53 protein-coding genes (2 of these 53 running past the window's edge) are annotated in these 57206 nt (G+C 66.5%); 9 read left to right on the top strand and 44 right to left on the bottom strand.

The annotated features are described in order from the left end of the window. Positions 1-476 carry the final stretch of a glycosyltransferase family 4 protein gene (locus tag AC5RWA_RS19240; protein ID WP_115525758.1) on the top strand. It extends 598 nt beyond the left edge of the window, so only the last 476 of its 1074 coding nucleotides appear in the window; its start codon lies off the left edge, out of view; its stop codon occupies positions 474-476. Here AC5RWA_RS19240 and AC5RWA_RS19235 read toward each other — a convergent pair. The 13 genes from AC5RWA_RS19235 to pyrR form a co-directional block, all read right to left on the bottom strand. After that, positions 473-2623 (bottom strand): primosomal protein N', encoded by a 2151-nt coding sequence (locus AC5RWA_RS19235; protein ID WP_494058693.1) that lies wholly within the window; start codon positions 2621-2623, stop codon positions 473-475. The two genes, AC5RWA_RS19240 and AC5RWA_RS19235, sit on opposite strands and share 4 nt — an antisense overlap. 89 nt (positions 2624-2712) lie before the next feature. After that, positions 2713-3948, bottom strand: a complete 1236-nt coding sequence (gene metK / locus AC5RWA_RS19230; RefSeq protein ID WP_079596195.1) for a methionine adenosyltransferase — start codon at positions 3946-3948, stop codon at positions 2713-2715. 76 nt (positions 3949-4024) lie between these two features. After that, a complete protein-coding gene (gene coaBC / locus AC5RWA_RS19225) occupies positions 4025-5281 on the bottom strand; it encodes a bifunctional phosphopantothenoylcysteine decarboxylase/phosphopantothenate--cysteine ligase CoaBC (RefSeq protein WP_494058692.1) in 1257 nt (418 codons plus the stop codon). A gap of 38 nt (positions 5282-5319) precedes the next feature. Then, complete coding sequence (rpoZ, locus tag AC5RWA_RS19220; protein WP_003800778.1) at positions 5320-5580, bottom strand: DNA-directed RNA polymerase subunit omega; 261 nt, start codon at positions 5578-5580, stop codon at positions 5320-5322. Positions 5581-5595: 15 nt separating this feature from the next. After that, the gene (gene gmk / locus AC5RWA_RS19215; protein WP_115525755.1) at positions 5596-6189 is read right to left on the bottom strand and encodes a guanylate kinase; all 594 of its coding nucleotides are present in this window, start codon (positions 6187-6189) and stop codon (positions 5596-5598) included. Between the two features lie 44 nt (positions 6190-6233). Then, complete coding sequence (gene mihF / locus AC5RWA_RS19210) at positions 6234-6551, bottom strand: integration host factor, actinobacterial type (protein WP_176156798.1); 318 nt, start codon at positions 6549-6551, stop codon at positions 6234-6236. A gap of 111 nt (positions 6552-6662) precedes the next feature. Continuing rightward, the gene (pyrF, locus tag AC5RWA_RS19205) at positions 6663-7523 is read right to left on the bottom strand and encodes an orotidine-5'-phosphate decarboxylase (RefSeq protein WP_494058691.1); all 861 of its coding nucleotides are present in this window, start codon (positions 7521-7523) and stop codon (positions 6663-6665) included. Continuing rightward, entirely contained in the window at positions 7516-10830 is a 3315-nt protein-coding gene (gene carB / locus AC5RWA_RS19200) for a carbamoyl-phosphate synthase large subunit (RefSeq protein WP_494058690.1), read from the bottom strand. Before carB ends, pyrF begins: the two co-directional genes overlap by 8 nt. Continuing rightward, the gene (gene carA, locus AC5RWA_RS19195; protein WP_275725654.1) at positions 10830-12080 is read right to left on the bottom strand and encodes a glutamine-hydrolyzing carbamoyl-phosphate synthase small subunit; all 1251 of its coding nucleotides are present in this window, start codon (positions 12078-12080) and stop codon (positions 10830-10832) included. The genes carB and carA overlap by 1 nt, the downstream gene beginning before the upstream one ends. Before the next feature lie 79 nt (positions 12081-12159). Further along, on the bottom strand, positions 12160-12681 hold the full coding sequence (locus AC5RWA_RS19190; RefSeq protein ID WP_494058689.1) for a PH-like domain-containing protein: 522 nt from the start codon (positions 12679-12681) through the stop codon (positions 12160-12162). Continuing rightward, a complete protein-coding gene (locus tag AC5RWA_RS19185; protein ID WP_494058688.1) occupies positions 12681-14015 on the bottom strand; it encodes a dihydroorotase in 1335 nt (444 codons plus the stop codon). Before AC5RWA_RS19185 ends, AC5RWA_RS19190 begins: the two co-directional genes overlap by 1 nt. Beyond that, positions 14015-15040 carry an aspartate carbamoyltransferase catalytic subunit gene (locus tag AC5RWA_RS19180; RefSeq protein ID WP_115525750.1) on the bottom strand — a complete coding sequence of 342 codons (1026 nt, stop codon included), beginning with the start codon at positions 15038-15040 and terminating at the stop codon, positions 14015-14017. Before AC5RWA_RS19180 ends, AC5RWA_RS19185 begins: the two co-directional genes overlap by 1 nt. Beyond that, complete coding sequence (pyrR, locus tag AC5RWA_RS19175) at positions 15037-15624, bottom strand: bifunctional pyr operon transcriptional regulator/uracil phosphoribosyltransferase PyrR (RefSeq protein WP_494058687.1); 588 nt, start codon at positions 15622-15624, stop codon at positions 15037-15039. Before pyrR ends, AC5RWA_RS19180 begins: the two co-directional genes overlap by 4 nt. A 179-nt stretch (positions 15625-15803) precedes the next feature. On the opposite strand from pyrR, the gene AC5RWA_RS19170 reads away from it, so the two are divergent. Further along, positions 15804-17081 carry a PrsW family intramembrane metalloprotease gene (locus AC5RWA_RS19170; protein ID WP_494058686.1) on the top strand — a complete coding sequence of 426 codons (1278 nt, stop codon included), beginning with the start codon at positions 15804-15806 and terminating at the stop codon, positions 17079-17081. A 98-nt stretch (positions 17082-17179) separates the two neighbouring features. On the opposite strand, the gene nusB is transcribed toward AC5RWA_RS19170, so the two are convergent. The 14 genes from nusB to AC5RWA_RS19100 all read right to left on the bottom strand — a co-directional run bounded on the left by nusB (position 17180) and on the right by AC5RWA_RS19100 (position 30587). Then, complete coding sequence (gene nusB, locus AC5RWA_RS19165; RefSeq protein WP_079596206.1) at positions 17180-17590, bottom strand: transcription antitermination factor NusB; 411 nt, start codon at positions 17588-17590, stop codon at positions 17180-17182. Continuing rightward, complete coding sequence (gene efp / locus AC5RWA_RS19160) at positions 17590-18153, bottom strand: elongation factor P (RefSeq protein ID WP_050054941.1); 564 nt, start codon at positions 18151-18153, stop codon at positions 17590-17592. Before efp ends, nusB begins: the two co-directional genes overlap by 1 nt. A gap of 172 nt (positions 18154-18325) precedes the next feature. Then, entirely contained in the window at positions 18326-18844 is a 519-nt protein-coding gene (locus tag AC5RWA_RS19155; RefSeq protein ID WP_079596207.1) for a hypothetical protein, read from the bottom strand. Next, positions 18844-19935, bottom strand: a complete 1092-nt coding sequence (aroB, locus tag AC5RWA_RS19150; RefSeq protein ID WP_079596208.1) for a 3-dehydroquinate synthase — start codon at positions 19933-19935, stop codon at positions 18844-18846. Before aroB ends, AC5RWA_RS19155 begins: the two co-directional genes overlap by 1 nt. Then, positions 19932-20501, bottom strand: coding sequence for a shikimate kinase (locus AC5RWA_RS19145; protein WP_079596209.1), 570 nt, complete (start codon positions 20499-20501; stop codon positions 19932-19934). Before AC5RWA_RS19145 ends, aroB begins: the two co-directional genes overlap by 4 nt. Beyond that, a complete protein-coding gene (aroC, locus tag AC5RWA_RS19140; RefSeq protein ID WP_079596210.1) occupies positions 20501-21700 on the bottom strand; it encodes a chorismate synthase in 1200 nt (399 codons plus the stop codon). Before aroC ends, AC5RWA_RS19145 begins: the two co-directional genes overlap by 1 nt. Before the next feature lie 25 nt (positions 21701-21725). Further along, the gene (locus tag AC5RWA_RS19135; RefSeq protein WP_275725641.1) at positions 21726-22586 is read right to left on the bottom strand and encodes a shikimate dehydrogenase; all 861 of its coding nucleotides are present in this window, start codon (positions 22584-22586) and stop codon (positions 21726-21728) included. Next, on the bottom strand, positions 22583-24193 hold the full coding sequence (gene mltG / locus AC5RWA_RS19130; RefSeq protein ID WP_494058685.1) for an endolytic transglycosylase MltG: 1611 nt from the start codon (positions 24191-24193) through the stop codon (positions 22583-22585). The genes AC5RWA_RS19135 and mltG overlap by 4 nt, the downstream gene beginning before the upstream one ends. Beyond that, positions 24190-24789: a Holliday junction resolvase RuvX gene (gene ruvX / locus AC5RWA_RS19125; protein WP_275725638.1), complete on the bottom strand. Its 600-nt coding sequence runs from the start codon at positions 24787-24789 to the stop codon at positions 24190-24192. Before ruvX ends, mltG begins: the two co-directional genes overlap by 4 nt. A gap of 7 nt (positions 24790-24796) precedes the next feature. Further along, positions 24797-27475 (bottom strand): alanine--tRNA ligase, encoded by a 2679-nt coding sequence (alaS, locus tag AC5RWA_RS19120; protein WP_494058713.1) that lies wholly within the window; start codon positions 27473-27475, stop codon positions 24797-24799. Between the two features lie 125 nt (positions 27476-27600). Then, the gene (locus AC5RWA_RS19115) at positions 27601-27831 is read right to left on the bottom strand and encodes a DUF6167 family protein (protein WP_181884855.1); all 231 of its coding nucleotides are present in this window, start codon (positions 27829-27831) and stop codon (positions 27601-27603) included. Positions 27832-27848: 17 nt separating this feature from the next. Further along, complete coding sequence (locus AC5RWA_RS19110; RefSeq protein WP_079596215.1) at positions 27849-28223, bottom strand: DUF948 domain-containing protein; 375 nt, start codon at positions 28221-28223, stop codon at positions 27849-27851. A gap of 145 nt (positions 28224-28368) precedes the next feature. Further along, the gene (rpsD, locus tag AC5RWA_RS19105; protein ID WP_043454433.1) at positions 28369-28995 is read right to left on the bottom strand and encodes a 30S ribosomal protein S4; all 627 of its coding nucleotides are present in this window, start codon (positions 28993-28995) and stop codon (positions 28369-28371) included. A 170-nt stretch (positions 28996-29165) separates the two neighbouring features. Further along, positions 29166-30587, bottom strand: coding sequence for a replication-associated recombination protein A (locus AC5RWA_RS19100; protein ID WP_494058684.1), 1422 nt, complete (start codon positions 30585-30587; stop codon positions 29166-29168). Positions 30588-30655: 68 nt separating this feature from the next. Between AC5RWA_RS19100 and AC5RWA_RS19095 the strand changes: the two genes are divergently transcribed. Then, on the top strand, positions 30656-31330 hold the full coding sequence (locus tag AC5RWA_RS19095; protein WP_115525742.1) for an acVLRF1 family peptidyl-tRNA hydrolase: 675 nt from the start codon (positions 30656-30658) through the stop codon (positions 31328-31330). On the opposite strand, the gene AC5RWA_RS19090 is transcribed toward AC5RWA_RS19095, so the two are convergent. The 3 genes from AC5RWA_RS19090 to hisS all read right to left on the bottom strand — a co-directional run bounded on the left by AC5RWA_RS19090 (position 31331) and on the right by hisS (position 35508). Next, positions 31331-32140: a GNAT family N-acetyltransferase gene (locus AC5RWA_RS19090; protein WP_494058683.1), complete on the bottom strand. Its 810-nt coding sequence runs from the start codon at positions 32138-32140 to the stop codon at positions 31331-31333. It abuts the gene before it with no gap. A 59-nt stretch (positions 32141-32199) separates the two neighbouring features. Then, positions 32200-34002 (bottom strand): aspartate--tRNA ligase, encoded by a 1803-nt coding sequence (gene aspS / locus AC5RWA_RS19085; protein WP_079596219.1) that lies wholly within the window; start codon positions 34000-34002, stop codon positions 32200-32202. 135 nt (positions 34003-34137) lie between these two features. Further along, positions 34138-35508, bottom strand: a complete 1371-nt coding sequence (gene hisS / locus AC5RWA_RS19080; RefSeq protein WP_494058682.1) for a histidine--tRNA ligase — start codon at positions 35506-35508, stop codon at positions 34138-34140. Positions 35509-35753: 245 nt separating this feature from the next. On the opposite strand from hisS, the gene AC5RWA_RS19075 reads away from it, so the two are divergent. From AC5RWA_RS19075 to AC5RWA_RS19065, 3 genes are all read left to right on the top strand, one after another. Continuing rightward, positions 35754-36572, top strand: coding sequence for a peptidylprolyl isomerase (locus tag AC5RWA_RS19075; protein WP_079596221.1), 819 nt, complete (start codon positions 35754-35756; stop codon positions 36570-36572). A 67-nt stretch (positions 36573-36639) separates the two neighbouring features. Further along, the gene (locus AC5RWA_RS19070; protein WP_494058681.1) at positions 36640-38274 is read left to right on the top strand and encodes a DUF349 domain-containing protein; all 1635 of its coding nucleotides are present in this window, start codon (positions 36640-36642) and stop codon (positions 38272-38274) included. A gap of 100 nt (positions 38275-38374) precedes the next feature. Then, positions 38375-39115 carry a type IV toxin-antitoxin system AbiEi family antitoxin gene (locus AC5RWA_RS19065; RefSeq protein WP_494058680.1) on the top strand — a complete coding sequence of 247 codons (741 nt, stop codon included), beginning with the start codon at positions 38375-38377 and terminating at the stop codon, positions 39113-39115. Here the strand turns inward: AC5RWA_RS19065 and AC5RWA_RS19060 are convergent. From AC5RWA_RS19060 to pdxT, 9 genes are all read right to left on the bottom strand, one after another. Continuing rightward, positions 38996-41386: a RelA/SpoT family protein gene (locus AC5RWA_RS19060; RefSeq protein WP_079596223.1), complete on the bottom strand. Its 2391-nt coding sequence runs from the start codon at positions 41384-41386 to the stop codon at positions 38996-38998. The two genes, AC5RWA_RS19065 and AC5RWA_RS19060, sit on opposite strands and share 120 nt — an antisense overlap. 184 nt (positions 41387-41570) lie before the next feature. Then, positions 41571-42587, bottom strand: coding sequence for a protein translocase subunit SecF (gene secF, locus AC5RWA_RS19055; RefSeq protein WP_494058679.1), 1017 nt, complete (start codon positions 42585-42587; stop codon positions 41571-41573). After that, positions 42587-44344, bottom strand: a complete 1758-nt coding sequence (secD, locus tag AC5RWA_RS19050) for a protein translocase subunit SecD (protein ID WP_494058678.1) — start codon at positions 44342-44344, stop codon at positions 42587-42589. The genes secF and secD overlap by 1 nt, the downstream gene beginning before the upstream one ends. A gap of 97 nt (positions 44345-44441) precedes the next feature. Next, the gene (yajC, locus tag AC5RWA_RS19045; protein WP_079596226.1) at positions 44442-44843 is read right to left on the bottom strand and encodes a preprotein translocase subunit YajC; all 402 of its coding nucleotides are present in this window, start codon (positions 44841-44843) and stop codon (positions 44442-44444) included. Between the two features lie 211 nt (positions 44844-45054). Then, positions 45055-46143, bottom strand: a complete 1089-nt coding sequence (ruvB, locus tag AC5RWA_RS19040) for a Holliday junction branch migration DNA helicase RuvB (RefSeq protein WP_079596227.1) — start codon at positions 46141-46143, stop codon at positions 45055-45057. After that, a complete protein-coding gene (ruvA, locus tag AC5RWA_RS19035; RefSeq protein ID WP_494058677.1) occupies positions 46136-46780 on the bottom strand; it encodes a Holliday junction branch migration protein RuvA in 645 nt (214 codons plus the stop codon). The genes ruvB and ruvA overlap by 8 nt, the downstream gene beginning before the upstream one ends. An 88-nt stretch (positions 46781-46868) precedes the next feature. After that, complete coding sequence (gene ruvC, locus AC5RWA_RS19030) at positions 46869-47447, bottom strand: crossover junction endodeoxyribonuclease RuvC (protein ID WP_079596229.1); 579 nt, start codon at positions 47445-47447, stop codon at positions 46869-46871. A 32-nt stretch (positions 47448-47479) separates the two neighbouring features. Next, positions 47480-48235 carry a YebC/PmpR family DNA-binding transcriptional regulator gene (locus AC5RWA_RS19025; RefSeq protein ID WP_079596230.1) on the bottom strand — a complete coding sequence of 252 codons (756 nt, stop codon included), beginning with the start codon at positions 48233-48235 and terminating at the stop codon, positions 47480-47482. A 3-nt stretch (positions 48236-48238) separates the two neighbouring features. Then, complete coding sequence (gene pdxT / locus AC5RWA_RS19020) at positions 48239-48949, bottom strand: pyridoxal 5'-phosphate synthase glutaminase subunit PdxT (protein ID WP_494058676.1); 711 nt, start codon at positions 48947-48949, stop codon at positions 48239-48241. An 89-nt stretch (positions 48950-49038) separates the two neighbouring features. On the opposite strand from pdxT, the gene AC5RWA_RS19015 reads away from it, so the two are divergent. After that, positions 49039-50331 carry a MurT ligase domain-containing protein gene (locus AC5RWA_RS19015; protein WP_494058675.1) on the top strand — a complete coding sequence of 431 codons (1293 nt, stop codon included), beginning with the start codon at positions 49039-49041 and terminating at the stop codon, positions 50329-50331. A 68-nt stretch (positions 50332-50399) separates the two neighbouring features. Continuing rightward, positions 50400-51077, top strand: a complete 678-nt coding sequence (locus tag AC5RWA_RS19010) for a type 1 glutamine amidotransferase (protein WP_494058712.1) — start codon at positions 50400-50402, stop codon at positions 51075-51077. 4 nt (positions 51078-51081) lie between these two features. On the opposite strand, the gene AC5RWA_RS19005 is transcribed toward AC5RWA_RS19010, so the two are convergent. Beyond that, on the bottom strand, positions 51082-52368 hold the full coding sequence (locus AC5RWA_RS19005) for a CapA family protein (protein WP_494058674.1): 1287 nt from the start codon (positions 52366-52368) through the stop codon (positions 51082-51084). A gap of 85 nt (positions 52369-52453) precedes the next feature. Here AC5RWA_RS19005 and AC5RWA_RS19000 point away from each other — a divergent pair, with 85 nt between their 5' ends. Further along, positions 52454-54469 carry a M3 family metallopeptidase gene (locus AC5RWA_RS19000; protein ID WP_494058673.1) on the top strand — a complete coding sequence of 672 codons (2016 nt, stop codon included), beginning with the start codon at positions 52454-52456 and terminating at the stop codon, positions 54467-54469. Positions 54470-54627: 158 nt separating this feature from the next. Here AC5RWA_RS19000 and pdxS read toward each other — a convergent pair whose 3' ends face one another. The 4 genes from pdxS to thrS form a co-directional block, all read right to left on the bottom strand. Beyond that, positions 54628-55554, bottom strand: coding sequence for a pyridoxal 5'-phosphate synthase lyase subunit PdxS (pdxS, locus tag AC5RWA_RS18995; RefSeq protein WP_115525730.1), 927 nt, complete (start codon positions 55552-55554; stop codon positions 54628-54630). Between the two features lie 141 nt (positions 55555-55695). Continuing rightward, positions 55696-56319: a phosphatidylinositol phosphate synthase gene (gene pgsA, locus AC5RWA_RS18990; protein ID WP_494058672.1), complete on the bottom strand. Its 624-nt coding sequence runs from the start codon at positions 56317-56319 to the stop codon at positions 55696-55698. Beyond that, entirely contained in the window at positions 56309-56896 is a 588-nt protein-coding gene (locus AC5RWA_RS18985) for an HIT family protein (protein WP_079596238.1), read from the bottom strand. The genes pgsA and AC5RWA_RS18985 overlap by 11 nt, the downstream gene beginning before the upstream one ends. A gap of 16 nt (positions 56897-56912) precedes the next feature. Beyond that, positions 56913-57206, bottom strand: partial view of a threonine--tRNA ligase gene (gene thrS / locus AC5RWA_RS18980; RefSeq protein ID WP_494058671.1) — the final stretch only. It continues 1716 nt past the right edge of the window; 294 of the gene's 2010 nt are visible here — the last part of the coding sequence; the start codon falls outside the window, past its right edge — the gene reads right to left on this strand; it ends in the stop codon at positions 56913-56915.

The following is a 57206-nucleotide window of genomic DNA, read 5'->3' as shown; positions in this document are numbered from 1 at the left end:
AAACCATGGTGGCCGGCATGGCAGAGCTTCCCGGCTACACCCTCCACCTGCTGAGCAGGATCACGCCGCAGCGGCGGGCAGAGCTGGAGTCCCTGGTTCCACCGGGCGCCTCGGTGGTCTTCCACAACGGCGTGACGGACGAGGAGTATGCCGCACTGCTGAGGACGGCAACGGCGCTGGTGAGCCTTTCCCGGGCCGAAGGGTACGGCCTTCCGCTGGTGGAGGCCATGGCGATCGGCACGCCCGTCATCGCCAGTGACATTCCCATCTTCCGTGAAGTGGGCGGTGACGCGGCAACATACGTGGACCCGGCATCCCCGCAGCAGTTCGCCGAAGCGGTGGCAAAGCTTCAGGATGGCGAACGGTGGCAGGAGGCGTCGCGCCGGGCCGTCAGCCGCGCACGTGAGTTCAGCTGGGAGGAGTCCGCCCGCCAACTGGTGGACGTCGCGGCAGAGATTGTGAAGCGGCGCCGCTAAAGGACATCGACCCCGTCCAGCCGGACCTGGACGGGTTCCATGGTGCGCTTGGCCGCCGCCGCTGCCCGTGTCACCCGCAGCACGCGGACGACGGCGGCCGCCTGGCTGTACGGGAAGAACAGCAGGGTGCGGACGTCCTCGGCCGGGCGCCGGGGTGAGGGCTGGCTGGTGAGCAGCACGGGTGCCGGGCCTGCGGTCCGCAGGATGATGCCCGCCGTCCCGAGTTCTGCTTCCACGGCTCCGGTGTAGTGTTCGACGGCGGAGCGGGGCCCGGTAACGGACGCAATGCGCACCGCCGGCGGAAGCTGCAGTTCGGTCCGCAGGGACAGTTCCCGCTGTGCATAGCCGGCCGGGTCCCAGCGCAGCAGGGCTCCCACAGCGGCGGTCTCTGTGGCGGTCACCACCACCAGGCCGCCCTCGGGTGCCGGGCGGACCAGGGCTGCGGCGTTGAACCAGCGGCGCACGGTGTCTTCTCCGGCACGGAGCGTTTCGCGGCGCAGCAGCGAATCACCGTCCAGCAGCAGGGCCGCCGCATAACCGCCGTCGGCCACCGGTTCGGCGCCCACCGTGGCCACCACCAGGGCCTTGCCCCCGCCCACCGAGGCCTTCACCTGGTCGCCGGAGGAGGTGATGACGGTTTTTCCGGGGAACGCACGGCCGAGTTCTTCTGCCGTTCGCAGGACCCCGGTGGCACCCTTGCGGAGCCGGCGGCCACCGCAATGCGGGCACTGCCAGTCCGGGGCCGGCGTGGAACACCAACGGCACTGGGGCATGGCGGACGTACCGGCAAGCGCGAGCGGCCCCTGGCAGGCTCCGCACCGGGCGGGCTCGCGGCAGGTCTCGCAGGCGAGGGACGGCGCGTAGCCGGCGCGAGCCACCTGGACCAGGACGGGGCCGCGTTCGAGGCCCTCCTTGGCAGCACGCCAGGCGGCACCGGGAAGGCGGGCAATCGTGGCCAGCGGATCGCGTTCCTGCTCGAAGCTGTCCGCGGTGTTGACGACCCGCGGCACAGTCCGGCGGGTGGCGGCACGCTCCGACTCGACGGGCAGTGCCCAGCCGGCATCCACAAGCCGCTGGACCTCGGTGCTGCGGGCATGCCCTGCCAGCAGGCACGCGGCGCCTTCCTGCCCGGCGCGCAGGAGCAGGACCTCCCGGGCATGGGCATAAGGTGCGCGCTGCTCGATATGGAGGTCGTCGCCGTCGTCCCAGCACGCCACCAGGCCAAGCTCTTTGACGGGGGCGAAAGCGGCGGACCTGGTGCCGATGGCCACCCGGGCGGTCCCTGCCAGCAGGCGCAGGAAGTTCCGGTACCGGGGGGTGGGGCCATCATCTGCGGCGAGCCTGGCCACGGCTTCCTCCGGCAGCACTTCCTTGAGAGCGTCCTCGAGCCGGTCAAGGTCGCGGTAGTCCGGCACCACAAGCACGGCACCGCGTCCTGCAGCGTACGCAGCGGCGGCCGCCTCGGCCAGCAGGCGGGGCCAGCCGGCCGGGCCGTATCCCTGCAGCGGGTTGAGAGCGGCACGGGGGGCACCGCCGTCGGCAAGATGCCTGAGGAAAGCGGGGCCGTTCCGGTAAGCGGCCCAGGCGGAGGCAGGGGCAGACGGCAGGCCGTCGTCGTCTTCCTGGCCTGTGCCCTCCGGCTCCGCAACCGTTCCGGCCTCCGCGCCTGCGCCGGGAAACTCCTTTTCCAGCCGGGCCACCCTGGGCGGTACGGCAACGCGAAGGACATCACTCACGGTCCCCGCATAACGGGCGGCAACGGCGGTGGCCAGGTCACGTACGGCCGGCGTCAGGACCGGGACCGGGGACACCACCTTCGACAACGGCACCAGGGTGTGCCCGGCGTCCGATTCGGCAACCCGTTCCAGGACAAAACCGCTGAGGTCCTGGCCGTTGAAGCTGACCTTGACCCGGACGCCCGGCTGGGCGGCGTGATCGAGGGCGGCAGGAACTGCATAGTCGAAGGGGCGGTCCAGGTGCGGCAGGGACGACTCAACCAGTACCCGGGCCACGGGGAGATGGCCGGCCAGGGTGATCCCCGCAGGCAGCTTCCGCGACGGAAAGCCCTGCAGCAGGGAGGGCTGAACGGTATGTCCGGACCCGGCGGGAAAGTCCAGCCCGGGCTGGACTGGGTTGTCAGCAACCATTGCGGCTACCTCCATTCAGCTCCCGGGTGGACATGCCAAGCCAAGCACCGGGCACTGACATTTGCGCCAGGGGACCGGATGCAATGTTCCTAGGCGTTGAAGAAAGCCTTCAGCTCGTCTACGCGGTCCAGGCGCTCCCAGGTGAAGTCGGGTTCGTCGCGGCCGAAGTGGCCATGCGCTGCAGTCTTGGCGTAGATGGGGCGCTTCAGGTCCAGGGCGTCGATGATGGCACGCGGGCGCAGGTCGAAGATTTCGGCGATGGCAGCGCTGATCCGGGCAGGATCGACGGTTTCGGTGCCGAAGGTTTCCACGTAGGTGCCCACCGGGCGGGCCTGACCGATGGCGTAGGCAATCTGGATTTCCGCCCGCTTGGCCAGCCCGGCCGCCACCACGTTCTTGGCAACCCAGCGCATGGCATAGGCCGCGGACCGGTCCACCTTGGACGGGTCCTTGCCGGAGAAGGCTCCGCCGCCGTGGCGGGCCATGCCGCCGTAGGTGTCAACGATGATCTTGCGGCCGGTCAGGCCGGCATCGCCAACGGGGCCGCCAATGACGAATTCGCCGGCGGGGTTGAGGATGTTCTTGGTCCGCGAAATATCCAGGTTGGCGCCTGCCAGGACCGGGTCGATCACGATGGCGGCCAGGTCTGCCCGGAGCTGCTCCAGGCTTGCGCCTTCCGCGTGCTGGCTGGAGATGACCACGGTTTCCACCGAGACGGGTACGTCCCGGTCGTAGCCCACGGTCACCTGGGTTTTGCCGTCCGGGCGGAGGTAGGCCAGTTCACCGGATTTCCGGACTTCGGTGAGCCGTTCCGACAAGCGGTGTGCCAGCCAGATGGGCGTGGGCATGTAGGAGGGTGTTTCGTCGCTGGCGTAGCCGAACATCAGGCCCTGGTCGCCGGCGCCCTGCAGGTCGTAGTCGTCCTCCTGGCGTCCCTCGCGGGCTTCCAGCGAATTGAAGACGCCGCCGGCGATGTCGTTGGACTGCTGGCCGATGGATACCGAGACGCCGCACCGGGCGCCGTCGAACCCGTTGGCCGAGGAGTCGTAGCCGATCCCCAGGATGGTCTCGCGGACGATCTGCGGGATTTCAACGTAGGCGTCGGTGGTGACCTCACCTGCCACGTGCACCAGCCCGGTGGTGGCCATGGTTTCCACGGCTACCCTGGATTCCGGATCTGCCGCCAGCAGGGCGTCCAGGATAGCGTCACTGATCTGGTCGCAGATCTTGTCCGGGTGGCCTTCGGTGACCGACTCGGAGGTGAACAGCCGGAGCGCGGTGGGCGCGGCGCCGGAGGTCTGGGGAAGGTGCAGGGGTAAAGTCACTCAACTACCTTACTGGTTGGAGTCCGTACGCCCCGCTGGAGATGTCCCCGTGCTAAGCGAACGTGGCGGGGAACACTCAGGCCCGGGGCGAAACGTGGTTCAGTTCAAAGCCGATCCGGCTGATGATGGCAGCGGCAACCTCTGTCTTGGTTCCGGCCGCCTCCTGTGGTTCGGAGCCTGACCGCGCCAGGATGACCACGGAATTGGTGTCCTGGCCAAACACCTTGTCGGAGCCGACGTGGTTCACCACCAGCAGGTCGCATCCCTTGCGCTGGAGCTTCGCCTGCGCGTAGGCCAGGACATCGCCGTGGCTGTCGCCGGTTTCGGCGGCGAATCCGACGATCAGCTGGTGATCGCCTGCCGGGCCGGCAGTGTTTGGAAGTGCACTGTTACGCAGTTCCACCAGTTCATGGAGGATGTCCGGGTTGCGGACCAGGGTGATGACGGGGTCGGCGCTGTCATCGCGTTTCTTGATTTTGGTGTCCGACACCTCAGCGGGACGGAAATCTGCCACGGCAGCGGACATGATGATGACGTCGGAGTCAGCGGCGGCTGCCAGTGCCGCCTCGCGAAGCTGCAGGGCTGTTTCCACGGGCACCACGTCGACGCCGGCAGGCACAGGAACTTCCATGTGGGCGGCGAGCAGCCGGACCGTGGCCCCTGCGTTGCGCGCGGCAACGGCCAGCGCTACCCCCTGTTTCCCGGAGGAACGGTTGCCGAGGAACCGCACGGGGTCGAGGGGTTCGCGGGTTCCGCCGGCGCTGATGGTGACGGTGCGGCCGGCCAGCGGCAGCTGGTAGTCGGTCTGCCCCTGCACCAGGGCCATTGCGGCGTCAAAAATGACCTGCGGCTCGGGCAGCCGCCCGGGACCGGAGTCGGCGCCGGTGAGCCTGCCGGTGGCGGGCTCGAGGACTGCGGCACCGCGGGTACGAAGCATCTCCACGTTGGCGCGGGTGGCGGCGTGCTGCCACATTTCCGTATGCATGGCGGGCGCGAACAGCACCGGCCCGCGGGCCATGAGGAGGGTATTGGTGAGAAGGTCTCCGGCTTGTCCGGTGGCAGCCTTGGCGAGCAGGTCGGCCGTGGCCGGTGCGATGACCACGAGGTCGGCCTCGTGGCCGAGCCTGACGTGGTTGACCTGGTGGACGTCGTCGAAAACGCTGTTGCTGACCGGGTTCCCGGACAGCGCCTCCCAGGTGGCGGTGCCGACAAAGCGCGTGGACGCCTCCGTGGGAATCACCGTGACGTTATGGCCGGCTTCAGTAAAAAGCCGGAGGAGCGATGCCACCTTGTAGGCGGCAATCCCTCCCCCGACTCCGAGGACTATGCGCACGTGACCTCCGTCAACAGCAAGTCAGATAAGCGGCAGGATTACTCTGCGGCTTCGATCGGTGTGGAAACCAGCTTGCCTTCGTTGATCTCGCGCAGTGCGATCGAGAGCGACTTTTCGTTCAGCTTGGTGTCTACTAGCGGCCCGACGTACTCGAAGAGGCCCTCGTGCAGCTGCGCGTAGTAGGCGTTGATCTGACGAGCACGCTTGGCACCGAAGATCACCAGGCCGTACTTGGAGTCGGCTGCTTCAAGCAGCGAGTCGATCGGCGGGTTGATGATGCCTTCAAGGTTCGTGGACACGAATTCTCCAAATTTCTAGCGGGCTGACGGTTCCGGCAGGTGTGGGTGCGGCGTCAGCCCCATGAGTGAAACAAGCTCGTCCGCTGCCCGGCGGACGTCGTCATTGATGACGGTGTGGTCGAACTCCGGTTCAGCAGCAAGTTCCAGTTTAGCGGTTTCCAGCCGCCGCTGCTGTTCCTCGGGTGTTTCGGTGCCGCGGCCCACCAGGCGGCGCACCATTTCGTCCCAGGTGGGCGGGGCCAGGAACACGAACTGTGCGTCAGGGACGGCCGCCTTGACCTGCCGGGCGCCCTGCAGGTCGATCTCCAGGAGCACCGACCGGCCCTCGGAGATGGCCTGGTTCACCGTGCTCTTCAGGGTGCCGTAGGTGTTCTGGCCATGCACCACGGCCCATTCCAGGAGTTCCCCGGCAGCAATGAGCTGCTCGAACTCCTCCTTGGTTTTGAAGAAGTAGTGGACTCCGTCCACTTCGCCGGGCCGGGGAGCCCTGGTGGTGGCCGAGACGGACAGCCAGACCTCGGGGTAGTTGTCGCGGATGTAGGTGGACACGGTGCCTTTGCCAACAGCCGTCGGACCTGCGAGGACTGTCAGTCCAGGATTCTTGCTCACGTATTCCTTTGCCGGAGTTCGGGGATGGCCGGCCGCAGGCCGCCCTAATGCTCGTCTATAAAATCTACCAGCGCCCGGCGCTGGTGCACGCCCAGGCCGCGGACCCTGCGGGACGTCGCAATGCCCAGCTGGTCCATAATTGCCGCTGCCCGGACCTTGCCGATCCCCGGCAGTGCCTCAAGGAGCTCTGAAACCCGCATCCGCGCCAGGGCGTCATCCTCCATGGCGGAGTTGATGATGTCCGCCGCGGACCTCTCGCCGTTTTTCAGGCTTTCCTTGGCAGCGGCCCGGGTAGCCCTGGCCGCGGCTGCCTTGTTCAGGGCGTCAGCCCGTTCCGTCGCGGATAGCGGTCGCAGCACCATGAAGGACACCCCCGGATTCGGCGGATTATGTCCAAGGGCGGCCGCCCTTGGACCTGTCCTGAAACTACCCTTTGGTGCTGCCTGAATCAATGCAAAACGCGAAACGGAGCGCTATTCGGCGCGCAGCCCGTCCAGCGTCCGCAGGGCAGCTTCGCGAAGTCCGCGCAGGTCAGGCCCGGCCGAGAGGATGTCCCTGCTGGAGGTGCCCAGAACGTACCGGTAAGCAGCCCCGAATGTGGCCCGAAGGTCCGCCGGCGTTGCCCCTTGGGCTCCCAGTCCCGGGGCCAGGATGGGGCCGCGCAGGGCCGCCAGGTCCAGGTTTAGTTCGGTCAGGGCGGACCCGACGGTTGCGCCGACCACCAGCCCGACGGAGCCGAGGCTCCCCTGATAGCGGGCGTTTTCCGCGGCTGCTGCCTCCGTGATCCGGCGCGCCACGGAGTCAGCTCCCCCGACGTGCTGGACCGAGGCACCCTCGGGGTTGGAGGTCAGGGCGAGGACGAACACTCCCCGCCCGGTCTCCGCTGCCAGGTCCAGGGCGGGACGCAGCGACTCGAACCCCAGGTAGGGGCTGAGGGTGACAGAATCTGCGGCCAGCGGGGATCCGTCGCGGAGCCAGGCGTCGGCGTAGGCGGCCATGGTGGACCCGATGTCGCCGCGCTTGGCATCGGCGATGGTGAGCACCGATTCATCCCTGGCAGCGGCAAGAAGCTCTTCCAGCACAGAAATCCCGGCAGAGCCGTGGCGTTCGTACAGGGCCACCTGCGGCTTGACCGCGGCAGCGAGCGAAGCCACCGCCTCCAGGACTGTCAGCGAAAAGCGCCTCAGCCCGGCGGCGTCGTCGTCCAGCCCCCAGCCCTTCAACAGCGCAGGGTGCGGATCGATGCCCACGCACAGCGGGCCGCGGGCGGCCATGGCCGCGCCGAGCCGGGAGCCGAAAGACTCCCGGCCGGCTGCGGATACCTGCTCAGGCATGCTGGAGGGCCGCCTTCTGCGAGGCCGCCAACGCCGCGGCGTGCTCCTGCAGGCTGGTGACGGACCACTCGTAGGTACGCATGGCTTCGATGGCCTGGACCGCGGCGTTGAACTCGGCCACCGTGGTGATGCAGGGGATGCCGATGGACGTTGCGGCGGCACGGAGCTCATAGCCGTCGCTGCGGGCTTCGCCGCCGGACGGGGTGTTGAAGACCATGTCGATCTCGCCGGCGATGACGAGATCGGCAATGGTGCCTTCGCCTTCGGCGCTGCTGCCCTCGGCCACCTTGCGGACGGGTGTCGCCTGGATGCCGTTGCGGCGCAGGACGTCCGCCGTACCCCCGGTGGAGACGATCTCGAAGCCGAGGTCCGAGAGCCGCTTGACACCCATGATCACCGAGCGCTTGTCCCGGTTGGCCACGGAGACAAAGATCTTGCCTTCGGTGGGGAGGGCGTTGTTGGCGCCGGCCTGGCTCTTGGCGAAGGCGGTGTCGAAGTGCTTGTCGATGCCCATGACCTCGCCGGTGGAGCGCATTTCCGGGCCGAGCAGGGAGTCGACGACCTTGCCTTCCAGGGTACGGAAGCGACTGAACGGCAGGACTGCTTCCTTGACCGAGACGGGGGCGTCCAGGGGCAGGGTGGAGCCGTCGCCGGTTTCCGGCAGCATCTTGTAGGCAGTGCGCAGCTGGTTGATGGTCACGCCGGTGCCGATCAGGGCTGCGGCCTTGGCCATCTGGACGCCGGTGGCCTTGGACACGAAGGGCACGGTGCGGGACGCGCGCGGGTTGGCTTCCAGGACGTACAGGACGTCGGAGGCCAGCGCGAACTGGATGTTGATCAGGCCGCGCACGCCCACGCCTTCGGCGATGGCGCGGGTTGCGGTGCGGACCCGCTCCAGGACGTTGCTGCCCAGGGTGATGGGCGGCAGGACGCAGGCGGAGTCGCCGGAGTGGATGCCGGCTTCCTCGATGTGCTCCATGATGCCGCCCAGGTACATGTCCGTGCCGTCAAAGAGCGCATCGACGTCGATTTCGACGGCGTCCTCAAGGAACCGGTCAATCAGCACCGGGTGGTCCGGGGTGATTTCCGTGGCGTTGGCGATGTAGCGGGAGAGGTTGGGCTCGTCGTAGACAATTTCCATGCCGCGGCCGCCCAGGACGTAGGACGGGCGCACCAGCACGGGATAGCCGATCTCATCCGCGATCTTCTTGGCGTCCTCGAAGGAAACGGCGGTGCCGTTCTTCGGAGAGATGAGTCCGGCCTTGTCCAGCACGCGGGAGAACATTCCGCGGTGCTCGGCGAGGTCGATGGCCTCCGGGGACGTGCCAAGGATGGGAACACCGGCGTCAGCCAGCTGCTGGGCCAGCTTCAGGGGTGTCTGGCCGCCGAGCTGCACGAACACGCCCATGACGCCGCCGGTGCGTTCCTCCGCAGCGATGACCTCCAGCACGTCCTCGAGCGTGAGCGGCTCGAAGTACAGGCGGGTGGAGATGTCGTAGTCGGTGGAGACGGTTTCCGGGTTGCAGTTGACCATCACGGTCTCGTAGCCGGCCTTGCGCAGTGCGATGGAGGCGTGGACGCAGGAGTAGTCGAACTCAATACCCTGGCCGATGCGGTTGGGGCCGGAACCCAGGATGAGGATGGACGGCTTGGAGTGCAGCGCCACCTCGTCCTCCTCGTCATAGGCCGAGTAGTGGTACGGGGTGTACGCGGCGAACTCGGCGGCGCAGGTGTCCACGGTCTTGTAGACGGGACGGATGCCCAGTGCCTGGCGGACACCGCGGACCACGGCCTCCGGGTTGTGGGTGAGCGCACCAATCTGTTCGTCGGAGAAGCCGTGGCGCTTGGCGCGCTGGAGCATCTCCTTGGTGAGGGCGCCGGCCTGGCGGATCTCGTGGGAGATCTCGTTCAGCAGCTGGAGCTGGTCGAGGAACCAGGGGTCGATCTTGGTCGCCTCGAATAGCTGCTCTACGGTGGCGCCGCCCAGGAGGGCGCGCTGGACCTGGTGCAGGCGCTCGGTGGTGGGGCGCTTGGCCTTTTCGATCAGCTCTGCCACTTCCCATTCCGGGACGCTGCTGAAGTCCAGCTGCGAGCCCTTCTGCTCGAGTGAGCGCAGGGCCTTCTGCAGGGCTTCGGTGAAGTTGCGGCCCATGGCCATGGCTTCGCCCACCGACTTCATGGTGGTGGTGAGGGTGTTGTCCGCGGCGGGGAACTTCTCGAACGCGAAGCGCGGAACCTTGACGACGACGTAGTCGAGGGTGGGCTCGAAGGATGCCGGCGTCTTCTGGGTGATGTCGTTGGGGATTTCATCGAGCGTGTAGCCCAGCGAGAGCTTGGTGGCGATCTTGGCGATGGCGAAGCCGGTGGCCTTGGACGCCAGTGCCGAGGAGCGGGAAACGCGGGGGTTCATCTCGATGACCACCACGCGGCCGGTGGCGGGGTCGATGGCGAACTGGATGTTGCAGCCGCCGGTGTCCACGCCCACTTCCCGGATCACGGCGATGGAGATGTCGCGCAGCCGCTGGTATTCACGGTCGGTGAGGGTCAGCGCGGGGGCGACGGTGATGGAGTCGCCGGTGTGGACGCCCACGGGGTCGAAGTTCTCGATGGAGCAGACAACAACGACGTTGTCGTTCTTGTCGCGCATCATTTCGAGCTCGTATTCCTTCCAGCCGAGGATGCTCTCTTCGAGCAGCACCTCGCTGGTGGGGCTGTACTGCAGGCCCTGGCCCACGATGCGGCGGAGGTCATCCTCGTTGTAGGCCAGGCCGGAGCCCAGGCCGCCCATGGTGAAGGAGGGGCGGACCACCATGGGGTAGCCCAGGTCCTCGGCGGCTTTGAGGGCCTCGTCCATGGTGTGGATGATGTGGCTGCGGGCCGATTCTGCGCCGCAGCGCTCCACCACGCCCTTGAACTTCTCGCGGTCCTCGCCCAGTTCGATGGCGGCGATGTTGGCGCCGATGAGCTCCACGTTGTACTTCTCGAGGACGCCGTTCTTGTCCAGCGCAATGGCAGTGTTCAACGCGGTCTGTCCGCCCAGGGTGGGCAGCACGGCGTCCGGGCGTTCCTTGGCGATGATCTTCTCCACCACCTCGGGGGTGATGGGCTCTACGTAGGTGGCATCGGCGAACTCGGGGTCGGTCATGATGGTGGCCGGGTTGGAGTTCACCAGGATGACCCGGAGGCCCTCCTCTTTGAGGACGCGCAGCGCCTGGGTGCCGGAGTAGTCGAACTCGGCCGCCTGGCCGATCACGATGGGTCCGGATCCGATGACCAGAACGCTCTTAAGGTCAGTTCTCTTGGGCATTACTTCTTGTCCTCAGTCTTGTTGTCAGCGGCGTTGCGTTCGATCGGATTATGCACGGAGTCCACAGGCTCCTTGGACAGGTTGGCGGTCCTGCCGTCCCGGGTTCCCTCCATCAGCTCGATGAAGCGGTCGAAGAGGTAGGCGGCGTCGTGCGGGCCGGCGGCTGCCTCCGGGTGGTACTGCACGGAGAAGGCCGGGATGTCCAGGCAGGCGAGGCCTTCAACGACGTCGTCGTTCAGGCTGACGTGGCTGACCTCGACGCGCCCGTAACGTTCCTCCGGAGCCTGCGTGGCGCCGTCGAGCGGTGCGTCCACGGCGAAGCCGTGGTTCTGCGAGGTGATCTCCACCTTGCCCGTGCGGCGGTCCATCACGGGCTGGTTGATGCCGCGGTGGCCGTAGCGGAGCTTGTAGGTGCCGAAGCCCAGGGCGCGGCCCAGGATCTGGTTTCCGAAGCAGATGCCGAAGTAGGGCAGCTTCTCGTCCAGGACGGAGCGGAGCAGCTTCACCTGGACGTCGGCGGTGGCGGGGTCGCCGGGGCCGTTGGACATAAAGACACCGTCCGGGTTGACGGCCTTGACGTCTTCCAGGGTGGCGGTGGCCGGGAGGACGTGGACGCGCACGCCGCGCTCGGCAAACCGGATGGGCGTCATGGCCTTGATGCCGAGGTCGATCGCGGCGATGCTGAACCGCGCGTCGCCGTCCCAGCCGTGGTCCTTGGGATCAACGACGTAGGCCTCGTCCACGCTGACTTCCTCCGCCAGGCGTGCGCCCTCCATGGGGGCGCTGGCCAGGACGGCGTCGAGGAGTTCCTTGTCCGTTGCCTGCGCGGCGTCGCCCGAGAAAATGCCGGCGCGCATGGTCTTGTGCTCGCGCAGGTGGCGGGTGATGGCGCGGGTGTCAACGCCCTGGATGCCCACGATCCCCTGCTCGGCCAGTTCCTCATCGAGGGAACGCTCGGAGCGCCAGTTGGAGGGCCGCCGGGCGGCGTCGCGGACGATGTAGCCGGCAACCCAGATGCGGCGGGATTCGGCGTCCTCGCTGTTGACGCCGGTGTTGCCGATGTGCGGGGCGGTCTGGACCACCAGCTGGCGGGCGTAGGAGGGGTCCGTGATGGTTTCCTGGTACCCGGTCATGCCGGTGGCGAAAACGGCTTCGCCCAACGCGGTTCCGGTGGCTCCGTAGCTGGTCCCGCGGAAGATGCGGCCGTCCTCGAGGACGAGGACTGCCGGAGCGGAGGTGGTTGCTGTCACTGTATTCGCTTTCACTGCTGGGTCTGTGGCTGCTGTCTGGTTCGCTGCTGGTGTGGTCGCTGCGTGGTCCGTCACTGTCTTACTTTCCACTGTTGGCGTCGGCCGCCGGGGCTGAGGAGATCAATTGCTGGAGTGCCGTGAACAGCACGTCCTTGTCCGCGGCACGGCGGGTGCGGAACCCGGTGTCCAGCTCATGGGGGCCGAGCACCCATGTCACCACCAGGAGGCCGTCCTTCTCGACGAACTTGCCGGCCATGCCGCTGTCCTGCCGTACGCCGTGCAGGGAGGTGGCCGGGATGTAGAGCGCCTGGGCCCCGGAGCGGTCGAAGAGGACTCCGTGCGGGTACACCGCGAGGGTGGACGTGGTGCGGATGCCGAGGCCGTGCACGGCGATCCGGTCCAGCCAGTCGCCGCCGGTGGTGGTCGCAATGTACTGGCCCTCCGCGACGGCGAGGGGCTCGCCGGGTGCCGCAGGCACCGGGGGCAGCTGTTCGACGTCGGACTGGCGCTTCAGGCGGTTCCGCCAGCCCAGCCAGATGAGGCCGAACGCGACGGCGATGAGTGCCAGCGTGATGGCCAGCGAGAGCAGCTGGGTATCCATCAGGCGGCGCCTGCGGACACCGCATGCGGGTACGGGGTGTTGAGTTCGCCGTCCAGGACGGTGGGGTGTCCTTTGAAGAAGGTGGCCACCACCTTGCCCGGCAGCTCCCGGCCCTTGAAGGGCGAGTTGCGGCCCATGGTTGCCATGCGAAACGGGTCCACGGTCCAGCGCGCGGCGGGGTCCACCAGGATGACGTTTGCGGGTTCCCCTGCTTCGAGGGGACGGCCCTGGTCCTCGAGCCGGCCGATGCGTGCCGCCGCGGTGGAGGTGACGCGCGCGAAGTCCGCCCAGCCCATCAGGCCGGTTTCAATCATGGTGTGCTGCACCACGGACAGGGCGGTTTCCAGGCCGGTCATGCCCATGGCGGCCTGCGCCCACTCGCACTCCTTGTGCTCGCTGGGGTGCGGCGCATGGTCGGTACCCACAACGTCGATGGTGCCGTCTGCCAGCCCTGCGCGCAATGCCTGGACGTCCGCGTCCGTGCGCAGCGGGGGGTTGACCTTGTAGACGGGATCGTAGCTGCGGACCAGGTCATCGGTCAGCAGCAGGTGGTGCGGCGTCACCTCGGCGGTGACGTTGATGCCGCGTTCCTTGGCCCAGCGGATGATTTCCACCGAGCCGGCTGTGGAGACGTGGCACACGTGCAGGCGAGAGCCCACGTGCTGGGCCAGCAGGACGTCGCGGGCGATGATGCTTTCCTCTGCCACCGCGGGCCATCCGGTGAGGCCCAGTACGGCGGACACCTCGCCTTCATTCATCTGGGCACCGGCCGTCAGCCGCGGCTCCTGCGCGTGCTGGGCCACTACGCCGTCGAACGCTTTGACGTACTCCAGGGCGCGGCGCATCAGGACGGGATCGTGGACGCAGATGCCGTCGTCGGAGAACATGCGGACCCGGGCGCGGGAATCGGCCATGGCGCCAAGTTCGGCCAGCTGCTCCCCCGCGAGGCCCACGGTGACTGCGCCGACGGGCCGCACATCCACCCAGCCGGCCGTCCGGCCCAGCGAGTAGACCTGCTCCACCACGCCTGCGGTGTCCGCAACGGGGGTGCTGTTGGCCATGGCATGGACAGCGGTGTAGCCGCCCAGCGCTGCTGCGCGGGTTCCTGTTTCCACCGTCTCGGCGTCCTCGCGGCCCGGCTCGCGGAGGTGCGTGTGCACGTCCACCATGCCGGGCAGCGCCACCAGGCCGGCGGCGTCGATCACCCTGGCCCCGTCGGCTGACAGGCCGCTGCCGGTTTCGGCGATGATGCCGTCACGGATCAGCAGGTCCGCCGGTTCACCGCCCAGGATGGAGGCGCCTTGGATCAGATAGGTTCCGGTGTTGCCTGCCATCAGTTGGTCTCCTTGGTGGAATGGGTGCCGGCGTAGGCCAGGGCGGGAGTGGCGGCTGGTTCGCGGGTGTCCCCGGAAAGCAGCAGGTAGAGGGCGGCCATCCGCACCGACACTCCGTTGCGGACCTGGTCCAGCACGGTGGAGCGGGGTGAGTCAGCGGCGGCTGCGGAGATTTCCAGGCCCCGGTTCATGGGGCCGGGGTGCATGATGATGGTGTCCTTCATGCCGAGCCTGTCGAGGGACCGGAGGCGGGTGTCGTCGAAGCCCCAGCGGCGGGAGTATTCGCGGGTGGTGGGGAAGAATGACGCGTTCATCCGTTCGCCCTGGACGCGGAGCATCATGACGGCGTCGACTCCGCCTTCGAGGGTTTCGTCCAGGTTGTAGCTGACCTTGCAGGGCCATTTTTCGACGCCGATGGGCAGCAGCGTGGGCGGCGCCACCAGGGTGACATCCGCGCCGAGGGTGCGCAGGAGCCAGACGTTGGAGCGGGCAACCCGGGAGTGCAGGACGTCGCCGGCGATGGCTACGCGCATGCCCGTAAGATCGGCGCCTTCGGACCCGGTGCCGGCCAGGCGCGACCAGTGCCGGCGCATGGTGAAGGCGTCCAGCAGTGCCTGGGTGGGGTGTTCATGGGTGCCGTCGCCGGCGTTGATGACGCCGGCGTCGATCCAGTCCGTCGCGGCCAGCCGGTGCGGTGCCCCGGAGGCCCAGTGGCGGATGACGACGGCGTCCGCACCCATCGCGGAGAGTGTCTGGGCCGTGTCCTTGAGGGACTCGCCCTTGGACACCGAGGATCCCTTCGCGGCGAAGTTGATGACGTCCGCGGAGAGGCGCTTGGCGGCCGCTTCGAAGGAGATGCGGGTGCGGGTGGAGTCCTCGAAGAAGAGGTTCACCACCGTGCGGCCGCGCAGGGCGGGGAGCTTTTTCACTTCACGGTCGCCGACGGCCGCCATTTCCTCGGCGGTGTCCAGGATCCGGATGGCGTTCGACCGGCTGAGGTCCTGGGTGGAGAGCAGGTGCTTCACGAGCCGCCTTCGATCACTACTTCGTTGACAGGGGTGCCGCCGGCGGGCGTGTCCGTTTCTTCCAGCCGGACCCGGACTTTTTCGGCGGAGGAGGTGGGGAGGTTCTTGCCCACGTGGTCTGCGCGGATGGGGAGTTCGCGGTGGCCCCGGTCGATCAGCACGGCGAGCCGGACGATGCGGGGGCGTCCGAGGTCGATGAGGGCGTCCAGGGCTGCGCGGATGGTGCGGCCGGAGTAGAGGACGTCATCGATCAGGACCACCACCTTGTTGTCGATGCCCGTACGCGGCAGCTTGGTGGGGTGGGGCGGGCGTGTCCCCTGGTGCGAGAGGTCGTCCCGGAACATGGTGACGTCGAGCTGGCCCACGATGGCCGCGGCGTCAACAGTGTTGTCCGCGGCGGCGATTTTTTCGGCGAGCCGGACTGCCAGCGGATAGCCGCGGCGTGGAATGCCCAGCAGGACGAGGTCCTGGGAACCCTTGTTGGCCTCGAGGATCTCATGGGCGATACGAGTGAGGGCCCGGTCAATGTCCGCCTGGCTAAGGACTACCCTGGCTGGAACCGGTGCGCTGGTGACAGAAGTCAACGCTCGTCTCCCCTTTCCCCGCCTCACAGGACGGAATTAAAAAAGGATCATGTGCGTACCAAAATTACCACATGGGCTCCGGCCGGCCGGTGCCGGCGGGACGCGGTGCTGGTCACATCCGCGGCGCCACCGCAGCCGGGTCCTTGGTGCGGCGGCGCCTCCCCCCTAGGCTTTCGGATATGTCGATGTATCCACGCCAGCCATACCAGGGCCCGCCGGAAGATCCACACTTCGGAAGGTCCGGGCCGCTCCCCCGCGAGGCGAATCCCAGCTGGATGGGGCACGTTGAGCCGGAAAACTACCGCCCTGCGCCGGGCCATCAGGGCAGGCCCGTGAATGCGGTGGTTCCGCCGGAGTTCCAGGGCGCGGCAGTACGTGCGGCCCGGACCCGCGGCGGCCTGCTGGGCCTCACCGTGGCCGGCAGCGCGCTGGCGTTCCTCAGCCTGTTCCTGGTGGTGCCGTTCCTGCTGTCCAACACCGGCACGGCGGGTTTCCTGATTGGATTCCTGGCCTCGCTGCTCCCGCTGTCGGCGGTGCTCCTTGCGGTCTACGTCATCGACAAGTGGGAACCCGAGCCGAAGCGCCTGCTGTTCTTTGCCTTTACCTGGGGCGCCGCTGTGTCCATCGCCGTCACGCTCCTCATCCAGCCGTTTTTTGTGCTCACCTTCCAGTTTTCGGACGTCCCTGACCTGCAGACGTACATGGCGACCGTGCAGGCGCCCATCGTGGAGGAGTTTGCCAAGTCCCTCGGCCTGCTCCTGCTTCTCCTTTTCGCGAGGAGGCATTTTGACGGGCCCGTGGACGGTGTGGTGTTCGCGTTCACCATCGCGGGCGGCTTTGCCTTCACCGAAAACATCCTGTACTTCGGGCGGGCGATTGCGGAATCGGCGAGCCCGGCAAGCGACTTTGCCCAGGTCTTTTTCCTCCGCGGCGTGATGTCCCCGTTCGCCCATGCGATCTTCACGGGCAGCACGGGGCTCATCATGGGTTTCGCCGCCAGGCGCTGGCATACGGGCGCCTCGGTGGCCGCCTTCGTTGTGGGGCTGCTGCCGGCCATGTTCCTGCACAATCGCTGGAACAGCATGGGTCAGGGCTTCCTGGTGGACTACATCCTGGTCCAGGTGCCAATCTTTTTCCTCGCGGTGGGTGGCATCATCCTGCTGCGGGTGGCCGAGAAGCGCCTGACGCGCCAGCGGCTGCTGGAATACTCCGCCGCCGGCTGGTTCACCCCGGCCGAGGTGGAGCTCCTCGCTACGCTGGGCGGCCGGCGCACGGCCCTGAGCTGGGCGAGCGGTTATGGCAGGAAGCGGCAGATGAAGGAATTCCTGAAGGCCGCGACGCACCTGGCGAACACCAGGCAGCGCATCCTGAGCGGACGCGACGTCCAGCTGCACCAGGCTGAGGAACGGCAGCAGCTGCAGCGCATCCTTGCCCTGCGCGCGGCAGTCGCCGCCTGAGGCCCCGACGGCGGAATCCTTAGTTAATAGCGAAAGGGCCGGCCTCCACGGTGGTGGAAGCCGGCCCTTGTGCCGGTGTGCCGGGTGGCCGCGCCTGGCTAGGCGAGCAGCGAAGGCTTCAGCTGCTGCAGCCGGCCCAGGAGTCCGTTGATGAACTGGGGCGACTCGTCGGTGGAAAGCGTCTTGGCGAGTGCCACGGCTTCGCTGACCGCCACGCCGTCCGGGACGTCGTCGTTGTAGAGCAGTTCCCAGGTGCCGATCCGCAAAATGATGCGGTCCACGGACGGCATCCGTTCCAGGCTCCAGCCCTGCGAGTAGGTTTCCAGGAACTCGTCGATGGCGGCCTGCTGGGACAGCACGCCCTCGACGATTTCAAGTGTGTAGGGATTGATGATTTGGTCGGTCTTTTCCCTGCGCGCCCGGAGGACGTCGAAAGCTGACACCGAGCGCTGCTCGGCCTCGAAAAGAACGTCCAGCGCCCTGTTGCGGGCTTTACCGCGTGCGCTCACTACTCGGTGACCCGGCCGAGGTAGCTGCCGTCGCGGGTGTCCACCTTGACCTTGGTGTTGTTCTCGATGAACAGCGGGACCTGGATCTCGTAGCCCGTTTCGAGGGTGGCCGGCTTGGTGCCTGCGGAGGAGCGGTCGCCCTGCAGGCCCGGCTCGGTGTAGGTGATCTCCAGCACAACGCTCGGCGGCAGTTCGATGTACAGCGGGGTGCCCTCGTGGATGGCGATGTTGACCATCTGGTTTTCGAGCATGAAGTTGGTGGCGTCGCCCACCGTGGCGCCCGAGACCGTGATCTGGTCGTAGTCGGAGGTGTCCATGAAGACGAAGTCTGCGCCGTCCTGGTACAGGTACTGGTAGTCGCGGCGGTCCACCGTGGCGGTCTCGATCTTGAGGCCGGCGTTGAACGTCTTATCCACAACCTTGCCGGACATCACGTTGCGCATCTTGGTCCGCACAAAGGCTCCGCCCTTGCCCGGCTTGACGTGCTGGAATTCAATGATGTTCCAGAGCTGGCCCTCAAGCTTCAGGACCGTTCCGTTCTTGATGTCGTTAGTGGTTGCCACTGGTTTCCTCTGGTTTCTGTGTCTGGTTACGTGGTCAGACGTTCTATGCCGGCCAGTCATGCCATACGGCTCGCCGGCGCGTGTTTGTCAAAAATCGCGTGGTTCGAAAAAATCCAAAAACTATTCTACCGGTAAATACGCGGCAGCTTGCCGGCGGGCTGGAGACCCGGATTCAGCAGGCCAGGTCCAGGGCGTCCCGCGCCCGCTGCAGGGCCACCGTTGACGAGTAGATCAGGGCTGCGTCGGCCGACTGGGCAACCCGGAGATCCAGTGCGCGGGTGAATGCCTCAACGGCCGCGGACATGTGGCCGGCCGTGTACTGCGTCTTGCCCAGGTAATGCAGGACCAGGGCTTCACGGTCGGTCCCCTGGAACTCACCGAGCAACTGGCGGAAGAGCTCCAGGGCGCGGTCCGTCCGGTGGGTAACCCGCAGCACCTCGGCCTCGAAAGTCCGCAGGCGGAATGACTCGGGATCGTTGAAGCGGGCCTCTGCCAGGAGTTCCGCCGCTTCCGAAGCATGTCCCTCGACGATCAGGACAAAGATCCGGTCGGCCGGATCGGTGGAGTCCGCCAAAGCGGCACGGCATGCGTCCTCGTTGACGATTTCCGGCAGCAGGGTCTCCGGGTTGATCCGGATCCCGGGGAAGCCGGCTTCCGGCCAGTCAGCCGTTCCTGTTATGTCGCCCTGCATCAGGAAGCAATCTCCTGGTAGGCGGCGAACAGGAGGGACGTGTCCGGGACGTCAAGTATCCCCGGTTTGGCCACGCCGTCCAGCACAACGAAGCGCAGCAGGTCGCCGCGGGATTTCTTGTCGCGGCGCATGCCGTCCAGGAGGCCCTGCCAACGGTCCCGGCGGTAGGTGACGGGAAGACCCATGCCGTCCAGGATGCTGCGGTGCCGGTCGGCATCCGCGTCACTGAGGCGCCCCACGCTGCGCGCCAGTTCGGCGGCGAACATCATGCCCACGGATACCGCGGCCCCGTGCCGCCAGGAGTAGCGTTCCACGAGTTCGATGGCGTGGCCGAGGGTGTGGCCATAGTTGAGGATCTCGCGCAGTCCCGACTCTTTCAGGTCCTGGGAGACCACATTCGCCTTAACGGCAATGGCCCGCTCGATGAGTTCCCGGAGCGTGTCCGATTGCGGGTCCACGACGGCGGCGGTGTCTTTTTCCACCAGGTCCAGGATGGCCGGGTCGGCGATGAAACCGCATTTGATGACCTCGGCCATGCCGGAAATCAGCTCATTTTTGGGCAGCGTGTTCAGCGTGTCCAGGTCGGCGAGGACCGCCGCGGGCGGGTGGAAGGCGCCCACAAGGTTCTTGCCCTCGGCGGTGTTGATGCCGGTCTTTCCGCCAACGGAGGCGTCCACCATGCCGAGCAGGCTGGTGGGCATGTGGATGACCTTGACACCGCGCAGCCACGTGGCGGCCACGAAACCGGCAAGGTCCGTGACCGCGCCGCCGCCGACGGCAACAATGGCGTCGGAGCGGGTGAAATCGTTCTGCCCCAGCACCTGCCAGCAAAAAGCGGCGACCTGGATGTGCTTGCCTTCCTCGGCGTCCGGTATCTCGGCCGTCAGTGAGGTGAACCCGGCTTCCGCCAGTTCGTCTCGCACGGTGTCGCCGGTAAGCCGAAGCGCCCGGGGGTGGATCACCAGGACCCGCCGGACGCGCTCACCCAGCAGCCCGGGAAGTTCGCCCAGCAGCCCGCGTCCAACGACGACGTCGTAGTTATTGGCGGCGGATTCGCCGGTGACCTTGATCACTGTTGATTCGGTGCTCACTTTTCAACTTCCTGTTGGGCAGCTGCGTAGGTCCGCAGTGCTGCTTCGAGCCGGGCGCCAAGCTCGGTAACCGAGCCCTGGCGCACGTCCAGGGTGATGTCTGCCAGCCGTTCATAGACCGGCTTGCGGGTGGCGAACATTGCTGTCCAGCGGCCCATGGCGTCACCGGCCAGCAGTGGCCGCCCGGAATTGCGGGCGATGCGGCTGGCCACCGTGGAGGCGTCGCATTCGAGGTAGACCACCGTACAGCGGCCAATCAGCTGCTGGGTCCCGGAGTCGAGGACGGCGCCGCCCCCGAGCGAGATCACGCTGGTGGTCCCTTCGGCGGCCTCGACGGCGTTGGCCACGGTTCGGGCCTCAATCTCGCGGAAGGCATGTTCCCCCCGCCCGGCAAAGATATCGGCAATGGACCCGTGCCCCGCCACGATGACGGCGTCGGTATCCACGAACGGGGCACCCAACTGCTGGGCCAGCTGCTGCCCGATGGCGGATTTGCCGACTGCCATGGGACCGATCAGGACAATCGGCCGGTCACCGACAGGACCGGTATTGCTGCGGTGCGGCACTACTGTCCGATCGAGTCCAGGGACGCCGGAATCCCGTCCAGGTAACCCTTGATGTTCCGGGCGGTTTCCGCCACGGAGTCTCCGCCGAACTTCTCGGTCACGGCCTCGGCCAGGACCAGCGCCACCATGGCTTCGGCCACCACGCCGGCGGCCGGGACGGCACAGACGTCGGAACGCTGGTGGTGGGCCTTGGCGGGCTCGCCGGTGCTGATGTCAATGGTCTTCAGTGCCCGGGGCACGGTGGCGATGGGCTTCATGGCGGCCCGGACGCGGAGGACGTCCCCAATGCTCATGCCGCCTTCAATGCCGCCGGCGCGGTTGGTGGTGCGGACGATCCTGCCGTCGGCGTCCCGGACGATTTCGTCGTGCGCGGCGGAACCGCGGCGTGCTGCGGTGCGGAAACCGTCGCCTACTTCCACTCCCTTGATGGCCTGGATGCCCATCAGGGCGGCGGCGAGCCTGGAGTCAAGCCGGCGGTCCCAGTGCACGTAGCTGCCCAGTCCCGGGGGAAGGCCGTAGGCGAGGACCTCCACTACGCCGCCAAGGGTTTCGCCTTCCTTGTGCGCCGCGTCCACCTCAGCCACCATGGCGTCCGAGGTTTCCCGGTCGAAGCAGCGCAGCGGATCGGCGTCAAGCGCGATGACGTTGGCGGGAACGGGCAGCGGACGGCCCTCGGGGACCGTCACGCTGGCGATGGAGACGGTGTGGCTTACAAGCTCGATTCCGAGGTGCTTAAGGAACTGCGCAGCCACCGTGCCCATGGCAACCCTGGTTGCGGTTTCCCGGGCGCTGGCCCGTTCCAGGACGGGGCGGGCTTCGTCGAACCCGTACTTCTGCATCCCTGTGAAGTCGGCGTGGCCCGGCCGTGGCCGGGTCAGGGGCGCATTACGGGCCTGGTCGGCCAACAGTTCGGGATCCACCGGATCCGCGGACATGATCTGCTCCCACTTGGGCCACTCGGTGTTGCCCACCTGGATCGCGACGGGACCGCCCTGGGTCAGTCCGTGGCGGACACCGCCCAGGATGGTCACAACGTCCTGTTCGAACTTCATGCGTGCGCCGCGCCCGTAGCCCAGGCGGCGGCGTGCCAAGGAGTCGGCGATGTGCCCGCTGGTGATTTCCACACCGGCGGGGACGCCTTCAATAATTCCCATCAGAGCCGGACCATGGGATTCCCCGGCAGTCAACCAACGCAACATAATTTCCATCCTGCCACTAGGGCGGTCACAACGCCCGTCGGGGAAGGCCGACTGCGTCACACATCACATCTATGACAGCTGCATTAACGTCATCTCCACGGCGCGTGAAAAGGCGCACCTGTTCCACGGCCTGGTACAGCAGCATTTCCAGGCCGGGCACCACGGCGCCGCCGCCTGACTGCCACACCGTGGCTATCAGGCTGGGCCAGGGATCGTACGCCACGTCCAGCAGCACGCCAGGGGTAGGGGTCTTCAGCGCCGCCACTTCAGCCGCAAGTCCGTCCGCCGCACGCGGCGGCAGGGTGGAGATGACGACGTCGGCACTTGCCGTGGGGCGGGCAGCGTCAGTGAGGCTGCGGATCTCCAGGTCCACGCCGAGGGCTTCCGCTGCCGCGCGTACGTCTGCGGTGCGGGACGTGTCCCGGACAAAGACCTGGGCGTGGGCCGTTCCGAGTTCCTTGAGGGCGGCGACGGCTGATGCAGCAGTCCCCCCGCCCCCGAGGACGACGGCTGAAGGTGCTGCTGCGCTGCCGGCGTGGCGGACCGCGTTGACGATGCCGGCCACATCGGTGTTGGAGCCGATGGATCTCCGCGTCCCATTATGGTCTTCGAAGGAAACCGTGTTCACCACGCCCAACGTCTTGGCGACGCCCCGTACTTCATCCACCTGGCTGAGCATGGCGGTCTTCAACGGCATGGTCACCGAGAGCCCGCGCCAGCCCTGCTGGTCACGGATCTGTCCCATCAGCGAAGGCAGCAGGCCTTCGGTGACGTCGATGGCCGTGTAGCTGATCCCGATCCCCAGCTGCGCGTACGCGGCAAGATGCAGTGCCGGTGATTTCGAGTGGCTGATCGGGTGGCCCAGGACGGCAGCCCGCAGGCTCATGCGCAGCGGCCCACGTTTGCCATGCACCAGGCGTTGTACTGCTCCACGTAGGTGTTGTGTTCCGCGAGCGTGCGGGAGAACTTGGTCTCCTTGGTATCCAGGTTGATGGTCACCCAGTACAGGTAGTCATTGGTTTTGGGCCTGGCGGCCGCATCGATGGCGGTCTTGCCCGGCGAACCGATGGGGCCCGGCGGAAGGCCGGGGTTTGCGTACGTGTTGTAGGGGTTGGAGCTGTCCTGGCGCTGCTCGTCCGTGAAGTTGTAGCTCTTGGTTCCCAGGCCGTAGGTAACGGCCGAGTCCACCTGCAGGAAGCCGTTGGTCTGGTCGTTGGGCTTGAGCCTGTTGTAGATGGCCCCTGCCACGTCACCGTATTCGGCCTGGCCACCCTCTGCCTGCACAATGCTGGCGACGATGACGGCCTCGTACTGCTTGGCAGGATCCGAGATCCCCTGCGATACGAGTTCGTCGACAGTTATTTTGACCAGTGCCTGCAGGATGTCCTTCGCCGGTGTGCCAAGCGGGAACCGGTGCTCACCCGGGGCCAGGTACCCTTCGAGGTTCTTCGCGTTCGCGGGCAGGCCGAACTGCTGCGGCTGGTCACTCAATGCCTGCAGGTCCTGCACGGAAACGCCGGATCCCTCGGAGATGGCCTGCAGTGATTCGCCAACGCGCAGTCCTGCGCTCAGGGCAAAGTAGATGACCTTGGTCTTGTCCTTGCCAAGCAGGACGTTGACGGCGTCCGAATTCTTCATTTCGGCCTTGAAGGTGTAGTCGCCCGGCGACAATATCCCCCCGGAAGCGGCGAACGCCTGCAGGAACGTGTCGGCGTTGGCCACCACTCCCTTGCTTTCGAGGTCGGCGGCAACCGACCGGGTGCCCTCTCCATTGTCGACGGTCACCTGGACTTCGCCTGAACCCGGGCCCGGGAAATCGCTGGGCTTGTCGGTGCCAAGGAGGGGCTTCAGGAACTGGGCGCCCACCGCTACAGCCGTAACGAAGACGGCGAGCGTCAGGAACAGCGCCAGCAGCCTGCGGCGGCGACGGACTTTCTTTGACGGCTTGGCCACTACCTGCGCTGCCGATGAACCGGGAAGGAACTCATGGTGCGTACCGCCGTCGTGATGCGCCTCGTAGTGGGTCGGGTGGTGGACGTCATGATGGGCGGCCTCACCATGTTCCTGGCCATGGTCCGGGTAGTCGTACCCGCCCGTGTGGTGGGCATGGTCGGCATACTGCGTGTCTGCGGCATACTGGTGGCCCACCAAGGCAGGTTCGGCGTAGGCGTCATGCGCATCATCCTGGTGGTCCGCCTCGTCCGGAAGCGCCTCCTGGATGGACGGGGGTGACTGGGGAGCGGCCGGTACCGGCTGGGCCGCTGTAACAGGCTCAGCCACGGGAGCCTCAGGAACGGGCGGTGCGGGTACGGCCGGCGGTTCCACGGGCAGTGGCGGAACATCGTGTCCGGTCTCGTACGCCTGCTCGGGAACAGTTCCCTGGCCGCCGGTGTTGAGGCTCTTTTCGCGTGCCCGTATTTCCTTGCGGGTCAGCGGCCTCGCTGCCCCGGCGTCCAAGGGGCCGGAAGCGTCGTCAATGTTGGCAGGGCTCACTGTTGCCTTCCATTATCTGAAGATGGGGCCGTGTCCCCCGGGGTAGCGCGGACGGACTCGTCCACCTCGCCGACCCCCAGGCCCACGGACGGGGAAGGCGGTGTCACGCGTGAGCCGACATCCGCTCCCCTGGCTTTCTGCATGTCGATGGCGTGCTGAAGGATACCTGCCGCCGCGACCTGATCAACTACTTTACGGTGATTCCTGCTGCTCATGCCAGCTTCGTGCAGGCTGCGGTGGGCCGTGACGCTGCTCAGGCGTTCATCCACGAGGTTCACGGGCACCGTCAGACCGCGGGCCGCCAGTTCGGTGGCCACCAGCATGGCGTACTCCGTGGCCATCCGTGCGGACGAGTGCTCTTCGCCCTTCATGGTGCGGGGCAAACCGACGATGACCTGCACGGCTTCCAGTTCCTCGGCAAGCTTGGCGATGACGCGGACGTCCGAGTTCTTCCTGGCGTTGCGGTCCAGCGTTTTATAGGGCGTTGCCAGGATGGAGTCGCGGTCACAGATGGCCACGCCCACCCGGACGGTGCCCACGTCCACCCCCAGTTTCACGCCCTGGGGGTAGCCGCCGGCAGCTGCAGGATTGGTCATGGCAGGGTTAGCGCCGTTCGACGGCGTCAACGACCGCTGCCAGGGCAGCGCCCACTTTGCCGGCGTCCGTGCCGCCGCCCTGGGCGACGTCGTCCTTGCCGCCCCCGCCGCCGCCAAGGATGCCGGCAGCGAGCCGGACCAGGGCGCCGGCTTTGACGCCGGCCGCCCGTGCTGCCTCGTTGGTTGCCACCAGGATCATGGGACGGTCGTTCGCCACGCCTGCGACGGCTACGGTGGCTGCGGCGGAGCCGAGCCGGTTCCGCAGGTCAAGGGCGAGGCCGCGGAGGTCGTCGGCGCCGCTGACCGTGCCGGCGTCATGGGCGATAACGCTGACGCCTGCGGCGTCCCTGGCGCTGTTCACCAGCTGTGCGGCGGAGGCTGCGAGCTGCTCCTTGCGGAGGCGGTCCAGTTCTTTCTCGGTGGCCTTGAGCTTGGCGAGGGTGGCGGCGATCCTGTCGGCGAGCTGCCCGGAGGGAACCTTCAGCATGTCGGTCAGCTCCGTCACCAGCGCACGCTCGGCGGCCAGGTGGCGGAAGGCGTCCATGCCCACGAAGGCCTCCACCCGGCGGTTTCCTGAACCGACGGACTGCTCCCCCAGCAGGGAGAGGCTGCCGATCAGCGAGGTGTTGGCAACGTGGGTTCCGCCGCAGAGCTCCCGCGACCAGGCGCCGTCGATCTCCACCACGCGGACTTCGCTGCCGTAGTTTTCGCCGAAGAGTGCCATGGCACCCAGGGCCTTGGCCTCGGCCAGCCCCATCACCTTGGTCTCCACGGAGTAGTTGTTGCGGATGGCGAGGTTGGACACTTCCTCGATTTCCGAGCGGGTGGCAGTGCTCAGGCCCTCGCCCCAGGCGAAGTCGAAGCGCAGGTAGCCGGCCTTGTTGTAGGAGCCGCGCTGGGTGGCCTCGGGGCCAAGGATCTGGTGCAGCGCAGCGTGCACAATGTGCGTGCCGGTGTGGGCCTGCTCCGCGGCGTGCCGGCGGTCGCGGTCCACCGCGGCGCGGACCAGCGAGTCGGCGCCGATTTCGCCTTCCCGAACGATCGCCTTGTGCACGCTCAGGCCCTTGAGCGGGCGCTGGACGTCGAGGACCTCGACGACGAACCCGTCGCCGGTGATGAGGCCGGTATCGGCTGCCTGTCCGCCCGCTTCGGCGTAGAACGGGGTTTCCGCGAGCACCAGCTCGATTTCATCGCCCGTTGCGGCCTGCTGGACCGGACGTCCGGCGGCGAGCAGTCCGCGGACGCGGGATTCGCCGTCGAGCTCGGTGTAGCCGGTGAAGACCGTCTCGCCCTGGCCAAGGATCTCCTGGAAGGCAGAGAGGTCGGCGTGGCCGCCCTTCTTGCCCTTCGCGTCGGCCTGGGCACGCTGGCGCTGCTCCTGCATCAGGCTGCGGAACGCGGCTTCGTCAACCTTGAGCCCGGCTTCCTCAGCCATTTCGAGGGTGAGGTCGATGGGGAACCCGTAGGTGTCATGCAGGGTGAAGGCGTCTGCGCCGGACAGCGGCCTGTTCGCGGCCTTGGACTCCTTGACGGCGTCTTCCAGGCGTGCGGTGCCGGAGGCGATAGTGCGCAGGAAGGCTTTCTCTTCCGCGTATGCGATGCGGCTGATCCGTGCGAAGTCGGTTTCGACAACCGGGTAAACGCCCTTCATGGCGTCCCGGGAGGCGGGCAGCAGCTCGGGCAGGCAGGCCTGCTCCACACCCAGGAGCCGCATGGAACGGACGGCACGGCGGATGAGGCGGCGCAGGACATAGCCGCGGCCTTCATTGGAGGGGGTGACGCCGTCGGAAATCAGCATCAGGGCGGAGCGGATGTGATCGGCGACGACGCGCATCCGGACGTCGTCCGTGTGGTGCGGATCCTCGTCGGTTTCGGCGGAGGTGTATTCCTTGCCGGACAGCTCGGCGGCCTTGTCGATGACGGGCCGGACCTGGTCCGTCTCGTACATGTTTTCGACGCCCTGCAGGATCATGGCCAGGCGCTCCATGCCAAGGCCGGTGTCAATGTTGCGCTTGGGCAGCTCGCCCACCACATCGAAGTCTTCCTTGGAACGCACATTTTCGATCTGGTACTGCATGAACACGAGGTTCCAGATCTCGATGTAGCGGTTTTCATCCGCCAGCGGACCGCCTTCAACACCGTAGGCGGGGCCGCGGTCGTAGTAGATTTCCGAGCAGGGGCCGGCCGGGCCGGGCTGGCCGGTGTGCCAGTAGTTGTCCGACTTGCCCATCTTCTGGATCCGCTCGGCGGGAACGCCGGTGTTCTTCAGCCAGAGTTCCTTGGCTTCGTCGTCCTCTTCGTAGACCGTCACCCAGAGCAGTTCGGGCGCAAGTCCGTAGCCGCCGTCGTCAACGCTCTTGGTGAGCAGCTCCCAGGCGAATTTGATGGCGTCTTCCTTGAAGTAGTCGCCGAAGGAGAAGTTGCCGCACATCTGGAAGAACGTGCCGTGCCGGGCAGTCTTGCCCACTTCCTCAATGTCGCCGGTGCGGATGCACTTCTGCACACTGGTGGCGCGGGAGTAGGGGGCTTCTTCGCGGGCCGTGAGGTAGGGGATGAACGGCACCATGCCGGCCACCGTGAACAGCAGCGAGGGGTCGCTGGAGACCAGCGACGCGGAGGGAACCGCTGTGTGGCCCTTGCTGACAAAAAAGTCAACCCAGCGCTTTGTGATCTCCTGCGACTTCATGAGCTGTTTCATACCCTTCTTGGTCCGCGCATTGGACGGCGCGGAAATATTCGTTCAGGTGGCAGGACCCCAGGTAGGCGGTTCCTGCCGGTGGTTCAGGCGGTTGGCCGGCGGCTGCCTGCCGGTCAGCGGCGGGCCACTTCCCCGGATTCGACGCCGAGCGCGGTCCGCAGGTCCGTTTCCCGTTCCCGCATTCCGGCCCGGACGGCGTCGGCGAAGTCGTAGACGCCGTCCGCCAGCCGCCCCACTGCCCGGTTGAGGCCTTCCGGCCCCAGGTTGGACTGCGCTTCGCTCACCTTGCGGAAGGCGATGACTCCGATGGCCACGCCGATTCCCATCCAAACAAGTCGTTTCATTTTAGATCTTTCCGGACTTAGCGGCTGCGGCGGCCGGCAGCGGGCTTCTTGCGGTTGGCCAGCGCGGTGCGGACACCGTAGCTGAACGCAGCCACCTTGATGAGCGGCGAGCCAACGGTGGCGGCAACCAGGGAGGACAAAGCCGAGAGGTTGGCGGAGGCGTCCGAGACGTTGGATGAAATGCCGTCCACCTTCTTCAGCTGCTGGTTGGTGGTTGATACCGTGGCGGTGACCTCATCCATCAGGGGCGTGGCGCCGTCGCTGATGGACCTGATGGCAGTCCGTACCTCGTCGAAGACCTTGCCGAGCTTCAGGATGGGCACGGCGAGCAGCAGCACCAGCAGCGCAAACACCCCGGCAGCGATCAGGCCGGCAATATCGCCACCAGACATAGACGTTCATCTCCTCGAAATTCTGTGGTTCGCAACATCCTGCACGCGGCGCCGAAAAGCGCATTCCGCGGATGTCCCCCAAGTACCTTACATACAAAGAAGCCCGTGGCGCTTGCCACGGGCTTCTTTGGATACGCTGCTGGGATTAGCGTGCGTAGAATTCGACGACGAGCTGCTCTTCGCAGGTCACCGGGATTTCAGAGCGCTTGGGGCGGCGGACCAGGCGGGCCTGCAGTGCCTCGAGCTTGACGTCCAGGTAGGCCGGAACGGCGGGCAGGACGTCGCGGTGGGCGCCGGCTGCTGCAACCTGGAGCGGAACCATGGTTTCGCTGCGGCTGTGGACGTGGACCAGCTGGCCCTCGCCGACGCGGAACGACGGACGGTCAACGCGGATGCCGTCAACCATGATGTGGCGGTGCACAACCAGCTGGCGGGCCTGGGCGATGGTGCGGGCGAAACCGGCACGCAGGACCAGGGCGTCAAGGCGCATTTCGAGCAGTTCGATGAGGTTCTCACCGGTCAGGCCCTTGGTGCGGCGTGCTTCTTCGAAGGCACGGGTCATCTGTGCTTCGCGGATGCCGTACTGGGCGCGCAGGCGCTGCTTTTCGCGCAGACGTACGGCGTAGTCGGAGTCCTGCTTCTTGCGGGCGCGGCCATGCTCACCGGGGCCGTACGGGCGGCGCTCCATGTACTTGGCGGCCTTGGGGGTCAGAGCGATGCCGAGGGACCGCGAGAGGCGGGCCTGACGGCGAGCACGAGTGTTGTTAGCCACTTGTGTCCTTCCAATATCTGCGGTGTGTCAGTGTTACTGGCCTCCACGATGGAGAGCATCGGCCAACCGCTGCCTTTTGCTACTGGGCACAGGGCATAACCAACTCGAAGAAATTCGGGGGGATTGCGCGTCCGTGCCTTGCCAGACAAACATCTATCCTACCACGGCGGTTACTTCCCCCGGACAATCTTCCGCAGGCGCTCCAGCCGGACGGCGATGTCCCGTTCGGCGCCGTTCCCGGTGGGCTTGTAGTAGTCCCTTCCCACCAGGTCGTCCGGCGGGTATTGCTGGGTGGCCACGGAATGCGGGGCGTCGTGGGCGTACTTGTAACCCACGCCATGGCCCAGCTGCTTCGAACCGGGATAGTGCGCGTCGCGCAGGTGCGCGGGGATTCCATTTCCAAGGCCTGCGCGGACGTCGGCGACGGCCTGGTTGATCCCCATGTAGGCGGCATTGGACTTGGGTGCCGTGGCCAGGTGGACCACGGCCTCGGCGAGGATGATCCTGCCCTCGGGCATGCCGATCAGCTGGACGGCCTGCGCCGCCGCCACCGCAGTCTGCAGTGCAGTGGGATCAGCCATACCCACATCCTCGGAGGCCGAAATCACGATCCGGCGCGCAATGAAGCGGGGGTCCTCGCCGGCTTCGAGCATGCGCGCGAGATAGTGCAGGGCTGCGTCAACGTCGGAGCCGCGGATGGACTTGATGAAAGCACTGATGACGTCATAGTGCTGGTCGCCCGCACGGTCGTACCTTACCGCGGCGACGTCCAGTGCGCGTTCCGTGTGCTTCAGGTCGACGGCGACCGGCCCCTCCCCCGCATCGTCCGCGTCACCGAAGGCCACACCTGCCGCAGCTTCCAGGGCCGTCAGGGCACGCCGGGCATCACCACCTGAGAGCCTGACCAAATGGTCCAGTGCTTCCCCGGTGAGGTCCACCTTCCCGTTCAGTCCGCGCGGATCAGCGACGGCGCGCTGGATCAGCCCTTCGATATCCCCGTCCGTCAGCGGGCGGAGCGTCAGCAGCAGGGAACGGGACAGCAGCGGTGAGACCACGGAGAACGACGGGTTTTCCGTGGTGGCGGCCACCAGCACCACCCAGCGGTTTTCCACCCCCGGAAGCAGGGCATCCTGCTGGGCCTTGTTGAAACGGTGGATCTCGTCCAGGAACAGGACCGTAGTGGTTTTGTAGAGGTCCCGGGCGGTGAGTGCGTCGTCCATGACGCGCCGCACGTCCTTGACGCCGGCAGTAATCGCCGAGAGCTCCACGAACTTCCGGCCCGTTCCGCGGGCAATCACGTGCGCCAACGTTGTTTTGCCGGTTCCCGGCGGGCCCCAGAGAATGAGCGAGGTGGGACCGGCGGGGCCCGAGGTGTCTGCTCCCGCCCCTGCAGCAAGCTGGCGCAGGGGCGAGCCCTGGCCGAGGAGGTGCTGCTGGCCAACTACCTCGTCGAGGGTGCGGGGACGCATCCGGACGGCGAGCGGACCGCGGGGGGAAGTGTTACCCCCTCCCCCGGCAGTCCGGGCGGCGGCAGGCGCATCGTCGTCGCCGTCGTCGTCATTACCGGGCCCGTGCCCGAAGAGATCATCCACATAGATAGGCTACTTCCAGTCGTTCGGCTTTCCTGCCGGCACCCAGCTGCCTACCAAAGGATCCCGCCATGCCCGCCCGAGCTGCTGCCGGAAACCGCCCGCCTTCCGTCCGGACCGCTTTCGTTCCCGGCAGCCGGCTGGCCGGCTGGGTGGAGCGGTTCGGCGCCGCGCATGGCGGCTGCGTGCTGCACGATGACGACGACGGGCTGCGGCTTGTGGCTGCCGACGGCGCCGAAGCGCTCCTGCAGGCGCCGTGGCCCGTGGATGGGAGGCCAGGACGCGGGTCGGATGCCGTGGAACGCCTGGCGTCGCTCGCATCGCAGCCCCGCCGGCTTGGTCTCTTGCTGGTTCGCCGTGGCGGTTATGGCCTGGGTATCGCCGCCGAAGGGCAGCTGCTGGCTTCAAAGGCGGGCACACGGTACGTCCAGTCCCGGACGGCGGCCGGCGGCCAGTCCCAGCAGCGCTTCGCCCGGCGCCGGTCCAACCAGGCCGATGCGCTGGTGGAGGCGGTGGCGGTGCAGGCCGCTGAAGTGTTTGGCCGGGGATCCTTCGAATATCTGCTTCCCGGCGGCGACCGGGCGCTGGCGGACCAGGTCCTGGCGCACCCGGCTCTGCAGGAGTACGCCCGCCTGCCGCGGCTGGCCTACCTCGACGTAGCCGAGCCCAAGGCAGCGGTCGTGAAAAAAGCGGCGGCAGATGCCTGTTCCGTCCGCGTGCAGGTGACCGACGCGCAGCCCGGATAGTCAGCAGCCGGTAAGGTGCCGCCTGGGCCGTTCCTGCCGGTAGAGGTAACGTCCCGTTTCCTGGAACCCCGCCTTTGCATAGAGCTCCTGGGCGGCCCGGTTCGCGGCGGTGACCAGCAGCCAGCAGCCTTCCAGCCCCCGTTCGGCCGCGGCCTGCAGCAACGCGTCGAGGATCCGCGTGCCGTGGCCACGGCGGCGGGCGTCCGGATGCGTGGCCATGCAGTAGATCCCACCCCACCCCTGCGTCTTGTCCGGAAGGGCAAGGCGTCCGACGGCGGCGGGCCGGCCGCCGTCGTCCCGCACGAGGGCGTACAGGGCTGGGCAGCCTTCCAGGATTCCGCGGGCGGTTGCCAGAGCCTCCGCACCACCGCGGCCGTCCACGTCCCACCACACCCGCAGCCATTCATCCGATGGCTGGGCTGAAAGTTCGACGGTGCGGTCAGGCGCCGCCGCAGCCGCCAAAGGCCGCCCTGTCATGATCAGCGTCTCCGACTGCCGCGTAAAGCCCTCCGCATCCAGGAGATCGTTGAGGGGTGCCGTGCGGGCATCGTCAAAAACCTGGAAGATCACCGGCAGCCGCCGGCTGCGGTACCAGGACCTGGCGTCCCGGAGCAGAGCCGGAAAGTGAGGGGAACCGCCGTCGGGAATCCGGCGCGGCCAAATGGAGTTGGCGCGCTGCGTTACTCCATCCGCGGCCCGGAAAACCCAGCCGCCCGATTCGTGCCGTTCCACAGCAGGCCAGGCAGCATCCATGGCCGTCTCGACCGCAAAACGTGTTGCGTGGATGCCCGGCACCTTCATCTCCTTCATAAATGGCAGAAGGCTCCCCGGACATGCCGGGGAGCCTCCTGCCGTATGGCCGTCAGCCGTTACTTGGCGACCGCTTCTGCCTTCTTCACCTCGACGGGCCTGGTGGCCTCAGGCTTGAAGTCGACGCCGGCTTCCTTGCGCTGCTGCGGCGTGATCGGGGCCGGAGCGTCCGTCAGGGGGTCGTGGCCGCCGCCGGACTTCGGGAAGGCGATGACGTCGCGGATGGAGTCCACTCCCGCCAGCAGGGAAACCACGCGGTCCCAGCCGAAGGCGATGCCGCCGTGCGGGGGCGCGCCGTACTTGAACCCTTCAAGCAGGAAGCCGAACTTGGTCTGGGCATCCTCCTTGTCCAGGCCCATCAGCTCAAAGACACGCTCCTGCACGTCGCGCTGGTGGATACGGATGGAGCCGCCGCCGATTTCGTTGCCGTTGCAGACGATGTCGTAGGCGTAGGACAGCGCTGACTCGGGGTCCTTGTCGAAGGTGTCCAGGAACTCGGGCTTGGGCGAGGTGAAGGCGTGGTGGACGGCAGTCCACTGGCCGGCACCCACCGCCACGTCGCCGGAGGCCACGGCTGCGGCAGCAGGTTCGAACATGGGCGCGTCCACTACCCAGCAGAACGCCCAGGCGCTGGGGTCGATCAAACCGGTGCGGTGTCCGATTTCCACGCGGGCGGCACCCAGGAGTGCACGCGACGGCGTCTTCTCGCCGGCAGCGAAGAAAATGCAGTCGCCCGGCTTGGCGCCGACGGCGTCTGCCAGGCCGGCCCGCTCGGTGTCGGTGAGGTTCTTGGCCACCGGGCCGGCCAGCTCGCCGTCCTCCTTGTACAGGACGTAGGCCAGGCCCTTGGCTCCGCGCTGCTTGGCCCATTCCTGCCAGGCATCCAGGGCACGGCGTGCCTGGGACGCCCCGCCGGGCATGACGACGGCACCCACGTACGGGGCCTTGAAGACGCCGAAGTTGGTGTCCTTGAAGAATTCGGTGAGCTCGGTCAGCTCCTGGCCGAAGCGAAGGTCCGGCTTGTCCGAACCGAAGCGGGCCATCGCATCGGCATAGGTGATCCGCTGGATGGGCGTGGGGATCTCCACATCGATGAGCTTCCACACCGCCTGGACGATGTTTTCGCCCAGCGTGATGATGTCGTCCTGGTCCACGAAGCTGGCCTCGATGTCCAGCTGGGTGAACTCCGGCTGGCGGTCCGCGCGGAAGTCCTCGTCACGGTAGCAGCGGGCGATCTGGTAGTACTTCTCGAAGCCGCCAACCTGCAGGAGCTGCTTGAAAAGCTGCGGCGACTGCGGAAGCGCGTACCACGAGCCCGGGGCCAGGCGTGCCGGAACCAGGAAGTCACGGGCGCCTTCCGGCGTCGAACGCGTCAGCGTAGGGGTCTCAATCTCCACGAAGCCGTCCCGGTGGAGCAGTTCGCGGGCCACCCGGTTGGCTTCCGAGCGCAGCCGCAGGTTGCGGCTGGGGCCGGGGCGGCGGAGGTCCAGGTAGCGGTGCTTGAGGCGGGCTTCCTCGCCCACTTCCACGTGCTCGTCGATCTGGAACGGCAGTGGGTCCGAGGTGTTCAGGACCGTAACGTCCTCGGCGATGACCTCGATCTCACCGGTGGCAAGCGCCGGGTTCTCATTGCCTTCCGGCCGCTTGGAAACGGTGCCCTTGATCTGCAGGACGTACTCGTTGCGCAGGCCGTGGAAGACCTCTTCCTCGCGGACCACAACCTGGGCCACGCCCGAAGCATCGCGCAGGTCAACGAATGCCACACCACCGTGATCACGGCGGCGGCCCACCCAGCCGGCCAGGGTTACGGTTTGTCCAATGTGCTCGGAACGAAGGGATCCGAGGTCATGTGTGCGCAGCACAGCACACCTTTCTAGAGAGAACAGAAGGAAAGCAGTGGGAATTTAAAAGGAACCACTCCAGGAACGGTCCCGTCCGAGTTTACCCGCTGGACGGCGGCTGTCACCGCACGGCGGACCCGGGGCGGAAGAACCGTCTTAGACTGCGGTTGCCACCTGGGCGGCCGTGGCCACCTGGACGGTGAGGTCCTCCGACGGCGGCGCCCAGGTTTCGGGCGCGGCTGCCACCTGCTCCCCCGACCGGATGTCCTTGACCTGGTGGGTGCCGTCGTCGTCCGTGAACCAGACGAACGGGATGCCGCGCCGGTCAGCAAACTTGATCTGCTTGCCGAACTTTTCCGCCTTGGCGGCCACCTCGGTGGGGATGCCGCGGCTGCGCAACTGCGCTGCCACATCCTGGGCTGCGTCCCAGCTGTCATCGTTCGCCAGGGCCACCAGCACCGCGGTAGGCACCGAACGGGAAGCCTTCGCCAGGTCCTGGCTCAGGATGCGGGAGACCAGCCGGGTAACGCCGATGGACAACCCGACACCCGGGAACTTCCGGTTGCCTTTGGATGCCAGGGCGTCGTAACGGCCGCCGGAGCAGATGGAGCCCAGCTGCTCGTGGCCCACCAGGACGGTTTCCACCACTGTTCCCGTGTAGTAGTCAAGGCCGCGGGCGATGCTGAGGTCTGCCACCACCTTGCCGGGGGCCCGCTGGACAGCGGCGTCAATCACCTGTTCCAGCTCGTTCAGGCCTTCGTCCAACAGGTCGTTGGCGACGCCCAGCGCCCGGACCTGGGCCACGAAGGACGTGTCCTCAGTGCGGATACCGGCCAGCTGCAGCGCCTTCTGTGCCTGCTCATCGGTGGCACCCAGTTCTTCCTTCAGCAGCTCCGCCACCTTGGCAGGGCCCACCTTTTCGAGCTTGTCGATGCTGCGCAGCACGCCGGCGGTGTCCTCAAGGCCGATGCCCCGGTAGAAGCCTTCGGCGAGTTTGCGGTTGTTGATCCGCAGCCTGAAGTCCGGGATGGGCAGCGCGCTGAGCGCCTCCGCGATCACCAGCGCGATCTCAACGTCGTAGCGGAAGGGCAGTTCGCCGTCGCCCACCACATCGATGTCCGCCTGCGTGAATTCGCGGGCACGGCCTTCCTGCGGACGCTCACCCCGCCACACCTTCTGGATCTGGTAGCGGCGGAACGGGAACGCCAGGTAGCCGGCATTCTCCACCACGTACCGGGCGAAGGGGACGGTCAGGTCGAAGTGCAGTGCAAGCGCGTGCGGATCGGCTTTGCCTCCCTTGACGGGGTTGGCGCCTTCGTCCTCCTGGAGCCGGCTGAGCCCGTACACTTCCTTGTCGATTTCACCCTTGCGCAGCAGCTGGCCCACCGTCTCCACGGCGCGGGTCTCGATGGAGCCGAACCCGTGCAGTTCGAAGACCCGGCGCAGGGTGTCCAGGACATGGAGTTCCACCAGCCGCTCCTCGGGAAGCCACTCGGGGAATCCGGACAGGGAGGCGGTGCGTGCCATGGAAGTTCTCCTCTTGGTGCGCCGGATGCAGCCGCATTTCGCCCGCTGTGGGCGCGGAACCGCGGCAGTCCAGCCAGTCATGCATAAACTATGTGCGGCAGTCAGTTTATGCGTCATCCGTGTGCATCTCTAATGCGCCGGACCGGCAGGGCTCGGCCGTCAGAAAACTGTGCCTGCGGCCAACATGCCCCTGCGCAGCAGCCCGACAACCAGATGGCGCAGCAGCCCGACAATGAGGAGGACCCTTGGCGGCCAGTTCACGCAGTGCCCGCGAAGCCAAACGGCGTATCCAGCAGATGGAAGCCAAGCGCGAGCTGAGGCGGGACCAGGAGAAGCGGCGCAAGCGCGACAACCTCGTGGCCGCCGGTGCCGGAACCGCCGCCGTGGTGCTCGCCGTCGTCCTCCAGCTCACTGCCTTCGCCGGCAACCCGACTGAGGACGAGTTCGCTGCAGCCGAGGCCGGCCTGACCGATCCGTCAGCCTCGGCTGACCCCTCTGCCAGCACGTCAGCCCCACCCACCAATGGCCCCAACATCCCGGCCGCCGATACCGCCGCCGGCAAGACCTTCACCGGTGACCTGGTCCTGAACGGAAGCCCGCTGGGTGTGGAGCTGGACGGCACCAGCGCCCCGCAGGCTGCGGCGGTCTTCAAGTCCCTCAGCGATGAGGGCTTCTACAACGGAAAGACCTGTCACCGGCTCACCACCGCGGATGCCTTCGGCGTCCTGCAGTGCGGCTCGCCCACGGGCGACGGGCAGGGCGATCCCAATTACACCTGGGGCCCCCTGGAAAACACGCCGGCCGACAATACCTATCCTGCGGGCACCATCGCCGTGGCCAGGACAGGGAACAACGCCTACGGCAATGGCACGCAGTTCTTCATCGTCTACAAGGACACTGCCATCCCGGCTGACTCGGCAGGGGGCTACACGGTGGTCGGAAGGGTGACGTCGGGACTGGACGTGGTGTCGAATATTGCTGCCGCGGGGATCACGCCGGGCAGCAGCGACACAGACGGCGCGCCTGTTGAACCAGTCACGATAGACTCGTTTTCTCTGAAGTAGGAAGCCGGGCCAACGTGGCCGCGGTGCAGAACGTGAGTATTTCCCTCCAAGCGAAAGACTTTTAGCGGTGACAGACAGTCAGAAATCCGACGAAACAGCAACAGACCTGACCGAAGCGGCGGCCAACGCCACGGACCTCGCAGGAACTGAAGCAGCCAGCACACCGGAAACGGAAGTACGCGCCGAGGTCCCCGCAGAAGAGGGTACCCCCGCCGCGGAGGCCGTCGAAGCGCCGGCCGAGGAGGCCCCGGCCGAGGAAGCTCCGGCCGATGAGGCTCCGGCTGAGGAAAGCCCCTCCGCCGAGGTTCCCGAAACGGCCGCCGCGCCCGCACCTGCACCGGCCCCCGGCCCCCGGCCGTCCGCCCCGTCCCCCGCAGCCTTCGCCTCCCGTCCCAAGCCGGCAGCAGCAGCGCCGGCCGTGGCTCCGGTCCAGGCACCGCCGGCCACGTCGCTGGCAGAGGCCTCGAAGTGGGGACGCGTGGAAGGTGACGGGCACGTCTTCCTGACCATCGACGGCGGCGAGCACCCCGTGGGCCAGTACCCCGGCGTGAGCGACGACGAGGCCCTGGCGTACTTTGCGCGGAAATACGACGACGTGGTGGCCCAGATTGTGCTGCTTGAACAGCGCGTCAGCTCCAAGGCCCCCAGCATCGACATGCAGAAAACGGTGACACACCTGCGGGAGCAGCTCGCCGAACGCAACATGGTGGGTGACCTGCGCGCTGCCGAGGCGCGGCTGGACAGCCTTTCCACGCAGATCTCCGAACTCGAAAAGGCGGAGAAGGCCGAGCACGACGCCGTCCGGGCGTCCGAGCTTGCTGCCCGCGAAGCCATCGTGGCTGAAGCAGAGCAGATCTCCGGCCAGGACCCGGCACAGACACAGTGGAAGACATCCAGCGCGCGCATGAACGAGCTGTTTGAGAGCTGGAAGGCTGCGCAGAAGAGCGGCGTCCGCCTGGGCCGCAGCAACGAAGACGCCCTGTGGAAGCGGTTCCGCGCCGCCCGCACCGTTTTCGACCGCCACCGCAGGGCCTACTTCTCCCAGCTGGACAGCAACAACTCCTCAGCCAAGGCTGCGAAGGAAAAGCTGATTGCCGAAGCTGAGGCGTTGTCCACGTCCACCGACTGGGGCTTCGCTGCCGGTGAGTACCGCCGCCTGATGGACCAGTGGAAGGCGTCCCCGCGGGCTAGCCGCAAGGACGACGACGCCCTGTGGGCCCGTTTCCGTGCCGCGCAGGATGTGTTCTTCACGAACCGGCAGGCCGCCAACGACGAGATCGACCAGGAGTACGCCGCCAACCTCACCGTCAAGGAAGCCCTCCTGACGGAAGCCAACGCAATCCTTCCGGTCAAGGACCTTGCAGCCGCCAAGAAGGCACTGCAGTCCGTCCGCGACCGTTGGGAAGAAGCCGGCAAGGTGCCGCGCGCCGATATGGGCCGCATCGAGGCCGGGCTCCGCAAGGTTGAGGACGCCGTGCGCCACGCGGAGGAAGAGCAGTGGCAGCGGTCCAACCCGGAGCGTAAGGCACGCACCAACAGCGCCCTGTCCCAGCTCGAGTCCGCCATCGCCGGCCTGCAGGATGACCTGGCCAAGGCGGAAAAGAGCGGTGACCAGCGCAAGATCAAGGCTGCGCAGGAAGCCCTCGGGGCCCGCCAGGCGTGGCTTGACCAGATCCAGCGTTCGGCCAGCGAGCTCTCCTGACCTTCCGGCTGTTCCTTTAGCGGACAGGCCCGGTCCCGGTTTTCCACAAAACCGGAACCGGGCCTGTTCCCGTTAACGGGGTTCGCGGCAGGATGGACGGATGGCGACACCATCGTTTCATTCCACTGCCGCAGCAGGCATTGACCCGCCGCCGGGCGGTTCCACAGCGGCGCCCCGCTTTCCCGAGCTGTATGCGCCGGGCATGCCCTTTGCCTTGCCGGAACTGCAGTCGCTTGCGTCGGACGGACTGCTTGCCCGCTTCCATCAGCATGGCTACACCCTGCCGGAAGTGCCGGCCTCCCCGCAGCTGCGGGCAAGGGCTGCTGCGTCCGCCGTTCCTGCATCAGTGAGGCAACGGGTGGTGGCGGGCCGCATGACGGCGGCCTGGATCTACGGCTGCGCAGCCGAGCCGGACCGTCTTGCGCTGCTGGTGGATGCCAAGCGGCGGGTGTCGAGCCTGCGCAATACCAGGGGCTGCACCCTCCACGAGGTCAAGCTGGGGCCGTTCGACGTCGTCAGCCTGGGCGGCCTGATGGTGTCCAGTCCGTTGCGGACGGCACTGGACGTCGCGCTGCACGTCGACGCTGAGCGCGCCGTGCCCACGCTTGAGCGGTTACTGGCCCGTCCGCAGAAGGACGTGCGGCTGCGGCTGCTGGTCCTCGCAATCGAGGCGTCGCCGCGGGTGCCGCACAAAAGGGCGGCACTGGAGAAGCTGGCCCGGCTAACTCCGGCGCTTGTTTCCAGTGGTGCGGTAGACATCAAAGACACCGTCGATCCGGCGGACGGCGCTGAGGACGTGGCTCAGGTACTTGGGGTCGCCCATCTCGAAGGCGAACTTTGAGATGGCCACACGGTCGGTGGATGTGTGGACGCTGGCGGCAAGGATGTTCACGTGGTTTTCTGAAAGCACCCGGGTCACGTCGGACAGCAGGGACTTGCGGTCCAGGGCTTCCACCTGGATCTCAACAAGGAACACGCTTGACTGGGTGGGTGCCCAGTCCACATCAACAATCCGGTCCGGCTGGTCCTTCAGGTCCGAAATGTTGGTGCAGTCCGTCCGGTGCACGGATACGCCCGAGCCGCGGGTCACGAATCCCAGGATGGGGTCGGGCGGGACAGGGGTGCAGCAGCGCGCCAGTTTGACCCAGACGTCGCCGACGCCGCGGACCACCACTCCGGAATCCGAGAACCGCGCCTTGGTGACCTGGGTGGGGATGCTGACTTCGGAGATGTCGTCGTCGGCGCTCTCGTTGCCGCCGAGGCTTTCGACGAGCTTCTCCATCACCGACTGGGCGGAGGTGTGGCCGTCGCCCACACCGGCGTAGAGGCCGGAGATGTCCACGTACTTGAATTCTTCGGCAACCGCTGCCAGGGCCTCGTGCGTCATCAGGCGCTGCAGCGGAAGGTTCTGCTTCCGCATCGCCCGGGTCAGGAGTTCTTTACCGCGGTCGATCGCCTCTTCGCGGCGTTCCTTGCTGAACCACTGCCGGATCTTGTTCCGGGCACGTGCGCTCTTGACGAAGTGCTGCCAGTCCTGGCTGGGCCCGGCGCCTTCGGCCTTGGACGTGAAAATTTCCACCCAGTCGCCGTGGTTCAGTTCGCTGTTGAGCGGAACCAGCTTCCCGTTGACGCGGGCGCCGATGGTGCGGTGTCCAACTTCCGTATGGACCGCGTAGGCGAAATCGACAGGGGTGGAGCCGGCCGGAAGTGCCATGACCTCACCCTTGGGAGTGAAGACGAACACCTCGCGGGCATTGATCTCGAAGCGCAGGGAGTCCAGGAACTCGCCCGGATCCGAGGTCTCCTGCTGCCAGTCCACCAGGGAGCGGAGCCAGCCCATGTCGCCGTCACGGGGGCTGCCGGGGCCCACGGCGGTGCGGTTGGGCTGGTCCTTGTACTTCCAGTGTGCTGCCACACCGTATTCCGCCCGGCGGTGCATTTCGTGGGTCCGGATCTGGATTTCCACGGGCTTGCCGCCGGGGCCGATCACCGTAGTGTGCAGCGACTGGTACATGTTGAACTTGGGCATCGCAATGTAGTCCTTGAACCTGCCGGGCAGCGGGTTCCAGCGCGAATGCATCGTGCCCAGGGCTGCATAGCAGTCCCGGACGGAGTCCACCAGGACGCGGACGCCCATGAGGTCGTTGATGTCGTCGAAGTCCTTGTCGCGGACGATCATCTTTTGGTAGATCGAGTAGTAGTGCTTGGGCCGCCCCGTGATGGTGGCCTTGATCCGGGCGGTGCGCAGGTCCTCGGTGATCTGGTCGCGGATGACGCTCAGGCTCTTCTCGCGCTCGGGAGTCCTGTCCCCCACCATCCTCACGATCTCTTCGTACACCTTGGGGTACAGTGCGGCGAAGGAGAGGTCCTCCAGCTCCCACTTGATGGTGTTCATTCCCAGGCGGTGCGCCAGCGGAGCGAAGATCTCCAGGGTTTCACGGGCCTTGCGTGCCGACGATTCGGCGGAGACGAAGCGCCAGGTGCGGGCGTTGTGCAGCCGGTCGGCCAGTTTGATCATCAGGACACGGATGTCCTTGGCCATCGCGACAACCATCTTGCGGACCGTTTCGGACTGGGCTGCCTCGCCGAAGCTGACCTTGTCCAGCTTGGTGACGCCGTCAACCAGCATGGCTACTTCGGGGCCGAAGTCCCGCTTCAGGTCAGCGAGGGTGTAGGGGGTGTCCTCTACGGTGTCGTGCAGGAGGGCAGCTGCCAGGGTGGTTCCGCTGAGCCCCAGCTCGGCGAGGATGGTGGCCACTGCCACGGGGTGCGTGATGTACGGATCGCCGCTTTTCCGTTTCTGGCCCCGGTGGCTCTGCTCCGCGACGTCGAACGCGCGCTGGATGAGGTCGAAGTCCTCTTTGGGGTTGTTGGCCCGTACGGTCCTCAGCAGCGGCTCGAGGATGGGCGAATAGGTGGCGGTGCCGCGCCCGGTCAGGCGGGCCAGCCTGGAGCGGGTGCGCTCCCTGCGTCCGGGGAATGTGGGGCGGGACCCCGAGTTGTCAACGGGCACCAATGAGCCTGGGCGCGCTGATGCCGCAACCCCGGTTTGTACACCGGCAGGATTCTTGTCTCCCTGTGCCGTTGGCGCCGACGCCGAACGTTCTTCCAATGAAGCACCCCTCACCACCGTCTTAATTACCTCAGTCTATTCCCCGCGGCGGCGACTTTTATAACCGGCCCCTAAATGTCCGCCGAAGGAACAGGCAAGGGCCGGACACCTGTGGTGTCCGGCCCTTGCCGGCTTTCACGCAATCAGCCTGGGGTGTTGCGCCCGTTCGTGGGATTGCGCCTGCTCAGGCCTGGGCAGGTTCAGCCGAAGCGGGCCGCTCCGTGGTGCTGGCCCGGCGGTGCTCCACGCGCTTGGCCTGCCTGACGAGGTCCGGTTCGTTCTGCCGCAGCCAGGCGTACATCGGGGCAGCGACGAAGATCGTGGCGGCCGTGCCGATGAGGATGCCGACAAACAGCGCCAGCGAAAGGTCGCGGAGAGTACCCGCACCCAGCAGGCCTGCACCGATGAACAAAATGGCACCCACCGGGAGGATGGCCACCATCATGGTGTTGATCGAGCGGACCAGGGTCTGGTTCACGGCGAGGTTGACTTCCTCCGCGAACGTGCGGCGCGTTGAGGCGTCCAGTTCTGCCGTATTTTCGCGGATCTTATCGAACACCACCACGGTGTCGTAGAGCGAGTAGCTCAGGACGGTGAGGAAGCCGATGATGGCCGACGGCGTCACTTCGAAGTCACTGAGGGCATAGACGCCGGCCGTGATGAACATGGTCACCACCATGCCCGCGATCGCCGAAAGCGACATCTTCCAGGTCCGGAAGTAGAGTGCCATCAGTACGGCGGCCAGCAGCACGAAGATCACCAGGCCGATCAGTGCCTGCTTGGTGACGTCGGCGCCCCAGGTGGGTCCCACGAAGGTCGAGGTCACCTCGTTGTCGGTGACGCCGTACGCCGTGGTCAGGCCCTCCTTGATCCGGAGTGTCTCATCATCGGTGAGCTTATCCGTCTGGATCCGCATGGTGGTTCCGGCCACGTTGGCCACGCGGGGAACGCTGCCCTCCACCACGTCCGTGACGGCTTTCTCGCCCAGGGCTGCGTCCGTGGTCTTCACGTTGGAGACCGTGAACTCGGATCCGCCCCGGAATTCAATGCCGAGGTTGAAGCCGCCCTTGGCCACCGGGATGATGATGGACAGGGCCACCGCGACGGCGGCGATGATGAACCAGATTTTCTTGGAACCCACAAAGTTGTAGGAACGCTTTCCGGTGTAGAGCTCGTTACCGAAGTTGGCGAAGCCGGACATTACTTGTTCTCCTTCGCTGCGGTCTTCGAGGAGCCGGCAAGCTGCTCCTGCTTCTCCGCCAGGCGGCGTTCCGCGATGGTCATCCTGCGTTCAGCTTCCGCCGCCGCGCCGGCGTTCTTGGCCCGGACCACGGACGGCTTGTCCTCCGGGGTGCGCAGGCGTCCGGCACCGCGGTACAGCGGCACGGCTCCGAGGCGCTTGGGGTCAAGGCCGGACAGCGGGTGGCCCTCGCCGAAGAACCTGGTGCGGGCCAGCAGCTGCAGCGTGGGGTGCGTAAACATGAACACCACGATGAGGTCCGCGATGGCGGTCAGGCCCAGGGTGAAGGCGAACCCGCGGACGTTGCCCACTGCTACGAAGTACAGGACGAGCGCGGCCAGCAGGTTGACTGCCTTGGAGGCAAGGACGGTGCGCTTGGCCCGCTTCCAGCCGTTCTCGACGGCGGACACCAGGCCGCGGCCTTCGCGCAGCTCATCGCGGATGCGTTCGAAGTAGACGATGAAGGAGTCCGCTGTCTGGCCGATGGCAACGATGATGCCGGCGACGCCGGCCAGGGACAGGCGGTAGTTTTCCGTCCAGCCGAGGATGGCGATGGCCAGGTAGGTGAGGACACCGGCCACCACCAGGGAGGCGATGGTGACGAAGCCCAGCGCCCGGTATTGGAAGAGCGAGTAGACCACCACCAGCAGGAGCCCGATCAGGCCGGCCAGAAGGCCCATGCGCAGCTGTTCGCCACCCAGGGTGGCGGAAATCTGCTGCTCGCTCTGGATTTCGAAGCTGATCGGAAGGGCGCCGAACCGGAGCTGGTCAGAGAGTGCTTTGGCCGTCTGCTCCGTAAAGCCGCCCGTGATCTGCGGACGGCCGTCGGTGATGACAGCCAGCGAACGGGGTGCGGAGATGACCTGGTCGTCCAGGACAATGGCGAACTGGGCCTTGGGGTCGGTGCCCGATTCCCCGCCGGCGGCCACGTAGAACTGGTTCAGGCGTTCGGTGACTTCCTTGAACTTGGCCGTTCCCTCGCCGTCGAACTGGATGTTGACTGCCCAGTCGTTGGTGACGGCTCCCTGTGCGCCCTGCTGCAACTGGAAGGACGAGGTGACAATGTTGCTGCCCTTGACCTCAACCGGACCCAGGATGTACTTGATGGCAGGCTGGGTGTCAGTGGCGGGTTCGCAGGTGACCAGCGGCTTGGCCGGGTCGGAGCGTTCCTGCTCGTCCTGCGACTGATTGTCGCAGTCCAGGGTCTCGAACTGGCGGTAGATCTCGGGCGTGATCCAGTTGATGTCGCTGCTGTTGGCGGGCTCGGCCGTTGGCTTGGGCAGCTGGTCTTCGGGCGCCCGGGACTCCTCGGGGACCGGCGCACCGGCTCCGTTGAGGAGCACGGGGCGGAAGTTCATGTCAGCGGACGCCTGGATCAGGTCGCGGGTCTGGCTGGAGGGGGTTCCGGGAAGGCTGACCACCACGTTGCGCCCGGACTGGGTGCTGATCTCGGCTTCGGCGACGCCTGAGCCGTCAACCCTTTGGCGGATGATGGCCACCGCCTGGTTGAGCTGCTCTTCGTTGATGTCCGAACCGCCCTCGACCTTCGGCGCCAGGATCATCTGGGTTCCGCCTTCGAGGTCCAGAGCCAGCTTGGGCGCCCAGCTTGCCTGCCCGGCCAGGGTGCCGCCGGCCAGGACGGCGGTCAGCGCGGCGATGAGTACACCGAGCCAGACCAGGACCCTGAGGCCTGGTTTCTTGGGGCCAGTTCGTGCCATTGTCGATCTTTCTCTTATTCACGGAGGAACCGCCGGTGCCTGCTGTTGCGTGCACCGGCGGTGATCCGCTGCGGTAGAGGTGAAAAGCGGTGCGGGACTAGATGTCCTTTTTGCCCTCGTCGTTGAGTCGCTTCAGGGTTTCGTCCGGCGTCTCCGCCGGCACAGCGGTGCTTCCGCTGTCCTGGACGGTGAGGGAAGAGGCATCGTCGGGCACGGCGGGCGATTCGGCTTCCGGCACCGGTACTGCGGCCGGCTCCACGATCTTGGTGACGGCCTGGCGGTGCACGGTGGCCAGGTTGCCGGGGGAAAGCTCAAGGGTGACCTTGTTCTCGGCCTCGTCAATGCTCACGATCCGGCCAAAGAGGCCGAAGCTGGTCATAACGTCGACGCCCGGGGCGAACTTCGACTGGAGCTCCGCCTGCTGCTGCTGCGTCTTCTTGTTGCGGCGGAACATCATGAAGATGAACACGCCGAGCATGACGAACAGGAGAATTGACATTAGATCCAAGGGGAATTCCGTCCTTTTATTTTTAGCTAGCTGAATTTCCAGCAACATCGGCTTCGCTCCGGCCGGGGCAGGACCCTCAGGCAGGCAGAGGCCTGACCGGTTCCTTCCCCAGCGACGCAGGGGGCCGGTGCCACCCACGAAACAGAGACCCGAACGTGCCGGGCGTCATACCAGTCTAAAGGGAAAAGCTGAAGGGAGCCTGCTATTGGCTTTCCGGAGCCCAATCCCCTGCCGCTTCGTCGCTGCCCGTCCCGGGGTCGAACAGGTCCAGCTGCTCCTGTGCAAAGACACCGGACGGGATGGCATAGCCGAGGTGCGTCCAGGCCGGGGCCATGGCGATCCGGCCCCGCGGGGTGCGGCCAAGAAGCCCTTCACGGACCAGGAAGGGCTCGGCCACCGTTTCCACGGTTTCGGTTTCTTCGCCGACGGCGATGGCCAGGGTGGAAAGCCCCACTGGTCCCCCGCCGAATTTCGTGATGAGCGCCTCAAGCACCGAACGGTCCAGGCGGTCCAGCCCCTTCTTGTCCACCTCGTACATGTCCAGGGCAGCGGAGGCTGCCCTTGCGTCGATTTGTTCGATGCCATGGACCAGCGCCCAGTCCCGGACGCGGCGCAGCAGCCTGTTGGCGATACGGGGCGTTCCGCGTGAACGGCCGGCGATTTCGGTGAAGCCGGCGGAGTTCACCTTCAGGTCCAGCAGCCCGGCCGAGCGGCGCAGGACGAGCTCCAGTTCGGACACGGAGTAGAACTCCAGGTGTCCGGTGAAGCCGAACCTGTCGCGCAGCGGCCCGGGAAGCAGCCCGGCACGGGTTGTTGCACCCACCAGCGTGAACGGGGGCAGTTCCAGCGGGATGGCCGTGGCGCCGGCGCCCTTGCCCACCACGATGTCCACCCGGAAGTCCTCCATGGCCATGTAGAGCATCTCTTCGGCCGGGCGGGACATACGGTGGATTTCGTCGAGGAACAGGACCTCGCCTTCGGACAGCGAGGAGAGGATGGCCGCGAGGTCGCCGGCGTGCTGGATGGCGGGACCGCTGCTGATGCGCAGGGGGGCGTTCATCTCGGACGCGACAATCATGGCAAGGGTGGTCTTGCCCAGGCCGGGCGGCCCGGAGAACAGCACATGGTCTGCGCTGCGGCCCCGCATGCGTGATGCCTGCAGAACCAGCGAGAGCTGTTTCCGCACCCGGTGCTGGCCCACGAAGTCGTGCAGGTTCTTGGGCCGGAGGGCGGCTTCGATGGCACGTTCCTCCGGCTCCTCCCCCGCCGCCACCAGGGACGGTTCAGCCACGGCTGCCTACACGGTTGCCGGCGCGCGCCCCGTCCTGGCCGAGCCAGCGCAGCGTGGTCCGCAGAATCTCCGGGACGTTGCCGCGGAAGGAGACCTCGGGATCGTCCGCCAACGCCTTGTCGATGCTGGCTGACGCGTCCTTTTCAGACCAGCCGAGGCTGGTCATGGCTGCAACCACCTGCGGCTTCCAGGCGGCTTCGGCGGCGGTGGGCGCCGCCGCCGAACCGGCGGTGCCGTGCGGGACGAGCTTTCCGGCCAGTTCCAGCACGATCCGGCCTGCCACCTTGGGACCGATGCCGGGAACTTTGGTGAAGGTCTTGCTGTCGCCGGTGTGGGCTGCAACCCGGATGGCCTCGGGATCATGGACTGCCAGGACAGCCAACGCCAGCCTGGGGCCCACTCCGCTGACGCTGAGCAGCACGTCGAACACTTCGCGTTCATCGTCGGAGGCGAAACCAAAAAGGGTGAGGGAATCCTCCCGGACGATCAGGGAGGTGAACAGCTTTCCTTCCTCACCGGTGCGCAGGCCGCTGAGGGTCTGCGGGGTGGCGTAGACGCTCATCCCGGCACCGTTGAGGTCAATCACGGCCGTGGACAGGCCTACGTGCGCTACGGTTCCGCGGAGGAAACTGATCAAAGCCGGGCTCCTGGTGTCTGCCGGGCTTCTGGTAAAGAGCCGGCTATCCGAACATATTTACGAATACCCTAGCAAGGGGCAGGGACATTCAGCGTGCGCGCCGCGCCTTGGCTTCAGCCTCTGCCCATGCCCGCTGCGCCGGAGTGAGCGATGAACTCCCGGGGCCCGTGGTGGCCACGGATGCGCCACTGCCAGCACGCCAGGCGTGGGTGATGGCAAGGGCGAGGGCGTCCGCGGCGTCGGCGGGGCGTGGCGGGGCGTCCAAGCGGAGGATCTTGGTGACCAGCTTGGTGACCGCGTCCTTGTTGGACGAACCGCTGCCTGTCACTGCCGCCTTGACCTCGGACGGTGTGTGCAGGGCAACGGGAATCCCGCGGCGGGCCGCGGCGGCGATCACCACCCCGGACGCCTGGGCCACGCCCATTACGGTGCTGACATTGAGTTGGGAAAAGACGCGTTCGACGGCGAGCACCTGCGGCTCGTAGCGGTCCAGCCACTCATCGATGGCCAGGGCGATCACGAGGAGGCGCTGGTCAAGAGTCTCTTCCGGGGAGGTTCCCACCACACCGACCGCAACCATGGTGGCCCGCCTGTTGCGTTCGACATCCACCACACCGATTCCGCAGCGGGTGAGGCCGGGGTCCACGCCCAGTACGCGCAGCGTCACGGGCGCAGGACTTCAGCAGGCAAGGCCAAACGTCACTCGGATTCCAGGGCGGCCTGGACTTCGTCAGTGAGGTCGGCGTTGCTGTAGACGTTCTGCACGTCGTCGAGGTCCTCAAGGGCATCGGCGAGCTTGAGGAACTTGCGGGCACCGTCGACGTCCAGCTCCACCTGCATGGACGGCACGAACTCCACCTCGTCGGTGTCGTATTCGATGCCGGCTTCCTTCAGCGCCTCTCGGATGGCAGGCAGGTCGCCGGGCTCGGAGTGGATTTCGAAGGTGTCGCCGTTGTCCTTGACTTCCTCGGCGCCGGCATCCAGGACCGCCATCAGGACGTCGTCCTCGCTGAGTCCGTTCTTCGGCAGGTTCACCACGCCCTTGCGGGTGAAGAGGTAGCTGACGGAGCCGGGATCGGCGATGGTGCCGCCGTTGCGCGAGATAGCGAGGCGGACCTCGGAGGCGGCGCGGTTCTTGTTGTCCGTCAGGCACTCGATCAGCAGGGCAGAGCCCTGCGGACCGCGGGCTTCGTACATGATCTCGGTGTAGTCCACCACTTCGCCGGTGAGGCCGGCCCCGCGCTTGATGGCGCGGTCGATGTTGTCATTGGGGACGGACGTCTTCTTCGCCTTGGTGACCGCCAGTTCCAGGCCGGGGTTGCCCGCGAGGTCCGGGCCGCCCATCCGGGCTGCAACTTCAATGTTCTTGATCAGCTTGGCGAACGACTTTGCGCGGCGGCTGTCAATGATCGCCTTCTTGTGCTTGGTCGTCGCCCATTTGGAGTGGCCTGACATGCTTTACGCTTCTCCTCTGATCATGCGGATAAAAAGTTCGTGTACGCGTTTTTCGCCAGTCACTTCCGGGTGGAAGGAGGTGGCCAGCAGGTGGCCGGAACGCACTGCAACAATTCTAGCCGTCCCGGGCAGCGGGACAGCGTGGGACGCGTGCTCGGGGTCGGCCGGTTCCACCTGTGCCAGGACTTCCACGTCCGGGCCAACCCGTTCCACCCACGGCCCGCGGATGAAGACGGCGTGGACCGGGGCGACGCTCGAATCCGTGGCGCTGAAATCCAGGCCCTTGAACTCAAGGTCCGCCTCGAAGGACTCACGCTGGCGGCCGAAGGCGTTGCGCCGGACAGTGATATCCAGGCCGCCGAATGTCTGCTGCGGATGGCCGGCGAGGTCAGTGGCGGGGTCGGCGATGTCAGAGGCCAGCAGGATCATGCCTGCACAGGATCCGTAGACGGGCAGTCCCTCGGCAATGCGCTCCCGCAGCGGTTCCGCCAGGTCGAAGGCACGGGCCAGTTTGTCGATCGCCGTTGATTCGCCGCCGGGAATGATCAGTCCGTCCAGTCCGTCCAGTTCCTTGGGACGGCGGACGCTGACACCCTCGGCGCCGGATGCCTCCGCTGCCCGAAGGTGCTCGCGGAAATCGCCCTGGAGCGCCAGCACGCCGATCCGCAGGCCTGCGCCAAGGCGCGCCGAAGCAGCTGAAAGGGAATTTGTCATCCATCCAGCATACGGGGACCGCGCACTTCTGCCCGTCGGGGAAGCACCCCGGCGGCGGTTGCATGCCGCTGCTGGGATATATTCGAATCATGTTTTCCTTCAGTGTTCCGCTCGGCAAGCTGGTCCGCCGGGCGTCCCGGCTCCGGGGCGGCGGTTCCGCCCTGCCGGGCCTGGTGGTCGAAAAAATCGACCCCGGCTTCATGCGGCGGACGCTCAGCACCCTCCCCCACGGTGTCGCCGTCGTCAGCGGTACCAACGGCAAAACCACCACAACCAAAATGGTGGTGGAACTGCTGGAGAGCCAGGGTCTCAAGGTCTTCACCAACCGCACCGGCAGCAACTTCACGCGTGGCGTCGCCGCTGCCCTGTTGGGCGAGGTGGACTGGCGGGGCAGGCTTAAAGCCGATATCGCGGTCCTGGAGCTGGATGAGGCGCACGCCGTCCACTTCGTCAACAGCGTGCCCCCGCGCTACTGCCTCCTGCTTAACGTCCTTCGCGACCAGCTGGACCGGTTTGGTGAAATCGATAAGACGGCGCAGCTGCTCCAGCACATCGCCGCCAAGACCACCGGGACGGTTGTTCTCAACCGTGAAGACCCCCGGGTGGCCAGGATCGCCGAGACCCTCACCGGGCAGGAAGTCAGGTACTTCGGCCTGGACGATTCGCTGCTGGGGACGTTCCCCAACGACGACGACATGCGCGCTGCCCCCGGAAGCCCCGCCCCGGCGTGGCTTCCGGAAAAGCCCGCCGCCGACGTCGTACTCCGAAAGGTTGGCGCGGACAGCGCCGACTTTGAGTACGACGGCGTCACGGTCACCACCGGAATGAAGCTCCGGGGGGTGTACAACATCTTCAACGCGGCCGCTGCCCTGACCCTGGCGCGGAGCATCTGCGGAAGCGGAGCGGCAACTGCGGACCACGAATCCCTGCTGGAGGCCTTGTCCCAGGTTGCGCCTGCCTTCGGCCGCGGCGAAAGCCTCACGGTGGACGGCCAGCCCCTGGACCTGGTGCTGGTCAAGAACCCCAGCGGTTTCCGGCTGGGCCTCAAGTCCTTCCCCGCCGGCGGCTACGCCACGATGATCGCCATCAATGACAATTACGCCGACGGCCGCGACATGTCATGGCTGTGGGACGTGGAGTTCGACTCCCTCCGCGAGGAGGGCGTGGACCAGCTGACCGGATCCCGGGCGTATGACATGGCGCTCCGGCTGCAATACGACGACGTCCGCACCGGCGCCGTGCAGCCGGAGATCGCGCCGGCACTGGCTGCGTTCATCCGGGAGGCCCAAGGCAAGCCCAAGCGCATCTTTTGCACCTACACCGCCATGTTGGCCATCCGCCGTGAACTGTCCAAAATCACCACCGTGGAGGTTGTCTCTTGAGCACTGAAACACCCGCCGCGGCTGAGGGCAAGGGCACCCTCCGGGTGGTGCAGCTCTACCCGCGCGACATGAACATCTACGGCGACTGGGGCAACGCCCTGGTCCTGCAGCGGCGCATCGGCTGGCACGGGTACACGCCCGAACTGCTCGAATACAACGTCGGTGATCCTTTTCCCGATGACGTGGACATCATCGTGGGCGGCGGCGGCCAGGACAGCGGCCAGCTGGTCATCCAGGACGACCTGCAGTCAAGGGCCGGCGCTCTCAAGGACCTGGCGGAGGACGGCGCTCCCATGCTGGTTATCTGCGGGCTGTACCAGCTGTTTGGCCGGTTTTTCAAGACCCGCACAGGCGCCGTGATCCCCGGCATCGGCATCCTTGACGTGGAAACCCACGGCACCGACGAACGCCTGATCGGAAACGTCAAGGTATCGACGCCCGAGTTCGGTGAAGTCCTCGGCTACGAAAACCACAGCGGCCAGACGACACTCGGCAGCGGGGTCCGTCCGCTCGGCACCGTGGCCAAGGGGACCGGCAACAACAGCAACGACGGTCACGAAGGAGCCCGCTACCGCAACATCGTGGCCAGTTACCTGCACGGTTCGCTGCTGCCGAAAAACCCTGCCATTGCCGATTTCCTGATCCGCACCGCAGCTGAACGGAAGTTCGGAACGTTTGAGCCCGGCCAGCCGGATGACCGGTTCGCTGAACTGGCGAGGGAGCACGCGGCGCGCCGGCCGCGCTGAGCTGTTACGGCCCGCGGGTGATGAGGAGTTCGTGCGCGCCGGCGGCCGGCGCGCCCATCGACTCCACTACGGCCACCGTCCGCTGCCGGGTTGCGGCGTCGGCTTCCGGTCCCGCGCACGGTCCTTGCGGCGCGTCCGCGGCCACCGAGCACCACCGGTAAGGGTCGCGGACCATCACTGAGGGCGCCCAGGCGAGGTCCGTGGCAGCCCACCTGCCGGAAGCATCCTGGCCGAACTGGGCGCGGACCAGCAGGCCCTCATTGTTGACCACATGCCAGGGTGAGAGCTCGGTGACGCCGTTGCCCAGCCCGTACACGATCCAGGTGCCCTTGTAGTTTTCGATCGGCAGTACCGAGTGGGTGTGGTGCCCGTAGATCAGGTTGAACTGCCCGCTGTCCACCAGGGCGTGCGCCACGTCCTGCTGCTGCATGTTCGGTTGGCTGGCGTACTCGTCCCCCGCATGCATGGCTCCCAGAACGATATCCGCACCCAGTGCCCGGGCTTTTTCGGCCTTGGCAATCATGGCCGGCGCGTCCAGCATGTCCACCTGCCAGGGGTGCTCCGCAACGAGCCCGTTGAGCCCATAGGTGGCCTGGATGACAGCCACTTTTGCGGCTGGTGTCTGCAGGATCAAAATCCCCTGGGATTCCGTTTCCGTACGGTACGAGCCTGTGTGCTTGAGGCCCGCGGCGTCCAGCGCGTCGAGGGTCCGCAGCAGCCCGTCCGTGCCGCGGTCGATGGTGTGGTTGCTCGCCGTGGTACACGCCTGGTAGCCCACCGCTTTGGAGGCTGTGATGATGTGGGGCGGGACGTTGAAGGATGGGTAGGCGGAGAAAGGCCCCTCCGGGACCGCCACGGGTGTCTCCTGGTGGCAGATGGCAAGGTCGCTGTTGTTGATGTAGCGGCGTTGGCCCTCCAGCAGGGGCACGAAGTCCAGGCCTGGCTTGCCGGCGGCAGCGGCGTCCTGCTGTGCCTGCTGCCAGAGCTCGGCGTGGACCAGCATGTCTCCCGTGACCAGCACGGACGTACAGCGGAGGACCGGGCAGTCCGGGCCCTTTCCGGGCGTGGGAGTGGGCGTGGGCGTGGCTGGCGGGGTGGTACCGGACGCTGCCCCTGCCACCGGCGCTGTTACGGCGGAGGGGGAACCCGCCGGTGCGGACGGAGTCCCGTCCTGCTCGGCGAGCAGCCCGCAGCCTGCCAGCGCACCGGTCAGCCACAGTGCTCCGGCCAATGACATCGCCAAGGCGCGGGCGCTGATGCGCCCCGGCGCCTTGCCGGCTACGGTCCCCATAGCCGCCATTCTAAAGAGGTCAGCGCCCCGGGGGGTGATATTTCCCCACATTGAGAAGCGTGCCTTGCTGTGAAAGGTTTACCCCATGACGACGAACCCCCTTCTGGTCCCCAGTCCCCTGCCGTACGGGCTTCCGCCTTTTGACGCGATTGATGCCTCGCATTACTCGGAAGCCCTCGAGGCCGGGCTTGCCGAACATCTGGCCGAAATCCGGGCGATCGTGGACGATCCGGCACCGGCAGACTTCGACAACACAGTGGTGGCGATGGAACGGTCCGGGCGGCTCCTGGAGCGTGCAGCCGCGGCATTCTTCACGCTGGTGTCCGCAGATGCTTCGGAGCAGATCCGCACCCTCGAGACCGAATATTCACCCCGGTTCTCGGCGCACCAGGACGAGATCTTCCTGAACCGGGCCCTGTTCGAGAGGTTTTCGGCGGTTGATGCGTCCGCGTGTGACCCCGAGTCCGCCCGCCTGGTGGAGGAGTATCTGAAGGAGTTCCGGCAGTCCGGCATCCAGCTCGACGATCCCGGACGGGAACGGCTGATGGCGATCAATGCCGAACTTGCCCGCCTCGGTACCGAATTCGGCCAGCGGGTCAAGGAAGGCATGAAGTCCGCGGCTTTGCTCCTGGACAGCGCCGGGGAACTCGCGGGCCTGCCGGCGGATGATGTTGCCGCCGCAGCCGAAGCGGCCCGGGCGGCGGGCCATGAGGGCAAATTCCTGCTCACACTCATCCAGCCCGGTAATCAGCCGGCCCTGGCAGCGCTCGAGGACAGGGACGTCCGCCGTCGTCTTTTTGAGGCTTCGGTGGCCCGCGGCAGCAGCGGGGGAAGCCTTGACGTGCTTGATCTGGCACGGTCCATGGCCGGCCTGCGGGCGGAGAAGGCTTCCCTCCTGGGCTTTGCCAACTACGCCGAGCTGGTGGTGGACCGCCAGACCGCACCGGACTTCGGGTCCGTCCAGTCGATGCTGAACCGGCTGGCACCGGCAGCTGTCCGTAACGCGGACACCGAGGCCGCTGCGCTGGCAGACGTTGCCGGGCATCCACTGGAGGCCTGGGACTGGGCCTACTATTCGGCCAGGGTCCGCCGGGAAAAGTACGACGTCGATGAGCAGGCGCTCCGCCCGTACTTTGAGCTGGACCGGGTCCTGACCGATGGGGTGTTCTTTGCCGCGACGTCCCTGTACGGCATTACGTTCCATGAGCGGACGGACCTGGCCGGCTACCACCCGGACGTCCGGGTCTGGGAGGTCCGCAACGAGGACGGCAGCGGGCTGGGCCTCTTCCTGGGCGACTACTACAGCCGGGAGTCCAAGCGTGGCGGAGCATGGATGAATTCCCTGGTGGACCAGTCAGCCCTGCTCGGGACCCGGCCCGTGGTCATCAACAACCTGAACATCTCCAAGCCGCCGGCCGGCGAACCCACACTGCTGACCCTGGACGAGCTCCGCACGGCGTTCCACGAATTTGGGCATGCCCTGCACGGTCTCTTCTCCAACGTCACGTATCCGCGGTTTTCCGGCACGTCCGTGCCCCGCGACTTCGTGGAGTACCCGTCGCAGGTGAATGAAATGTGGATCATGTGGCCGGAAGTGCTCTCAAACTATGCCCGGCACCACGCCACGGGCGAGCCGCTTCCCCGGGATGTTGTGGAGCGGCTCAACGAATCCCGGCTGTGGGGTGAAGGCTTCGCCACCACGGAGTACCTGGGCGCCGCGCTGCTGGATCTGGCGTGGCATGTGCTGGAGCCCGGCAATGTGCCGGAGGACGCGCTGGAGTTTGAGGCGAAGGCCCTCGCCGCCGCGGGCATTGCCCATCCCCTGATTCCGCCGCGGTACCGGACGGGCTACTTCCAGCACATCTTTGCCGGTGCCGGATACGCGGCCGGCTACTACTCCTATATCTGGAGCGAAGTGCTGGACGCCGAGACGGTGGACTGGTTCACCGAGAACGGTGGCCTCACCCGCGCCAACGGCGAACGCTTCCGCCGGGAGCTGCTGTCCCAAGGCAACAGCCGTGACCCGCTGGACTCCTTCCGAACCCTCCGCGGCCGCGAAGCAAGACTGGAACCGCTGCTAAAGCGCCGCGGCCTCGAGTAGTCCGAATCGATTGCTCCGTAACTGTCGTTTTCGGGCTTGGTAACGACAGTTACGGAGCAATCGACAGGTTTCGACAAGCTCAACCAACGACGACGGCGGCGAGTCACCAGCAAAGGTGACTCGCCGCCGTCGCGGTTTGTTGCCGTAAGGAAGAGAAATTACCAGCCGCGCTCGGCGAGGCGGTGCGGCTGGGGGATCTCGTCGACATTGATGCCTACCATGGCTTCACCGAGGCCGCGGGAGGCCTTGGCGATGACGTCCGGGTCATCGTAGAAGGTGGTGGCCTTCACGACGGCGGCCGCACGCTGGGCCGGGTTGCCGGACTTGAAGATGCCGGAGCCGACGAACACGCCGTCCGCGCCCAGCTGCATCATCATGGCGGCGTCGGCCGGGGTGGCGATGCCGCCGGCGGTGAACAGCACCACCGGAAGCTTGCCGGCAGCGGCGACTTCCTTGACCAGTTCGTACGGGGCCTGCAGTTCCTTGGCCGCGACGTAGAGTTCGTCCTCGGGCAGCGCAGCGAGCTTGGCGATCTCGGAGCGGATCTGGCGCATGTGCCCGGTGGCGTTGGAGACGTCGCCGGTGCCGGCCTCGCCCTTGGAGCGGATCATTGCCGCGCCCTCGTTGATGCGGCGCAGCGCCTCACCGAGGTTGGTGGCACCGCAGACGAAGGGAACGGTGAAGTTCCACTTGTCGATGTGGTTGACGTAGTCAGCCGGGGTCAGGACCTCGGACTCGTCAATGTAGTCCACGCCCAGGGACTGCAGGATCTGGGCCTCGACGAAGTGGCCGATCCGGGCCTTGGCCATGACCGGAATGGAGACCGCATCGATGATCTGGTCGATCATGTCCGGATCGGACATGCGGGACACGCCGCCCTGGGCACGGATATCGGCCGGAACGCGTTCCAGCGCCATCACAGCAACAGCACCGGCGTCTTCGGCGATGCGGGCCTGTTCGACGTTGACGACGTCCATGATGACGCCGCCCTTGAGCATCTCAGCCATGCCCCGCTTCACGCGGCTGCTGCCCGTGACGCTGTTCGCGGACGAACCGGCTTCGCTGCTTACATCAGGTGTAGACACAAAAACCCCTATGGGTAGATAGATGACCTTCGCCGGGCGTGCAGGCGGCAAGTGCCGGACTGTGCACACACGGATTTGCCGGATCCATTGACCGGGCAGTCCTAATACTAGTCCCCCCGCGGCCGGCCGGCTTAATCATGCTTAATCAGCCGGTGACGGTTCCGCCTGGGCCTGCCTGCGGACGGAAACCACGCGCTGCACCACGGTGACGAAGCTTGCCAGCGCGAGCAGCACCAGGGTCACCAGCAGCACCACCGATGGAAGGCCCAGTCCGGTGAACCCGGTCACCACCAGGACCGAAACCAGGCGTTCGGCGCGCTCGGCTATCCCCACATTGGCCGTGAACCCGAGCGACTCCGCCTTGGCCCTGGCGTAGGAAACCACCATGCCCAGGACAAGGCAGACCATGGCGGCCATGGCGATAGGGGTATCAGCGCCGCCGGTGAAGAACCACACGGCCAGCCCCGCGAAGAGCGCGCCGTCGGCGATCCGGTCGAGGGTGGAGTCGAGGAAGTTTCCCCAGCGGCTCTTGACGTCCTGCATCCTGGCCATGATGCCGTCCAGGACGTCGGAGAAGATAAAAGCCGTGATGAAAAGTGTTCCCCACCAGAGTTGCCCCAGCGGGTAGAACACCAGGGCCCCGACCACCACACCGGCCGTACCGATGATGGTCACAGCGTCGGGCGAAACACCAATCTTCAGGAGCCAGCGGGCAAGCGGAGTGAACAGGGCGGTGAAAAAACCGCGGGCGTGCCTATTCAGCATCCGTCTCCCCGGGCCAGGCGTCGGCCACCTGCTGGCGGACCTCGTCGAGGGTCTGGGTGATGGCCTTGGTCTGGGCAATGATGGGGAAGAAGTTCCCGTCCCCGCCCCAGCGCGGAACGATGTGCTGGTGCAGGTGGGCGGCGATCCCGGCGCCGCCCACCACGCCCTGGTTCATGCCGAGGTTGAAGCCGCCCGGATTCGCCACCTTCCGCAGGACCCGCATGGCCGTTTGCGTAAGCTCGGCGAACTCCGCCGTCTCCTCCAGCGTCAGGTCCGTGTAGTCCGGGATGTGCCGGTAGGGGCACACCAGCAGGTGCCCGGGGTTGTAGGGAAAGAGGTTCAGCACCACGTAGCAGGTCTTCCCGCGGTAAACGATGAGTGCGTCCTCATCGGTCCGGCCGGGCCCCACGCAGAAAGGGCAGTCATCTTCATTCTTGAACTGGTGCTGCCCGCCCTTGATGTAGGCCATGCGGTGCGGAGTCCACAGGCGCTGGAAGGCGTCCGGGACACCGGCGAGGTCAAAGTCGTCGGTAACGCCGGCATCACCTGGATACCCGGCGCCTGTGTTCTCCTGCACGGTGCTGTTCCGTTCCCTAGCTGGTCCGGTTACGGACGGCTTCCGTGATCCGCTTGACTGCCTCTGCAACCGGCACGCCGTTGTCCTGGCTTCCATCACGGAAGCGGAAGGACACGGCACCGGCTTCGGCGTCGTCGCCGCCGGCGATCAGGACAAAGGGAATTTTGTCCTTGCTGGCAGTACGGATCTTCTTCGGGAAGCGGTCCGAGGACGTGTCCACCTCAGCGCGGATGCCAACCGCCTTAAGCTGGTCGACGACGTCGAACATGTACTCGTTGAACGTCTCCGCCACGGGGATGCCCACCACCTG

This window comes from Arthrobacter sp. 210 2 (assembly GCF_059093025.1).
This window is presented reverse-complemented; position numbering and strand designations above follow the sequence as displayed.

What these genes read in the sequence shown, in the direction of transcription:
- hisS (WP_494058682.1), bottom strand. Translation starts at nt 35,508, where the DNA reads ATGGCACGCACCGCCTCCCTGTCCGGATTCCCCGAGTGGCTTCCCGAG.
- aroC (WP_079596210.1), bottom strand. Translation starts at nt 21,700, where the DNA reads ATGTTGCGTTGGTTGACTGCCGGGGAATCCCATGGTCCGGCTCTGATG.
- AC5RWA_RS19065 (WP_494058680.1), top strand. Translation starts at nt 38,375, where the DNA reads ATGGCGACACCATCGTTTCATTCCACTGCCGCAGCAGGCATTGACCCG.
- AC5RWA_RS19010 (WP_494058712.1), top strand. Translation starts at nt 50,400, where the DNA reads ATGAACATCTACGGCGACTGGGGCAACGCCCTGGTCCTGCAGCGGCGC.
- AC5RWA_RS19170 (WP_494058686.1), top strand. Translation starts at nt 15,804, where the DNA reads ATGTCGATGTATCCACGCCAGCCATACCAGGGCCCGCCGGAAGATCCA.
- alaS (WP_494058713.1), bottom strand. Translation starts at nt 27,475, where the DNA reads ATGAAGTCGCAGGAGATCACAAAGCGCTGGGTTGACTTTTTTGTCAGC.
- pyrF (WP_494058691.1), bottom strand. Translation starts at nt 7,523, where the DNA reads ATGCCTGAGCAGGTATCCGCAGCCGGCCGGGAGTCTTTCGGCTCCCGG.
- secF (WP_494058679.1), bottom strand. Translation starts at nt 42,587, where the DNA reads ATGTCCGGCTTCGCCAACTTCGGTAACGAGCTCTACACCGGAAAGCGT.
- AC5RWA_RS19095 (WP_115525742.1), top strand. Translation starts at nt 30,656, where the DNA reads ATGCCCGCCCGAGCTGCTGCCGGAAACCGCCCGCCTTCCGTCCGGACC.
- AC5RWA_RS19090 (WP_494058683.1), bottom strand. Translation starts at nt 32,140, where the DNA reads ATGAAGGAGATGAAGGTGCCGGGCATCCACGCAACACGTTTTGCGGTC.
- pdxT (WP_494058676.1), bottom strand. Translation starts at nt 48,949, where the DNA reads ATGACAAATTCCCTTTCAGCTGCTTCGGCGCGCCTTGGCGCAGGCCTG.
- AC5RWA_RS19110 (WP_079596215.1), bottom strand. Translation starts at nt 28,223, where the DNA reads ATGTCTGGTGGCGATATTGCCGGCCTGATCGCTGCCGGGGTGTTTGCG.
- AC5RWA_RS19155 (WP_079596207.1), bottom strand. Translation starts at nt 18,844, where the DNA reads ATGCAGGGCGACATAACAGGAACGGCTGACTGGCCGGAAGCCGGCTTC.
- AC5RWA_RS19025 (WP_079596230.1), bottom strand. Translation starts at nt 48,235, where the DNA reads ATGTCAGGCCACTCCAAATGGGCGACGACCAAGCACAAGAAGGCGATC.
- secD (WP_494058678.1), bottom strand. Translation starts at nt 44,344, where the DNA reads ATGGCACGAACTGGCCCCAAGAAACCAGGCCTCAGGGTCCTGGTCTGG.
- AC5RWA_RS19000 (WP_494058673.1), top strand. Translation starts at nt 52,454, where the DNA reads ATGACGACGAACCCCCTTCTGGTCCCCAGTCCCCTGCCGTACGGGCTT.
- carB (WP_494058690.1), bottom strand. Translation starts at nt 10,830, where the DNA reads ATGCCCAAGAGAACTGACCTTAAGAGCGTTCTGGTCATCGGATCCGGA.
- mihF (WP_176156798.1), bottom strand. Translation starts at nt 6,551, where the DNA reads ATGGTGCTGCGACCGCTATCCGCGACGGAACGGGCTGACGCCCTGAAC.
- AC5RWA_RS19185 (WP_494058688.1), bottom strand. Translation starts at nt 14,015, where the DNA reads ATGGCAGGCAACACCGGAACCTATCTGATCCAAGGCGCCTCCATCCTG.
- AC5RWA_RS19235 (WP_494058693.1), bottom strand. Translation starts at nt 2,623, where the DNA reads ATGGTTGCTGACAACCCAGTCCAGCCCGGGCTGGACTTTCCCGCCGGG.
- AC5RWA_RS19015 (WP_494058675.1), top strand. Translation starts at nt 49,039, where the DNA reads ATGTTTTCCTTCAGTGTTCCGCTCGGCAAGCTGGTCCGCCGGGCGTCC.
- AC5RWA_RS19190 (WP_494058689.1), bottom strand. Translation starts at nt 12,681, where the DNA reads ATGGATACCCAGCTGCTCTCGCTGGCCATCACGCTGGCACTCATCGCC.
- pgsA (WP_494058672.1), bottom strand. Translation starts at nt 56,319, where the DNA reads ATGCTGAATAGGCACGCCCGCGGTTTTTTCACCGCCCTGTTCACTCCG.
- ruvX (WP_275725638.1), bottom strand. Translation starts at nt 24,789, where the DNA reads ATGACCAATCCTGCAGCTGCCGGCGGCTACCCCCAGGGCGTGAAACTG.
- AC5RWA_RS19135 (WP_275725641.1), bottom strand. Translation starts at nt 22,586, where the DNA reads ATGAGCCTGCGGGCTGCCGTCCTGGGCCACCCGATCAGCCACTCGAAA.
- AC5RWA_RS19115 (WP_181884855.1), bottom strand. Translation starts at nt 27,831, where the DNA reads ATGAAACGACTTGTTTGGATGGGAATCGGCGTGGCCATCGGAGTCATC.
- yajC (WP_079596226.1), bottom strand. Translation starts at nt 44,843, where the DNA reads ATGTCAATTCTCCTGTTCGTCATGCTCGGCGTGTTCATCTTCATGATG.
- AC5RWA_RS19005 (WP_494058674.1), bottom strand. Translation starts at nt 52,368, where the DNA reads ATGGGGACCGTAGCCGGCAAGGCGCCGGGGCGCATCAGCGCCCGCGCC.